The sequence below is a fragment of the Providencia sp. PROV076 genome (assembly GCF_028483405.1).
GTDB classification, from domain to species: domain Bacteria; phylum Pseudomonadota; class Gammaproteobacteria; order Enterobacterales; family Enterobacteriaceae; genus Providencia; species Providencia huaxiensis.
Genome location: NZ_JAMPRR010000034.1, coordinates 1 through 57671 on the forward strand (window position 1 = coordinate 1; position 57671 = coordinate 57671).

Genomic DNA, 57671 nt, shown 5'->3' on the forward strand with positions numbered 1-57671 from the left:
CACTAGGAGCATACACAAGTATGTGACTAGGGCTTACATACGAAGCCCCTATAAATCGAAATATAATGAAGATGAATACTCAAAATAGTTCGGATTGTAGGTAGGCGGCAAGTGATGCTAAGCCCTAGGAGCATACACAAGTATGTGACTAGGGTTAGCGAACGTAGCCAACACCCCTACAATTCGAAATATGAAGAGTATTTATTAGTATTTCATATTCCACTCATTAGGAAGCAATATCTTACTATTTTTCTGCCCCATAAAGTGCCTATAGAATAAGTCATACGACAACACATTTTTCACATAACCGCGAGTTTCTGAGAACGGAATACTTTCAACAAATGCGACCGCATCAATGCGCCCCCCGCTGTTACCTAACCAGCGAGTCACACGGGATGGGCCTGCATTATAAGCCGCACTAGCTAAAATACGGTTATTACCAAATTGCTGATAAACATCTTCCAAATAAGCTGTTCCTAGCTCAATATTGGTTGTCGGGTTAGTCAGTTGGCTCGTATTCACATAATTAATACCCTGCTTCTGTGCGGTATGTTTTGCTGTTGCAGGCATCAACTGCATCAAACCTGTCGCTCCAACCGGTGAACGAGCCTGTGGATTCCACGCACTTTCTTGGCGAGCGATCGCCATTGCATAACTCTTTTGAATATCTTTCGACTTGGTATATAGATTGAATTCTTTGTCCCACGCTAATGGGAAACGCTCTTCTAGGTGATCCCAAAGTTTGGCTGTGATGGTCGCTTGGACACTGAGATCTGCCCATTTATGATCAAACGCATAACGCGCCAATTGCTCTTGCTGGTTTGCTGGCAGCGATGCCACTAAACTCACCCACTCAGAACGGGCAAGGTTATCCATTTCCCAGTACATTAACTCACGAACACGTTGCACTTCAGGCAATTGATCAATACTTGAATCAGGCTTAACCGCACTTTTTACATACACCGGATAGTCAATTTCTAGCACCTGTGCGGCCACCATTGGGTAGAAGCCGCGCTTCTCCGTTAATTGGCGAAGTAATGCCTCTCCTTCCGCTTTTTTGCCTGCATCAATTAACGTGATAGCCTGCCAATACTGCCACTCTTCTTTATTTTTGACATCTGCTGGCAAGCGTTTTAGCCATGACGCAACACCGGTTTTATCACCAGCTCCTAACGCTAAACGAACACGACGCTCTTTCAATGACGATGAATTACTTTCTTGAATAGTTTCATCACGCCATTGAGCCTGCTCTGGGGTCACATCTCCCATATATTGCCAAGCAACACTGTCTTTAAGTAACTGCTTTTCTGCCATATTCATTTTTTGGGCAGAACTGATGCTATTCAGTACTGTACGAGCCGCATCAGGGGATTGGCGTGCATAACGGCTAAAAGCCGCGATGGTGGCTTGACGAGTAAAATCTGTTGGCGTCATCGTTTTGGCGAATGTCACAACTGAGGCAGGGTCATTTTGTAATTTCACTAACGCATCACCAATCGTTTTATAGCTTGGCGGTAAGCGTTTAGCTAAATAACTCGCAATCGAGGTATTGCCCTCTTTTATGGCTAAGTTAATACGCTCAAGGGTCATCTCAGGGGTTAAATAACCCGCTTTTTCCCATTCGTTAAATAATTTATCACAGGCACTCGGCATTGAACGGCCATTTAACCAGGCTTTTTCTGCCCCTTGCCAAGCAACTTGCTTATTTCCCACCGCCCAATTAGCAAAATAAAAATTACATTGTGCTTCGGCAGGTTTTGGCGCTTCAGGGCTAAATTCAAGCAGCGATTTCCACTCTTGGCGGCGAGCTAGTTCGTTGACAAAGCGTGTTTTCAGGTTTTTAGCGACAGGCAAGGTTGGATAGGTATTAATAAACTCCTGAACTTGGCGAGGTGAAATAATATCTAAGTCTTGAGTTAGCTCACGATAAGCGAGATAAGGGTAAAGTGGATAATCATGCAAGGTCGGTAGCAAGCGCTCGACTTCATCCATTTTATTGGCATCCCATGCAACCTTAATTGCCTGATAACGCTCCCGTTGTGCCTGTAAGGAATCCGCCCATACGGTGCTGGAAACCAGCAACATTGTCACAGGTACTGCCGCTAACCAACCTTTCATATTCACTCGCTCCATCGCTAAACTAAAGTCAAAATACAGGAAAAGCCTTAACCTAAATATACCCCAAATAATTCGAGTTGCAGGTAGGCGACAAGCGCTGCAACTTGAAGGATCATGGATATATTAAACATATATCAATACTATGAATGCTACCGAAAGTTTTTATTTAGTAACAGCAGAGAGTTCTTGAATTTTTCGACTTTACAGTCTTTTACGTATCATTCAGCCCATGAATGACTTAAAACCTTCCCTCCGCGGAAATAAAGGTTTAATGGCGGGGCGTTTTTCCAAAGAAGCTTGCCAAAGTTCATACTGGGCTTGCATCTCAACCCACATTTCAGCACTGGTTCCGAGTGCCATTTCTAATCGTATCGCCATATCTGCCGAAATACCGCTATTACCGTTGAGAATACGCGAGAGAGTTGTACGTGTTACCTCCAATGCTTTTGCAGCTTCAGTGACTGAAATACCCTCTAAATATTCACGTAAAACGATACCCGGATGTACTGGATTATGCATTTTGCTCATTATGTTCACCTTACTTAATGATAATCTTGATAATCAACGAGAATGGCATCTTCACCCTCAAATTTAAATGTGAGTCGCCAGTTTCCATTCACTGATATTGCCCAATGATGCTGCAAATCTCCCCGTTTTAATTGATGGAGATTCCAACTTGGTGCAAACATATCTTGTGGTTTTTTAGCAACATTGAGCGCAGTCAGTTGTACCCGTAACTTTGTTATGTGCTTCGATTGAATACCAGACGTAATGCCCATTTTAAAAAAGTGTTCAATTCCTTTATGTTTAAAACTTTTTATCATGGCCAACTACATGTATAGCGTATAGACACACTATACACCCACGAATTAATAATAGAAAGTCATCAAGCTTGTATCACTGAGAGGGATGGATGATCTTCTGATGTTCAGGTATAGTTCTAGAAAATTATATAGCTGTTTATTAAATGCTTTTCAGCCTAAGCTTGTTAAAGCAAAAATAGACTAAAAAACTAAAATTCCCTTTACAAATCAAAAGGTAAATAAATTGGCTCAATACGTCTACAGTATGTATCGGGTTGGAAAAATTGTTCCACCGAAACGTCATATTTTAAAAAATATCTCTCTGAGCTTCTTTCCGGGGGCTAAGATCGGTGTTTTAGGTCTTAATGGTGCCGGTAAATCAACGTTACTGCGTATTATGGCGGGTATTGATACCGATATCGAAGGTGAAGCACGTCCACAACCAGGTCTGAAAATCGGCTATCTTCCGCAAGAACCGAAGCTAAACCTTGAGCACACCGTACGCGAAGCTGTTGAAGAAGCGGTTAGCGAAGTGAAAAATGCATTAACGCGCTTAGACGAAGTTTATGCGGCTTACGCGGAAGAAGGTGCAGACTTTGATAAACTCGCAAAAGAACAAGGCGAGTTAGAAGCGATTATTTCCGCGCAAGATGGCCATAACCTTGATAACCAACTGGAGCGTGCAGCAGATGCCCTACGCCTGCCAGCTTGGGATGCCAAAATCGAGAACCTTTCAGGGGGTGAACGCCGCCGTGTGGCAATTTGCCGTCTGCTATTAGAAAAACCAGACATGTTACTGCTCGATGAGCCAACCAACCACTTGGATGCCGAGTCTGTTGCTTGGTTAGAGCGTTTCTTACACGACTACGAAGGGACTGTTGTGGCTATCACGCATGACCGTTACTTCTTAGATAACGTCGCGGGTTGGATCCTCGAACTTGACCGTGGTGAAGGTATTCCTTGGGAAGGCAACTACTCTTCTTGGCTTGAGCAAAAAGATGAACGTCTGGCGCAAGAAGCCTCTACAGAAGCCGCTCGTCGTAAATCTATCGAGAAAGAGCTTGAGTGGATCCGCCAAAATCCAAAAGGCCGTCAGGCTAAAGGTAAAGCGCGTCTTGCTCGTTTTGAAGAGCTTAATAGCGTGGAATATCAAAAACGTAATGAAACCAGCGAACTCTTTATTCCACCTGGACCGCGTTTAGGGGATAAAGTTATCGAGGTTGAAAACCTAAGTAAATCTTATGGTGACCGCGTTCTGATTGATAACCTGAATTTCTCCATTCCTAAAGGGGCGATTGTCGGGATCATCGGCCCTAACGGTGCGGGTAAATCCACCCTGTTCCGTATGATTTCAGGCCAAGAGCAACCGGACTCTGGCTCCATCACATTAGGCGATACTGTGAAAATTGCCTCTGTTGACCAGTTCCGTGATGCGATGGACGACAGCAAAACTGTCTGGGAAGAAATTTCCAACGGCCAAGACATCATGCGTATTGGTAACTTTGAAATTCCAAGCCGCGCTTACGTCGGTCGCTTTAACTTTAAAGGCGTAGACCAAGGTAAACGTGTTGGTGAGTTATCTGGTGGTGAACGCGGCCGTTTACACTTAGCCAAACTACTGCAAGTGGGCGGTAACGTCCTGTTACTCGATGAACCAACCAACGACCTCGACGTTGAAACTTTACGTGCGTTGGAAAACGCCCTGTTAGAGTTCCCGGGCTGTGCTATGGTTATTTCCCATGACCGTTGGTTCCTTGACCGTATTGCAACTCATATCATTGATTATCAAGACGAAGGTAATATTACGTTCTTCGAAGGTAACTTCTCTGAATATGAAGATTACAAAAAACGGACGTTAGGTGCGGAAGCACTTCAACCGCACCGGATGAAGTATAAGCGTATGACCAAATAATCCCTGTCATAATTTAGAATTATAGCGGTGTTGGCTGCTTTCGTGAGCCCTAGTCACATACTGGTGTATGCTCCTAGGGACTCACTCTCTTGCCGCCTACCTATAATTCAAATTATTTAAGGGATCGATATCATATAGATAGAATCAAAACGGCATCATTCGATGCCGTTTTTTATTGTGAGGCTTTATAAGTCATCCAACATCAATAGCTGCTGAACGAGGGTGACACACTCTAAGAAGCGCGTATCGTAATCAGAAGATTCTACACGGACAAACTCAATATTATTTTTCTTAAGCATTTCAATAAGTAAGTTTTGGAAAGCTTTCCTGTCTTTATCACTTCCTAAACTGCGTAACCCATCAGCCACCCAAGGGGTGTTGTTTTCCAAAACTATCACCAAATCGAATCGGTACTCATCAATCAGTGCCTGAACAAATGGGTGTTCTTTACCTTCATAGCGCAAACAGAAGGCTTGGGTCGTGACAAAGTCGGTATCAATAAATGCCACTTTATTGGCATATTTTACTGCAAAATCAATATACTGGGCATGCCCTAAAGCAATTTTGTCGTAATCAGAATATTGCAATGCCATCTCATCACCACCAAGGTGGCTAAATACGTAGTCACGGCCATATTCCCACGCACTGGATGTATTGAAAATATTGGCTAACTTATTGACTAGCGTCGATTTACCACTCGATTCACCGCCTAAAATCGCCACTTTACGCACAAAGAAGGGTTTCACTTCAGTTGGAATATATTCCCAATAACGAAATGGCGCTTGGCGAATTTGGTTACCACTGATATTCATAAACGTGCGCTCAGGGTCAATCAAAATGGTTTCGATACCTAAGTATTTTTTATAGCGCGGAGCGTCATTCGCTTCCCCTGAATAGATAAAACTCGGATTGATATTATGCTTTTTCAAAAAGCCTTTCATTCCGTCACTCCACACTTCCCAACCGTGTGGATAGGGCTCTATGCCGTTTTCATCAAACGAGTGAATATGAATATTTTTTTGATATTTAAAGGTTTGTAATAACCACCGTAAACGGTCGCTCACAGTGGGTTGTTGAGACATAGAACTGTTAACAAACAAGTCTTTATCACGAGGTTCATCATGGCAGAGAATGACGTGAAGTTCATCCACTTGGCTGCATGCTCGCTGAATCAAATAAATATGCCCAGTATGCAATGGATAAAATTTGCCAAATACCACACCGATCGTTTTTTGCTGATTTGGATATTCAAGGCCTAAAAAACGATGCAAAGCCGCTATTTTTTGTGCGCTGGGGCTCTTAATTTTGTCGTTAATTAACTGGCTGAGATAGCCTTTGGTCATATCTGTCGCATCCGCAACTTGCTGGAGCGTGTAACCCGCTCGTTTGATTGCGTTTTTGAGATAGTCAAATTCAGCCATGTATTTTCCTTTTACCTAAATTAAAAGCTTATAGTTCATCCAAAATACTTAATGCATCCGCTAATTTTTTTACGCCATACACTTTCATATCTGGCGGTGATTTTTTGGGCATATTCGCATGGGGTACAATGGCGCGTTTAAAACCGTGTTTTGCTGCTTCAGAGATACGTTCCTGCCCACTTGGTACAGGGCGAATTTCCCCTGCAAGCCCCACTTCACCAAATACAACCAGATCTCTAGGCAATGGACGATCACGAAAACTGGAAACCAAAGAAAGTAATAAGGCTAAATCCGCACTGGTTTCAGTCACTTTTACCCCACCCACGACGTTAACAAAAACGTCTTGGTCTGACATTTGCAAACCACCATGACGGTGTAATACGGCCAATAAAATGGCCAAACGGTTTTGCTCAAGCCCAACCGCAACACGCCGTGGGTTCGACATCATTGAATGGTCCACAAGCGCTTGGATTTCCACCAGCAAAGGCCGTGTTCCTTCCCAAACTACCATCACGGAGCTTCCTGAAGTAATTTCATCACCACGACTTAAAAAGATTGCCGAAGGGTTACTCACTTCTTTAAGCCCTTGTTCTGTCATGGCAAACACGCCTAATTCATTGACTGCACCGAAACGGTTTTTATGGCTACGCAAAGTACGGAAGCGATTATCTGCATCGCCATCTAACATGATAGAACAGTCAATACAGTGTTCGAGAACTTTTGGTCCCGCCAGTGAGCCATCTTTGGTGACGTGACCGACCATTATGATGGCAACACCACGCGTTTTGGCGAAGCGAGTGAGATAAGCCGCGGTTTCTCTCACTTGTGCCACACTCCCCGGTGATGATTGAATGTCAGCCATATGCATCACTTGGATGGAGTCAATCACCATCAGTTTGGGTTGTTCTTGCTCTGCGGTTAAGCAAATTTGCTCAATACTGGTTTCTGACAGCATATTGAGTGAGTCAGTCGGTAGCCCTAAACGGTGTGCTCGCATCGCCACTTGTTGAAGTGATTCTTCCCCTGTGACGTACAGGGTTTTCATTTCACGTGACAATAAGCACATGGTTTGCAGCAATAAGGTACTTTTACCGGCTCCCGGGTTCCCCCCAATGAGAATGGCACTGCCCGGTACGACTCCCCCACCGAGCACGCGGTCAAACTCTTTAAACCCAGTGGTAAAACGAGGGAGTTCTTCAAGGCTAATGTCAGATAATTTCTGAACTTTGCTCACACCAGCCGCATTCCCTGCATACCCCGTTAAGCGGTCAGTACGCGATGAAGAGCTTGTGGAGGCCAGGCGCACTTCTGTAATGGTATTCCATGCATGGCACGCACTGCATTGCCCTTGCCAACGTGGATAATCTGCCCCGCAATCATTACAGACAAACGCTCTTTTAACCCCTTTCGCCACAGCAAACTCCTCTTAAAATTATTCTGTATTACAACCGACGAACCACAGCACTCTAAATTTTCTTAAAATTTTGAATACTAATTTAGCTTAATATTCTAAATGGATGGTGTTGTAGCAAGGCGGCAAGTAAAGCTAAGCCCTAGGAGCATACATAAGTATGTGACTAGGGTTAGCGAGCGCGGCCAACACCGCCACAGCACGAAATATGAAGAATATTTAGCGTTCTTCGTGTTTGAGGCCCCCACTCAATACACACATCACCCCCATGAGATCTGCGTGACGAATAGCGACCTTCGCCCTTGCATACACCTTTGGTTTCGCATGATAAGCAATACCCAGCCCCGCTTTACGGATCATCTTCAGGTCATTTGCCCCATCACCGATGGCAACAGTTTGCTCGATTGGAATTTCCAGTTTTTCTGCCAGCTTAACCAAGGTTTGCGCTTTATATTTTGCATCCACAATTGGGCCTCTGACCTTGCCTGTTAGCTTACCGTTTTTCACTTCTAGCTGGTTCGCAACAGCAGCCACCAATTTAAGCCGTTGACGTAAATTATCAGCAAAGAAAGTAAAACCGCCGGATGCTATCGCAATGTGCCAATTCATCGCTTGTAATTTACGCACGAGGTTTGTTAAACCCGGCATCAAAGGCAGTGTTTCCATCACTTGGTCAAGAATAGCGGCATCTGCACCTTCAAGTAAGCTGACTCGCGCTCGTAGGCTTTCCGTAAAATCGAGCTCCCCTAGCATGGCTCTCTCAGTCACTTCAGCCACCTGCTCCCCCACTCCGGCTAAGCGAGCAATTTCATCGATACATTCAATTTGAATAGCTGTCGAGTCCATATCCATCAGTAATAGACCCGGTGAACGCAAACGTGGAATTTGCCCTAATGGCACGACATCTAATAAACATTCGTCAGCGAGTTTTTTAATTCGAGGGGTAATACTCCCGGCAATTCTGACCACTTGGTAGTCATCAATACGCCACGAGGAGACAATTACGATAGCGATCCCTAATCGCTGTTGGAAATTACTGATCCGCGCTTTATCTAAGCCACGACCATATAGTAACCACCCACTGTCACCTGCACGATAATCCAATGGCATCACTTCTTCACCGCTTAACGACAATGGCAACCCCGGCCATTTTTGGATTTCGTCGGGTAGATAACAATAGGTTAAGCTCGTTGACATGAAAATTAGCTCCTGTAATCGATATACTCGTCATACTTCAAGTTGTCTGGTTGTTGACTACGCTCAGCTAGCCGAATCACATACTTGTGTATGTTCATCGGACTATCTTCGTTTGTCGCCTACATACAACTCGAATTATTTAGAGTGTAACTTTTTTATAATGAGAGTTGCGAGCAGCCGAACGAAGCCACTATACTAAATTTTAAGGCTTTATGACCTTATGTATTTACTGTTAAAACGGAAGATAACCCTATATTCGCTGAAGTATAACGACACCTTTATACTCAAAATAAGTCGAGAGCACCAATAAAGCAATGAAACTTACCTTTAAGCTCCACAAAACAGTCATTATCGTTATCTGCGTTGCGCTGGTAACTTTACTCATGCATGGTATTTCTTATTTAGGAAATAGCCAAAACCAAGGCCGAATTGAGCAATTTAAACAATTGACCTATGTTCTTGCTAAGCAAGTCGCTTTCAGCTTATCTGATTATATTGTTCCCGGCAGTAAAGATTTTAATTTAGAACGAATTAATGCCAATTTAAATAACGTGGTAAAAGATAGGTATATTTTAGATGCCAGCATCTATACGGCCAGTGGCACACTGATCACTCAAGTCGGTGAGCCTGCAACAGTGAAAGAACGGCTCGCAATAGATGACAACTCATCACTGCAAAATTTTCAATACCAACTTGTCGTTCCCATCCAAGGCACAAAAGAGCCAAAAGGCTATTTACGTTTAACTATTGATACAGAGCTCCTTTCCGCTGAAATTCAACAAGCCGATAACAGCACCAATGTATTGCGAATTTTTATTCTACTCGCCTTATGTATTGGCTTCGTTTTAGCCAATACATTACTGCGTTTAAAGAAAAAGAAAGGCCACAAGCAAGCCCCACCGCTAGTCGTTAATACGGATGAAAATCAAGATGATAATGAAGACGATGAGAGTAATGAAGACGACAATCAAGGAAGCAAAGCGCCCCCGGCAACGAAGCCTGCACGTTTAAAACGAAAAAAAGAACAGCGGCCTTATCGCCCTAAGCGGCCTACCCCAAAAAACAAGCCCAATTCGTCTGATAAATAGCCCCCAAAAGGGCTATTCGGTTGAATTTAAATAGAGGTTGTGTCGAACACAATTGGCGCAACAAACTCGACTTGGCCATCGACCAACAATGTTTCTGGTGGCATAGGGAAAGGCGCTGCACGTGAAATTGTCGCCAATGCTTCTTTATCTAATATTTTTGTACCGGATGAATTCAATAAACTGGCGGCAATCACTTCACCCCGCCTATCCAAAATCACTTTGATATGAGAGACCCCTGTTGAACGGTAACGCAGTGCTGCACGCGGGTAGCGCTTAGTTTTGGCTATCCGCTGATGAACCTCACTTTGCCAACCTTGGTGCCCACTTACTGCCGCAGACGCATTACTGGAAAAATTCGCACTGCTGCTAGATTCACTTCCAGATGCAGGAGCGGAAGTCACCGTAGACTCCTGCGTGGTAACAGGGGCTTCTTCGATTACTCTTTTCTCTTGCGGAATTTTCTTTTTCGGTGGGCGTTTTTTTTCGCTAACTTTTGTTAACGTGCCATTATCTACGATCGCAGTCTCAGGTAATTTATCCACCTTTTCAACAACTTCAGGTAATGACTCCTCTCGCGTTGTCATCTGTTGTTTAGGTGCATGGTTAATTTCAGGCTCTGTCTGTTGTTCAAGCTGATAAACACCCAGCTGCAACGAGATTGCCGGAGGTAACACCCCAGTCTTCGGAATTGAAGAGGTAAACCACCCGATAAAAATGATTGCCAGTGTTCCATGGAAAAGACAACTTAAAACCAAACCGCCTAGTGGACGGAAAATCGGGCGCTCTAACTGGCCCGTCATACTGCTCATATTCTGCCTCACGACTTTATTTTTTGCAGATTATAGGCATAATACAAACAAAAATGATATTCATTATTATTAGTAAAAACACAATTATTAAAACAACTTATTGATTTAAATAATAAAGTAATCTGAGCAGATTATTAATCAGCACAATTGTGCTCTTTTATGACATTAACACCAGTAAAATGACTATTGATAAATCTCTTGCCCGTAAAATTAGCGGTGCGTATCAGTCAACATATAGCCAACTTGTGCGCTTTTTCCGCAATCGGCTAGATAACAGCAATGATGCTGATGATTTATCACAGGATGTGTTTACACTATGGCTAAACCGTAAAGAACAAACGCCTGTAAAAGAGAGCCGCGCTTACCTGTTTAAAATAGCGAATCATGTTTTGATTGACCATTGGCGACGTAACCAACGCCAAACTAGATCAGAAACATCCATTGATGATGTTACTCATGAGTCTCATTTTGAACAGAGCCAAGCTGATCCCAGTGAAATATTGGAACATCAGCAACGGATCCAACGGCTAAGCGAAGCACTTGAAACGTTGCCACCCCGTCGACGAGAAGCTTTTTTGCTTTATCGTTTTGATGGTTTATCTCAAAGTGAGATTGCTGAGCGAATGGAAATTTCAATCAGTATGGTGGAAAAACATATTGCAGCAGCACTTGTTCACTGTAAAAAACACCTTGATAATCAGGGCAATAATTTGTAATGACACACGACTCTTTGCAAACAGCAGATGATGAAAGTCGCATTGATGAAGAAGCTGCGCTGTGGTTTACCCGCATGCACAGCCAACGAATCAGTGCCCTTGAAACTGAGCAATTCAAACAATGGATTGCAGCGTCACCTGAACATGCAAGAGCTTATGATGCAATCGCTGGGCTATGGCGCGATTTTGATCACATGCCGCGCCCTGCTAGCACAACACTCCCCAAGGAAAAACGCCCTTTTTTTCGCTTATGGCGTCCTTTGGGCAATACCCTAGCGGCATTTTTCATTGCGGCTATTTTGTTTTTGCCATACAGCCACTTGCCTGCAATGTTGCTCAATAATATGACTTTAGTGGCAACGAATACGCCTAAAGAAGTCACATTGCCTGATGGCTCCCAGCTATTTCTCAACCGCAATACACGCATTCATGTTGCCTATGAAACCCCAGTACGTAACCTGTATCTAGAACAGGGAAATGTTTACTTCAAAGTCAAATCCAACCCTTATCGGCCTTTTGTTGTTCAAGCTGATAACCGACGTATTCAAGTGGTGGGGACAGAATTTGAAATTAACAAAGTGGCTCAGCAAGTTGCCGTGAATGTCAGCAAAGGCATTGTCAGTTTTGAAGATGCAGCAAGCAAACAGCCAGTATTTTTACTTGCCGGAGACAGCGCAGTCAGTCAATCACCAAATAGCCCAATCACTCGCCAACAAATCAACCCGCTAAATGTGGCTCGTTGGCGTTTTGGTGAGTTAATTTTTGTTGATAAACCGCTTTCAGAGGTACTCGACGAACTTAAAAACTATTCGTCGATAAATATCGAGCTTTCCCCCACTCAATTGGCGAAGAGTAAAATCTCAGGTCGCATCAATACTCATCAGCCAGAACAGTTTTTTCAGGCCCTTCCCTCTTTACTTCCCGTACAAGTTGTCTACCGAGACAAAAATAACGTATTGATTATTCAAAACAAAAAAAATAAATGAAAAATATTTTCATTTGCAGGTGAGGATAATTCTCATTTCACCCTCTTCTTAACTAGTCATCATTTTGCTGACCTATTTTCGCACACTTTTTGTGCAGCTTAAGAATAAGGGATATCCATGTCTATTCAGTTTACTCAAAGCCGATTAAGGCCGCTCGCCCTTGCTGTGGCGGTCAGTAGTGCTATTACTTGTCAAGTTGCCTTCGCGCAAGAAATGAATTTTTCATTACCAGAACAATCACTTGCTACCTCTGTCGCTGAAATTAGCCGCCAAGGGCAAATCCAATTGCTCTATGATAAAGGCCAATTAAGTGGCTTACGCGCACCTGCATTGTCTGGCAACTACTCCGCACAAACCGCATTACAAAAAATACTCATCGGTAGCGGATTAGAGTTAATCAATGAAAATGGGGTTTTCGTTATTCGTCAGCAAAATTTAAGCCAAGGCACATTGGTATTACCAGAAACCCAAGTCTCTGGCGTTGTTCAGAACCACCCCGCGACAGATGTGATATCAGCACCGCAATACGTGACGTCTGAAGAAATTAGCCAAAGAAATACGGGTGATGGCAATATTACGGATTTGATGAAAACTAACCCTGCTGTCCAATTTGCCAATAATGACAGCAACTCAATGAACCAAGGGGAAATCAAACCTTCCCGCATCTCAATTCATGGTTCAAGCAGTTACCAAAATGCCTATCGCCTTGATGGCGTAAGCTTTAACAACGATTTTGACCCTGCAGACAACGGTCTCGGTGAAACTTCAACCCGCCTGAGCAGTAGCGACCAAGGGATCTATATCGATAGCCGCCTTATCGACAGCATGACAGTGTATGACAATAACATTCCAGTCGAATTTGGCGGATTTACGGGGGGAACAGTGGAAGTCAATAGCCGTCGCTGGCAAGGGGAAAATAGCGCTCACGCCTATTACCGCTTAACCCGTTCCGGTTGGAATAATTTGTTCCACGATTCATCGCAAGGGATTGATACCACCAAAAATGATACCGCCAACCCAGCTCGTTTCCAAAACCACTATGATAAAAATGACTTTGGTGGCTGGTTTGAATTAGGGGTGAGTGAAAATTCAGGGTTAGTTTTCTCCGCTTCACGTCGTAGTTCGACGATCCCGATGACGCTCGCCAATGATGGTGCCGCAATGATAAATGGCGATGGCGAATTGGAAATGACAGACGGTCTAACTGGAAAAAAAGATCAAAAAAGGACTTCTGATAACTACTTTTTGAAATATACCATTGATCTCTCTGATAAAAGCTCCTTGGACCTTTCGGCAAACTATGCTGACTATGATAGCCGCTTATTTACTTCTACTATCATGAATTCAGGTTATGACAGCACACATAAAGGTTTAGGTTTTACAGGCGTTTTCAAACACCAATTTGAAGTTGGTCAGTTAGAGCTAACAGCAAGTACTCAGCAACTAAAAGATGAGCGAGCCAATGACCAAAACTATTATGTCGAAGTTCTCGCAATGGACTCTGACTATAACTGGGATAACCGGAAATACCTACGTAGTGGCGGACAAGGTGATTTAATCTCTGAACAAAATAGCCAAACAGCAAAAGCAGTTATGAGATTCACCTCAATGGAAGATGGCTTAGGTATTACGCATAACCCAACTATTGGTAGTGAGCTCAGCTATACTAAAGGGACATATAAACGAGATAGTGATTTTTATCGTTATAACTATTCAGGTGTCATTGATAAAAATGATTATTGGAATGGTCAACTTACTAATATCACTCGGTTCCAAGCTGGTAAGCACTCCGCAGATTATACTAACTACGCATTATTTCTCGATGACAACTTACAATATGGCAAATTGACACTGCGGCCTGGCATTCGTTTAGATCGTGATGACTTTGTGAGCCGCACAAATATTGCCCCTCGACTTTCCGGTTCATATGACATTTTCGGCGACAACTCAACGTTATTGATTGCGGGTGCTAACCGTTATTATGGACGTTCAATGCTAACCTATGCCTTATATGGTGCACAGAATGCAGGTATGCAAAACTGTAATTGGGGCTGTTCATTAGATCCAAGTTTAAATGATTGGGATAATAAAAAAGATTACGAAGGTATCGATTCACTAAAAACACCGTATAACGATGAACTTACCCTTGCTTTGCAACAAGAAATCCTTTCAACCACATGGCGTTTACAATATGTACACCGTGAAGGGTATGACGAAGTCAGAACTCGTACCAAATATGACACCCGTGATGCCGATAAACGCAGTATTCGCATGTATGACAATGGCGGTCGTAGCTCACACGATACGGTGACCCTTTCCGTTAATAACAGCCAACCTTGGGAGTGGGCAGAAGCTTCCCATGTCATGACAGCATCACTCACATGGCAACAAACTGAAAGTAATACACCAAAAGATTCTGGCTATAACTCATTCGATCCAGCCAATAAGGTTAACCTCAATAAGGTTTGGTATGACGGCAAAATTATTGACGCATCGAAATTGCCATCAACCAGCTTTAACTCTCCGTTCAAATTTAACTTAGAACTGACCAGTGTTTGGGACGATTATGATCTAACGTGGTACAACCGCTTACAATGGTGGGGGGCTCGAGACCAAGCAGTTCGCTACGACAACGCCTATGCTGTCGACCCTGAATATGGACAAGTGCGTAAGTACACCAAGCAGCATTTCTCCAGCAAATATACGTGGGATACCCGCTTAGGTTGGAAGCCTGACTTCGCCCATGGTTTTGGTTTCTCAGTCGAAGTGAACAATATTCTTAACAATAAAAATGTTGCTGACCGCTTTGTCTTTGAAGACCGTGTATTGAAGTCCTACGATCCGGGCCGTCAGTTCTGGTTACAAGTCAATTACGACCTGTAATTCCCAGCAATGTGAGCAATAAAACTCGTTAAACAATTAAAACAACAAATGAATAAAACGTCATGAAGACACTGAAACAATTTTTCTATTTAGTAAAACCTTTTTGGGGGCAGCGTGCTGCCCTTTTGTGCTGGATACTGCTGTTTGCCTCACTTGGGCTCACGTTGTCATCCGTCTGGTTCAACGTCAAAATGAACATGTGGAATGGGGATTTCTATAACGCCCTACAAAAACTCGACGGCCAAGCGCTGTATGGCTTATTGCAATACTTTGTTGTCTTAGTCAGTGGGCTGATATTTGTCGTTGTTATGGGTAATTACCTAAAACAAATGCTCATTATCCGCTGGCGCAAAGGCATGACTGAGCAAGTACTCCGCCGTTGGTTATCGCCCAACAGCAAACATTACCTCTTAAGATTAACGTCTCAAGAACCCGATAACCCAGACCAACGTATCGCTGAAGATATCCGTTTACTGATTGAATCAACATTAAATTTAGTGGTGACATTCCTCCACTCAATGCTAACGCTGATTTCATTTGCCGCCATTCTTTGGACATTGTCTGGCAGCCTGTCGTTTAATTTTGCCGATAGCGACTGGACCATCCCCGGTTATATGTTCTGGGCTTGTATCATCTACACCCTCATTGGTATTGCGCTTACCCAATGGATAGGTTTTCCGCTACGTCGCTTGCATATGGATAAACAGCGCCGCGAAGCGGATTACCGTAGCTCGCTAATTAATTGCCGCCAACACGGTGATGCCATTGCGGGGCAGCGTGGCGAAACCCAAGACAGAAAAGAGCTAATGGGGCGATTTGGAGAAATCATCGCCAACTGGAATCGCTTGATCCGCTGTGAACGAAATTTATCTTTCTATACAGTGGGTTACCAGCAAGTTACCGCTTTAGCGCCTGTATTACTCGCACTGCCTAAATTCCTTGCGGGTGAAATTATGTTAGGTGGATTAATGCAGCTACGCCAAGCTTTTACCAGTGTTGCCACTTCACTGGGCTGGTTTATTTTTGCTTATAAAGAAATTGCCGCATGGCAAGCAACAGTATCGCGTTTATATAATTTTGTGGTTTTATTGGAAAACGATAACAAAGCCGTGGTGACTATCGACGAAAAATCGCCACTTCTGGTCGCTAAATTGTCCGTTTCTACTGCTGACAACCGCTGCTTAATTAATTCCGTGAATATAACCGCCAAACAAGGCGAACTAACCTTGATTAGTGGCCGTTCTGGTGTTGGTAAATCGACTTTATTACGCACACTCAGCGGGCATTGGCCTTTCTTCAACGGGACTATCAGCCGAACAGAAAAAGTCATGTGGATCCCACAGCGCCTCTATTTACCCATTAGTCGGCTTGATAGCTTATTGGCTTATCCCAAAGCGGCGTCCCAATTCAGCCAACGAGATTTTCAATATGCCTTGACGTTAGTCGGTTTAGAAAAGCTGCATCATCAATTAGCACTCGAAACCGATTGGAATAACCGTTTATCTGGCGGAGAACAGCAGCGCATTATGTTTGCGCGTTTATTACTCAACCGGCCAAAACTGCTTTTATTAGACGAAACGACCTCAGCCCTTGATGAAACTAGCGCACTAGAGCTGCTCGCTTTATTGAAAGCTGAATTACATGATAGCGCCATTGTTTTGGTTAGCCATCAGAGCTTCGTGACTCAATTTGCGGAACAACACATATTACTCGTGGAACCTGCGAGTGAAAAATTCTTAAATACAGGAACGCCTGAATATGCTTCGTAAAATTACCTTTGCCACACTGATTGGTATTCTGCTCGGTGGCTGCGCAGGCAGCACATCTGTGAGCAAAAATTCAACTTCACTATTACCCGTACGCGGTGACCTTCAGCACTATCAACTCGAAAATGGGCTGCAAGTTTACCTTCTACAACGTAATCAACCCGGGGTTGAACTGCGTTTATTGGTCAGTAGCGGTTCATTACAAGAAAATGAACAACAGCTTGGTCTCGCGCACTTTACTGAACATATGGCGTTTAAAGGCACCAAACATTTTCCGGGAACAACGGGGTTCAAACAGCTTGAACACCAAGGGCTTAAACTCGGTAGCCATGTGAATGCCATTACGAGTTTAAATTCCACGCTATATAAATTATCACTCCCTGAGGCTACAGCAGCACAAGTCGCCACTGGCTTACAGGTAATGGCAGATTGGGCGTCAAATATGACATTTGACCAAGAAGCCTTTGAAAAAGAACGCCCTGTGATTGTCGAAGAGTGGCGCTTACGCCAAGGGATGGGCTATCGCATCAACGATAGTTTAGAAAAATTACGTTACCACGGTAGCCGTTATGTCGATCGCAACCCCATTGGTTCATTAGATGTGGTACGTAATGCCCCGATTGAGCAGGCAAAAGATTATTATCAAACATGGTACCAACCTCAGCGGATGTCACTATTGATTATTGGTGACTTCAATAGCTCATCAGTACGCAGTCAGGTTGATAATTTATTTGCACTCCCTAAGCCCGAAAAAGTGGCAGAAGATAACCCGCAATGGAAGCAATTTGCCCATTCAACCAATATGTTAGTGCAAGGTGTGTTTGATAAAGAGCAAGGGGCGCGTTATGTGCAATTCGCCTTACAAAAAGATGTTAGCGCACCGCTAAATACACGCTTAGGGCAGTCAGACGATTTACTGGATAACCTCTGGTTAGCCATTTTAAATCAACGTTTTTCCGTTATGGTGGATAACGGTATTTTGCCGTCAATTAGCATCAATGAACAAGGGGCAATGTTAGATAACCAGCGCTTACAACAGTTGATGATTATCCACCCGAAAGGTAATGATTACCAAGGTGCCACCGAGATTTTATTCACAGAGCTACAGCGCCTTGCCACTGAGCCAGTTACCCAAGAAGAACTTGATTCAGCAAAGCAAGCGATGTTGAAGAAATTCAGCCTGCAAGCCGCTTCAGAGCAACGTTATAGTAATGAATATTTAGCAGGACAGCTGACAACCGCGCTTGAATATGACATGCCAATGTGGAACAAACGCCAACAGTTAGATAACAGCTACCAATTGATGAAATCCGTTAAGCCACAGGACTTACAACAGCATGTCGCTAAATTCCTACAAACCGCGTCCCCACGTTTAGCATTAATTGGCCCCGATACTGATGCCGCGGCAATTGATAAATCGGCATTTAATCAACAATGGCTTAAAATACGCCAAAGCACACTGGGGCCATTTACACTGCGCTCCAAAGCAATTCAATTGCAATTACCTCAATCCATAAAAGGTAGTATTGTTGAGCAATCTAAGCTCCCCGTTGAAAAAACGGAACATTGGACACTAAGTAATGGTATTCAGGTAATTGTTAAAACAGATAAAAACCTGAAAGATGACATTCAATTTAACTTGCAATTACCGGGCGGCCGCTCGTTAGAAACGCTGCAAACGGCAGGTTTAACCGACTGGGCATTAAAATTACCGGAAAGCAGCGGTTATGGAAACTACAGCGCTCGCGATCTGGCTCTGCTGGCAAAGCAAAACCAAATTAGCGTTCGCCCATACAGTGAATTGCTCACGCATGGTTTTCGTGGGAAAACCCCTGCCGATAACCTCGAAACGGCTCTACAGCTACTCAACTTGAAGCTAACAGCGCCGCAATTTAGTGGTGAAAAGTTAGAGCAACAAAAACAATCGTTTGCTTTAAACTTATCCAAAACCCCCGTAGAACGCACGTTCCTTGATAATATCAATCAAGAAAGCTATACCCATGGTGAATTTTTAGTGATCAATCCACAGGGTAGCTGGCAACAATTTACGGCTCAGCAGTTACAACAAGCCAACCGTCAATTACTCACCTCAACAGCAGATATGACACTGGTCATTACAGGTGCAATGAATAGCCGTGAGCTAAAACCGCTGTTAGAGCAATGGGTTGCATCACTGCCACAAAGTAACCAAAAGCTGGTATCCCGCGACCAAGGGATCATGCCCAAAATGGCCAGCTTTAATAAAACTTATCCCATCAGCAGCAGCGATAAAAGCATGGTAAGCATTCAATTCGCTTCACCTGCAGTGTGGAACCAGCAAGACAGCTTAGCGATTCAACTTATTGATACCATTGTGAGTCAGCGTTTGCGCGGTGAATTACGTGAAAAAGCCAGCGGCATTTATGCATTAGGCTTCTCGCAGATGTTAGCGAAAAAACCGCAACCTTATTACCTCGCTCGCTTGAATTTCACCACCTCACCTGAACGAGCTGAAGAAATGACGCAAATCGCCCAAAAAACGATTGGACAAATTCGTCAAACAGGTGTGAGTGAAAAAGAGCTAACCGAAGCGAAAAATATTTGGCTAACAGAGAACTCACAAGTGACGGATAGTTCAAGCTATTGGACTGAGGCTCTAGCGCAGATTGCCAGCGATGATGAGCAATATCAGCGTTTAAACCAAGAGCAAGATATTATTCGCCAGTTAACGGTTGAAGATATTAACCGCTTGGCTCGTCAATACTTAGGGCAAAATTCAAAAGTATTTATGATGACGCCTTGATATGAGTAAAAATTAGCCCGTAAATACAACGGGCTAATTTGTCTATTTTCACATAAATAAAATTAACCATTAATTTTTGGAAAATAGCCTTCGTATATTATTAATCATTCGACTGAATACATGTGAAATTATTTTTTTTAAACTCATATCCTTCATTAACTCTTCTGGATCTCTATTTTTTTCAGGTTCCAATAACTCTATCTTACTTGCAACACTGAATTTTTCATTTCCCTTCAATTCGTTCACTCTATCCATTGAATAAACGTTTATGAAATTATTAACCTTATCAGCAATGTTTTTATGAGTATAACGTGATACTTTTCGTATTAACTCGGATGAAGACTCAAAAATATCTTCAATTGGTTCTTTTTTCAAGTAATCTATAATTGCCATTTTAAATTCATTGTATTTACGTGGTGTAATATCCTGTAATGAACTCACGGAATTTATGGCACACCAGATTCGCTCCATCGGAACTTTATTTTCTCTAATATATAATTCATTTCTGTCTAAAAATTTATTGATAATATTATTTATTTTTTCACAAACCAATTTATTGTCGTATTTTTTTAGTATTTTCTGTGCATCGAACATTTCTTTTTCAAATAGATAGGGGGTTTCACTTGACTTTAATTTATTAAATCTCGCCTTAATTTTAGACTCAATCAAGCTTAATGACTTATCCGAGATTCCATTAAAAGGCACTTTAATTTTAATCGCTTCCTCTATCGTATGACTAGCAAGAATCTTTTGAAATTTAGGTTCTTTTTCACTTGGTTCAGGCTGACTTAATTTATTTTTTCTTATTGAAAGTCCATTGACCATACTATTTATTTTATCAGTAACTACCGCAATATTCAGTTTATCAACCCGCCCTTTACAGTGCTCCATCTTTTCTATAGATTCATTATTTATAGAATTACTTTCTATTGGCACAATTTTTTTTAGTTCTTGATTAGATAAATCACTATTGTATACATTGGAAGCAAGCCCTTGCTCCAAAGTACCTGCTTTTTTTGTTTTGTCACTTACCTCATTCTGTATCATTGTTTCTTCTGATGTTACTGCTATATTTCCTTGACTCCCTGGGAGCTTTTCTTTATCAGGTCGAGAAGTTTCAGCGTTCTGCTGAACTAACTGAGTATTTGAACCTACAGAATATTGATATTGATCTTTAGTTTCGATATACGGAGCTAAAACTTTGTTTATCATTTCATAAACAGTTTTACTTCTACAGCTTAATGCTAAAACTTGAGCTTCAAGCAATGTTGATTTAAACTCTTCATTCGACATTGTTTTTTTTGCATTTTTTAGTATTTCATCAATCTTTTTAATTGACTTCTCATCAATAGATTTATTTTTCACTTTGAGTGAAATAGCTTCGCATAATGAATGATTTTTGGTATTAATAGCTTTTGATTTTTTAATTAAACTCGAGTAATCCTTATTATCATTCGGTCTTAACGTTTTTGCCTGTTTAATAATAACACCTCGGATGCCATCGCAAAAATCTTGAGAATTAAAACCATGAAGAGATTTATTTATATTACCTATTATTTTATAATATTTTTTAGCATCAACCTGAACACTAACTTTCGAAATATTACTATGGAAACAATCCTTCAACAATACATCAGCACTATCTATCAATTGATACCTAGAACAATAATCAATTATTTTATTAGTTAAATCAATTCCACTTCGGGAATAATCAATTTTCCCATAACAGGATTTTTCAGCACCCATGACTTCCCCTTAATTTACAATCATTAATAAAACCATTTTATCTCAATAAATTATGAACCTCATCTGCGATAGGATAATCACTACTTAAATCATTTTTATTTATATTGAACAAATCAAAAAATGCCAATTACAAACATTGAAAGTTAAATTCTAGAATACGCATTCAGACATAATCCTAAATTAATTTAAACTAAATTACTCATAATAGTATAAGCTTCTATTTATTTTTTATATCAAATAGCGATTGCAAAACACTCAATTTATTCCATCGTTTTTATGTGATAACTCTTATATCTCATTGACATAATATGTTTTTGATGTGATTAATATATTCTAGAAACGACAATGATGAGAAAAGTAATGAACAACGTAACCATCCGCAGAGCAACGCTGGACGATGTACCAGCCATCACTAAAATGCACGCTGACTATTCTGCGTATGCCAACACCTTACAACTGCCTTACCCAACAGAAAAAACATGGGAAGCTCGCCTCGGGGAAAATGATCCTCTCGTCACCCAGTTTGTTGCCACCATTGGTGAGGAAGTTGTCGGTTTGCTTGTAATTAGCCAACCAAGCCAAGTGCGTCGTCGCCATGTCGCCACCTTCGGCATTACCGTTAGTGAAGCCCACCAAGGCAAAGGCATTGGCTCACAACTGATGCAAGTGATGGTGGATTACTGCGATAACTGGTTGAATGTACATCGCATAGAACTAGAAGTGTTTGCAGCAAATGGCAGTGGCGTTGGGCTGTATGAAAAGTTTGGCTTTGAACTAGAAGGCCGTATGAGAGATTATGCATTTCGTGATGGACAATATGTTGATGCAGTGATGATGAGTCGGATAAAAAGTTAGTCTTAAAAAGACCATGGTAGTTGCCAGCATAGTGGTGCTACCTTAAAGTAATCTCCATCTTATCCACTTAATCTAAGGTAGCCCATGAAAACGCAAAATAATTTCACTGAGACGCAAAATAAGGCAAACCTACAACAAGATTTCCCCCTTGCTATCAAACAAAGCTCTGACGCCAAATGGAAAGAAAAAAATAGAACAAACATTGATAACTTTAATGAATTTGAACAACAAGCAGGGCTATTTACTGATGATCATGAGTATGGGGTGATTTAATGCCTCAATATGCTGTTTATCGTAATAAATCAATCAGGTCGAAAGACCAATATCCTTATCTTATTGATATCCAAAATGACCTACTGAGTGACTATCACTCACGTGTTATCATGCCTATATCGCCATTATCGCATAACAATTCACAAGTTAAGGCTCTAACCCCCTGTGGTTTATATTAATGGTATTCACCATGTAATTATCACTAAATCCATAACCACTATTTCCATTAATAAACTTAAGCCACGTGACCTCGTCTGTATCATCCCGAATGTTCATGCAAAAATTATTTCGGCTGTTGACATGATCATTTCGGGGATTTAGAGTTTTTATTTCACAAAAAATGCCACTCAATCGGTGGCATTTATAGCATAATGAAAACATCTAACGATTATTTATCGCCTAACAACACTGAATCCAGTGCAATCTCAATCATCTCATTGAACGTGGTTTGACGTTCTTCTGACGTAGTTTGTTCGCCAGTTTTGATATGGTCAGAAACGGTACAAATCGTTAATGCACGCGCACCAAACTCAGCCGCAACACCATAGATACCCGCAGCTTCCATTTCAACGCCCAGAATGCCGTATTTTTCCATCACTTTGAACATATCAGGGTCTGGTGAGTAGAATAGGTCTGCTGAGAACAGGTTACCCACACGGACATTCACGTTTCTCGCTTTTGCCGCTTCAACCGCATTATGGACTAAGTCATAGTCTGCAATCGCTGCAAAATCATTTTCTTTAAAGCGTTGACGGTTAACACGTGAATCAGTACAAGCGCCCATACCAATCACAACATCACGCAATTTCACGTCATCCATAACTGCGCCACATGAACCCACACGAATAATCACTTTTACACCGAAGTCAGTGATCAGCTCTTTCGCGTAAATAGAGCACGAAGGGATCCCCATGCCGTGACCCATTACAGAAATTTTACGACCTTTATAAGTCCCTGTAAAACCTAACATGCCACGCACATTATTGACTTGGCGAACATCCTGAAGGAAAGTTTCAGCGATGTATTTTGCACGTAATGGGTCGCCTGGCATCAGAACGACATCAGCGAAATCACCCATTTCTGCATTAATATGTGGAGTTGCCATGATTATTTCCCTTTAAATGATTAAATATTTTTAAGTTAATAAGGTGGTTTCCCACCTTATTATTAAAAAAGTATGACGGCAAAGCCTTGCCCATTACCTTTAACTTCCCGCCATTACCCTAAATAATTTGAGTTGTAGCTAGGCGGCAAAGAAAATCATCCCTATGAGCATACATCAGTATGTGATTAGGGTGATTTTGTGCAGCCAACACCGCTACAGCTCAAAGTATGACGGGTAATGGGTGTTAGAGCATTGGTTTACCATAATCCATCGGCGACAAATCAAAGTACTTAGCCACTGTCTGCCCAATGTCTGCGAAAGTTTCGCGATGACCTAATGAACCTGGTTTCACTTTCGGGCCATAAACCAACACAGGAATGTACTCACGGGTATGGTCAGTACCTGGCCAAGTTGGGTCACAACCGTGGTCAGCCGTTAAAATTAGAATGTCGTCTTCTTTAACTAATTTCATCAGCTCAGGTAAACGGCGGTCGAATAATTCTAATGCTGCGGCATAACCGGCCACATCACGGCGGTGGCCATATGCAGAGTCAAAATCCACAAAGTTAGTGAAAACGATAGTGTTGTCACCCGCCAGTTTCATTTCTTCAACGGTGGCATCGAACAGCGCATCAATGCCTGTGGCTTTGATTTTCTTAGTAATACCTACGTGAGCGTAAATATCCGCAATTTTACCGATAGAGACGACTTCACCTTGTTTTTCATCAACTAATTTTTTCAATACGGTTGGTGCTGGTGGCTCTACCGCTAAGTCATGGCGGTTACCTGTACGTGTGAAGTTACCAGCCTTGTCACCAACAAATGGACGCGCGATAACACGGCCAATGTTATAACCACCTTTGGTTAACTCTTCACGCGCAATTTCACACAGCTCATACAGTTTATCTAAGCCGTAAGTTTCTTCGTGACACGCAATTTGGAATACTGAGTCAGCAGAGGTATAGAAAATAGGTTTCCCTGTTTTCATATGCTCTTCACCCAGTTGATCAAGGATAACTGTACCTGATGAATGGCAGTTACCTAAATAGCCCGGTAAGTTAGCTTTCTCAACTAAAGTGTCCAACAGTTCTTGTGGGAAGCTGTTTTCTTCATCAGAGAAATAACCCCAGTCGAATAGCACAGGGACACCCGCAATTTCCCAGTGGCCTGATGGCGTATCTTTACCCGAAGAAATTTCGCTCGCATAACCATATGCGCCAATAATTTCTGCTTTAGGATCAAGGCCCGCAGGGAATGAACCGCTTGATTCCTCTCCTGCTTTACCTAAACCTAATTTTGTTAAATTCGGTAAATGCAGAGGCCCTTTACGGCCAATATCCGCTTCGCCGCGTGCGCAAGCATCTGCAATGTGACCCAACGTATTTGAGCCTTCATCACCAAATTTATGTGCATCGTGTGCAGCTCCGATCCCAAAGGAATCCAAAACCATAATAAATGTGCGTTTCATATTTTTCTCCTGCGGTATTTTTAAATACGATATACCACTAAAATCTATTTGTATTATTCGCTGATTTGGCGATAAACCATAGGTGTCGCTTCAGGTGCCTTGTCGCCAATCACCATCGCTTCGCGCACTTCCTTCGCCGCTTCTTCCCACGCTTTTTCACTATTTGCATGGATAATTGCCAGTGGCGTCTGGGTATCCACTTTGGCACCTAACGCAGCGATATCACTCAAACCAACGCTATAATCAATTGGGTCTGTCGCTTTACGACGACCACCACCTAAAGTCACGACAGACATACCCAGTGCACGTGTATCCATTTGCGTGATAATACCGTCTTGAGGTGCATAAACGGCTTTGCTCAGCACGGCTGTTGGCAGATATTTGTTGTAGTTTTCAACAAAATCAACAGGCCCTTTTTGAGCGGCAACCATGCGACCAAACACTTCTGCCGCTTTACCATTATCTAATACTGCTTGTAATTTTTGGCGCGCTTCTTCGCGGTTTGCAGCTAATGAACCAGACACTAACATTTCTACGCATAATGCCATGGTAACTTCATAAAGGCGTGGATTACGGTATTCACCCGTTAAGAATTGAACCGCTTCACGTACTTCAACTGCGTTACCTGCACTGGATGCCAACACTTCATTCATGTCAGTCAATAATGCGGTCGTTTTACAACCCGCCCCATTGGCTACTTTAACAATAGACTCTGCTAGCTGTTCTGACTTCTCATACGTTGGCATAAATGCACCAGAGCCGACTTTAACGTCCATCACCAGAGCATCAAGGCCTTCAGCCAGTTTTTTACCTAAAATTGAAGCCGTAATTAGCGGAATTGAGTCCACTGTCGCGGTAATATCACGGGTCGCATAAAAACGTTTATCAGCAGGCGCCAATGAGTTAGTTTGCCCAATAATTGCCACCCCGACATCTTTGATAATGTCACGGAAACGGACATCATCTGGGAAGATATCGAAATTAGGGATCGCTTCAAGCTTATCTAATGTCCCACCGGTGTGGCCTAGACCACGGCCTGAGATCATCGGTACATAACCACCACAAGCTGCAACCATTGGACCAAGCATCAGTGAAGTCACATCACCCACGCCGCCCGTTGAGTGTTTATCAACTAATGGACCATTGAGGTTGAGTGATTTCCAGTTCAGAACCGTACCTGAATCACGCATTGCTAATGTCAATGCAACACGCTCAGGCATGGTCATATCATTAAAATAGATAGTCATTGCCAATGCAGCAATTTGACCTTCTGAAACTGAGTTATCACGAACTCCATTGATAAAGAAACGAATTTCTTCTTCACTTAATGGCTTACCATCGCGTTTTTTACGGATAATTTCTTGTGCCAGAAACACAATATGCTCCTTTAAAGTCGAATTTATCGGCTAACAATATTGCGATAATTAATAGCTGCTGCTTGATTTTTTAACGTCAAAACCCAGCGTATTTAATAAATTTGCTAATAAGCTAGAAGCCCCAAAACGGAAGTGGCGGCTATCAGCCCAATTGTCACCTAAAATTCGTCCCGCTAACGCTAAGTATTCAGCGGCTTCTTCTGCGGTACGTACACCACCAGCTGGCTTAAAGCCTACTGTTTTTTCAACGCCCATATCATGGATGACTTGCATCATGATTTCTGCACTTTCTAAAGTTGCATTAACAGGCACTTTACCCGTAGAGGTTTTAATAAAATCAGCACCCGCTTTAATCGAAATTTCAGACGCTTTACGGATTAACGCTGCATCTTTTAATTCACCTGTTTCAATGATCACTTTCAACAACACATTGGCAGCTGCACAAGCGTCTTTACAGGCTTTCACTAAGTCAAAACCAATTTGTTCATTACCGGCAATCAGTGCGCGATAAGGGAAAACAACGTCAACTTCATCTGCACCGTAAGCAATCGCCGCTTTAGTTTCAGCTAATGCGATATCAATATCATCGTTACCGTGTGGGAAATTTGTGACCGTTGCAATACGCACATCTGGAGTGCCTTGTTCACGTAATGTTTTACGTGCAATTGGAATGAAACGAGGGTAAATACAGATTGCTGCCGTATTGCCTGCTGGGCTTTTCGCCTGATGACACAGTGCGATGACTTTTGCATCGGTATCGTCATCATTTAAAGTGGTTAAATCCATAAGGGACAGCGCGCGTTGTGCGGCCGCTTTTAAATCAGTCATATAACTCTCCAACGTTGTTAATTCTTCAGAACGACACGTTCTTTGTTGGCGAGCGGGCTTGGTTCCTTAAAGATGCTAGTCGGATGCTTTCCGAACTGAGCAGCTGAGATCCTTCTCACCGCATCATGCCCTAGAGTCCTAGACTCTGAGAACTAGCAGTTCCATAGCAGCTTACTAATGCCTATTTGACCATGGAATGATGCCTTTTTATGTGCTACAAATCACATTAATCGACTGAATGTTACATTATTAAAATAAAAAATGTGATGAATATCTAATTATATCATCTCTCACCATCAGTTTTTCGCTCAAATGGCTTTTCAATGTATTCTTCATCATTAATTGACTAAATTAAGAATAGTTGAAAATTTATGATTGATATAAAAAGTCATAAAAGAATATAGCGAATCAAAATGAAAACGGAAGGACTATTGCCCTTCCGATTGACTTATTTGAGATGGTATAAATCTTACCACCAGATACATAAATTAAATGACTGCCGCTGCGCCTAACGTCAAGAAAAAGCCTGCGATGGTTGCACTCATTAAATTAGACAGGGTACCCGCCATAACCGCTTTCATACCTAAACGAGCAACCTCACTACGACGATTTGGCGCCATGCCCCCTAAACCACCGAGTAAGATAGCAACGGATGAAAGGTTCGCAAACCCACATAATGCGAACGAAATAATCGCCTTAGTATGGTCAGAAAGCACTTGTTTACCCGCTGCCAGCACTTCTGCATCTGCCTTCATATAATCACCAAAGTTCATAAAGGCAACAAATTCATTCACGACAATTTTTTGACCGATAAAAGAACCCGCAACTGTCGCTTCACTCCACGGTACACCAATTAAGAAGGCAATCGGTGCAAATAACCAACCTAATAATAATTCAAGTGATAATTGTGGATAATCAAACCAACCACCAATGCCACCTAAGATGCCATTAATCAACGCAATCAATGCGATAAAAGCTAATAACATTGCACCCACGTTCAGTGCCAGTTGCATCCCTGATGATGCACCAGATGCTGCTGCATCAATGATATTGGCTGGGCGCTCATCTTCAGCAACTAAATCGGTTGCATCAACCCGATCGTTCACATCTTCCGTTTCTGGAACCATCAGTTTAGCGAATAATAAACCACCTGGAGCGGCCATAAAGGAGGCGGCGATCAGGTATTCCATAGGCACACCCATTTGTGCATAGCCCGCCAAAACTGAACCCGCGACAGAAGCTAAACCACCACACATGATGGCAAACAGCTCTGATGTGGTCATTGTTGCAATATAAGGGCGAACAACCAATGGCGCTTCCGTTTGCCCTACGAAGATATTCGCTGTCGCAGATAAGGATTCGGTTCTTGAGGTTCCCAGTACTTTTTGCAGGCCACCACCAAGAATTTTAATCACTAACTGCATGATGCCCAAATAATAAAGCACAGCAATTAATGAAGAGAAGAAAACGATAATTGGCAAAACACGGAAAGCGAAAATAAAGCCACCGCCGCCAAACAGTTCAAACATTTTATCGGAAACAAGGCCACCGAAGATGAAACTCATCCCATCTTGGCCATATCCAATAACTTTAGAAACCGCATCAGACATCCCTTGAAGCACACTACGCCCCGCAGGAACATAAAGAACAAATGCGCCAATGGCTAATTGAATTAAAAATGCACCACCGACTGTGCGGAGTTTAATTGCTCGGCGATTGCTGGAAAATAGAATAGCTATCGCGATAAGTACCGCCATTCCGATAATACTCATAATGAGCTGCATGGAAGGATCCCTGTTCACTTTATTTTAGGTTGATATATAAGGAAACGTGTAAGTCGCCTTGATTCTTAATCTGATGATTATACCTAGTCATCACCAATAACCCGCAATACTCATCACAAATACACACTGCAATAAACAACAAAAATTCACATAATGTGACAAAAATCACAAAATAGACTCGGTTTAGTCTGGAAAGGAACTAAAGTCCTAATTCATCACAATAAAGACTAAATAGATTTAAATAGCTAACTAGTGAAATTACATAAACATTACTTATGAATTTGTATGCGGTTTTATTTGGTGAGATTAAATAACGACAAGCTATTGTTGTAAAGTTGTTGGGCTATTTCTTCAGGGGATTCGTGGCGAAGCTCACATAATGAACGAAAAACCCACTCAATACGTTCAGGCCGATTTGGCTCACCTTGGAAACCCGAAACAGGCATATCGGGGGCGTCCGTTTCGAATAATAATGAAGCCAAAGGAAGTTGGGACATCACATGGCGAGTTTTATTCGCTCTTTCATAAGTAATGGTTCCACCCACACCAATATAATAACCAAGTTTAACAAAGGCTTGCGCTTGAGATAGGCTGCCAGCAAAGCCATGTACGACACCACGAGCAGGGACCTCAAAACGACGTAACATCGCTGCTAATGGGTCATGGCTTTTTCGTGAATGCAAAATAACGGGTAAATCAAACTGTTTCGCTAACTTTAATTGTGCGGACAACACCTCTTGCTGGCGTTCAAATTGCGGGTTTTGCATATAGAGATCAAGCCCAATTTCGCCTATCGCTACACATTTTTTATTTTTTTCAGTTAGATAATCAGTCAATATATCAATATGTTGTTCTTGAAACTGACTTAAATATAATGGATGAAAACCCATAGCAGCATGGAGCTGCGGGTACTGCTGTGCCAGTTGCCAAACCCGCTCAAAATTATCCACACTCACCGTAGGAATGACAATATCGCTCACGCCACTTTGCTGAGCAAGCTTCAAGCTTTCAGTAAAAGAGTCACTAAAGGGTGGAAAATCAAAATGGCAATGGGTATCAATAAATTGAAGCTCAGCCATCACGGCTCTCATTTGCTGATATTGCAGCCAGAGGCACTGAAGAGACAGGCTCAGTCACCAATTCAGGAATGAGCTCGCTCGGTACTTGAGGCTCAAGCTGAATATCTAATGGATTCGACTCAATTTTCTGTGCCAAGGTATGTCTAAAGCGATTTGTACTGTGGTCAAATGCATCACCCAGTGCTGCAATAAAATAGCGGCCACACCGGCGACCCGTATGGTAATCTTGATTAAGTGAAGACACCTTACTACCCAGCGCACTGCTTTTCAGTGGAACAGGTGGATAAATCTCAAAGACCTGTACATCTTTTGGTGGGTTTTCAATAAATTCTTGCGTTTTACGGTAACTTTTCAGATGAACTTTCAGCATAGCGGCCATACGTTGTAGGCCATTATTTTCCCCTTCCAACCACCGAGTCATTCTTTTCACCCATTCAGGGGTAAAATACATTTGGGAGGGAACGGTACGGATCACAACAATGGTCTCTGCGCCACGACGATATGCCTCTTCAACTGGGATCGCAGCACTAATACCGCCATCCTGATATAAAGTGCCATCAAGTTCGACGCCTTCCCGATAAAAACCCGGGATCGCGCTGGACGCACGAATGATATCCAACCAAGTGTCGGCATCAGGCTGTAAGAAGGCCGCAGAAAAATCATCACTGCGACTTGCCCCCATATAGAATTCACGGCCTGAATCTAATAAATCGAGCCCTGCTTGTATACGTAATGGAAATTCTTTTGCTGTGGTATCGACTAGCCAATCTAAATCAATCAGATGGCCACCTCGAATAAACCGCAAGGGATTAAAAAATGCTGAATTGGTTGTATAGCGTGTGATCACGCGACGTGCGTAGCCCGCTTGCCCACAAATATACGCAGAAAGGTTTTGAGCTCCTGCAGAAGTACCAATCATCAGATCAAAAGGGTTGAAATCAGAGATAAGAAACTCATCCAGTACACCTGCAGTAAAAATCCCTCGTTGGCCGCCACCTTCACAAATCAGAGCCGTTTTTCCCGAGTTGATATTATCAAAGAATGCAAGCGGCTCAATCGTGCCGAGTGTAACTGAAACGTGTTTTCCCATAATGCCTCTGGATGACAGAAGTTCTTTTTAATTCACTTTAAATAGCTCAAAAACAGAATGAGCTTCCCCTAGAAAGCCCATTCTATCAACATTGTACAATAAATACTCAGCAATATGAGCTATTGAGACATTTATTTACCACTTAGTTAGCAATCACTAAACCATTTTGTACCGATTTGACCCCATTAACTTGCGATGCAACTTGGGTAATTTTATCCATTTGCTCAGCTGATTTAACAAAGCCTGATAAGTAAACAACACCATTAACGGTTTTAACTGATACGCTGTTACTCGATATACCTTTCGTACCCAGTAATTTCCCTTTTACATCAGCAGTAATCGCTGAGTCATCAATGTACTCGCCGGTATTTTTAGCGCCACTCGAAATAGCATTTCCAGTATCTTTACCTGCCATTTCAACTGTCTTAGATGCACTGTCCCACGTATCTGAAGCTTGTTTTTTCAAAGCACTATCAGATGATGAGCTACAAGCCGCGAGTGCCCAGCTCAACCCAATAACTCCTAACCAACTCAATAGTTTTGCTTTTTTCATAAAAACCTTCCTTTCACTGCAATGGACAACGAATAATATAGCCTAAGTAAAAAAACATAAAAAATAAAGAGAAAGGTAATAAACACAGAATATTCTTGATGATAAGCACCAAAAAACAGGGAAAGTAACTTTAAATGAAGTTCGAAATAAGATGACCCACTGCTAACCATGTTAGTCGTGGGTCATAAACACAATTAGTGTTCGCGTGTTTTGCGGAATTTAACGTCAGGGTAGCGTTCACTGGTGAGGTTAAGATTCACCATTGTAGGTGCGATATAAGATAAGTTATCGCCACCATCAAGGGCTAAATTTTGCTCATTTTTGCGCTTAAACTCTTCAAGTTTCTTCGCATCATCGCACTCAACCCAACGCGCAGTAGAAACGTTAACAGCTTCATAAATAGCTTCAACGTTATATTCGCTTTTCAAACGCGAAACCACCACGTCAAACTGCAGCACCCCTACCGCACCAACAATTAAGTCATTGTTAGTTAACGGACGGAAAACCTGTACCGCCCCCTCTTCAGATAACTGAACGAGGCCTTTTAGCAGTTGTTTTTGTTTTAGCGGGTCACGTAAACGAATACGACGGAATAATTCAGGGGCAAAGTTTGGAATACCCGTAAATTTGAGTTCTTCACCTTGTGTGAAGGTATCACCGATTTGGATCGTGCCATGGTTGTGCAACCCAATAATATCCCCTGCGTAGGCGTTTTCGACCTGAGAGCGGTCCCCCGCCATAAAAGTTAACGCATCGGAAATTACTACGTCTTTTTTGATACGGACTTGGCGTAGTTTCATGCCTTTCTCATAAGTACCTGAAACAATACGCATAAATGCAACACGGTCACGGTGTTTCGGGTCCATATTGGCTTGAATTTTAAACACGAAGCCAGTGAATTTTTCTTCTGTCGCATTAACTTGGCGTAAATCTGTTTGGCGTGGTTGCGGCTGCGGAGCCCACTCCACTAAACCATCTAACATATGGTCAACACCAAAGTTACCTAACGCTGTTCCGAAAAAGACTGGGGTTAATTCCCCCTGCAAGAAGGCATCATGGTCAAACTCATGGGATGCCCCTTGAACCAATTCCAGCTCATCGCGTAACTGCGCGGCTAGTTCATCACCTACGGCTGCATCGAGATCCGGGTTATTTAGCCCTTTAATAATACGGATTTCTTGAATTGTATGCCCTTGACCTGTTTGGTATAGGATTGTTTCATCGCGTAATAAATGATAAACACCCTTGAATAATTTACCACAACCGATAGGCCATGTGATTGGACAACAAGCAATTTTCAGCTCATTTTCCACTTCATCCATTAATTCCATTGGGTCACGAATATCACGATCCAATTTATTCATGAAAGTTAAGATTGGAGTGTCACGTAAACGGGTAACTTCCATCAGCTTACGTGTCCGGTCTTCAACCCCTTTACCTGAGTCAATCACCATTAAGCAGCAGTCAACCGCTGTTAATGTACGGTAAGTATCTTCAGAGAAGTCCTCGTGACCTGGGGTATCCAGTAAGTTAACAAGACAATCATTATAAGGAAACTGCATGACAGAGGTGGTAATCGAAATACCACGCTGCTTTTCCATTTCCATCCAGTCGGATTTAGCGTGTTGGTTAGAGCCACGGCCTTTTACCGTACCTGCACGTTGAATAGCGTGCCCAAACAATAACACTTTTTCGGTTATTGTGGTTTTACCCGCATCGGGGTGGGATATGATAGCAAACGTTCTGCGTGTGCTAACTTCATGGAGAAAGTTCTGATCTGTCATTTAACCGTTCTTTTCGTTTATATACAGATTTGTATAAGCATTCGAAGAGGCTCAATGTGGCTCTTGGCGTCGCAAATCCGTCTTGTTAATCAAAATTGGCGGTTATTTTCGCAGATCTTGGGGGTATTAACAATCAAAGCATCGAGGAACAGGCAAAACAGTCCCCCGATGGCTCACGAAATTGGCTCAATAAACAGCGTCTTTATGCATCAACTAAGCACTGACCAAACGGGCTATTTCATCCCCCAACGCCTGCGTACTGGCATCGCCGCCCATATCACGAGTCAAATGTTGACGTTGTTTAATCGCGGTTTCTACCGCAGACATAATCGAATCATGCATCTCAGGGCATCCCAAGTGCTGCATCATCATGGCTGCCGCCCAAATCGTACCAATCGGGTTAGCAATATTTTGCCCTGCAATATCCGGAGCTGATCCATGAACCGGCTCAAACATCGATGGGAATTGTTTTTCTGGGTTAATATTGGCAGACGGCGCAATCGCAATGGTACCTGTACAAGCAGGCCCTAAATCAGACAAAATATCGCCAAACAGGTTTGACCCAACAATCACATCGTAGAACTCTGGCATTCTCACTAAGTTTGCAGCAAAAATATCAATATGAAATTGGTCAACTTTGATATCTGGGTATTGCTTCGCTATTTCGGCTACGCGACTATCCCAATAAGGCATTGAATGAAATAGTCCGTTGGATTTCGTCGCTGAACTTAAATGTTTTTTCTCACGCGACTGTGCCAAATCAAAAGCATATTTTAAAATACGGTCTGTTCCCTTACGGGTAAAAATACTTTGTTGCAGCACCATTTCTTCATCAGTACCTTCGTACTGAATACCGCCAATCGCAGAGTATTCCCCTTCAACGTTTTCACGCACCACATAAAAATCAATATCTCCCGGTTTTTTATCTGCTAACGGACACTTAATGCCATCAAACAGACGGACAGGACGCAGGTTAACATATTGGTTGAAAGCGCGGCGGATAGGTAATAACAGCCCCCATAATGAAATATGATCAGGAACACCTGGGAACCCGACTGCGCCTAAGAAAATCGCATCAAATTTTTTCAATTGTTCTAAGCCATCTTCAGGCATCATACGCCCCGTACGGTGATAGGTTTCGCACGACCAATCAAAATGGGTAAACTGCAATTTTATCCCGTGCTTATTTGCCGCTGCTTCTAATACTTTTAACCCTTCAGGGATCACTTCGGTACCAATACCATCACCAGGAATAACCGCTATGTTAAATTGTGACATTGTGAAAACCTCTGATAATTGAATTATGTCTGTTTGTTCTCCAGTTTAGGGGTTGCTGTGATAAAGTATAGATATGAAGTGTAATCCTTAGGTTTACAAACTATGAACAAGCTTCCTTCGTTAGAGGATATCCGCGTTTTTGTCACGGTTGCCCGTTTGATGAGTTTCTCTCAAGCCGCTTCACAGCTGTTGGTATCCCCAGCTTATGTTTCTAAACGCATTAAGTTGCTAGAAGAAAATTTAGGACAAACTTTATTTTTTAGAACTGCTCGCTCAATTAAGCTGACTCATGAAGGGCAAATTATTTTGCGTAGCAGTGAAATGATGCTAGCTGAATTGGAACAGATGCAACAGCAACTCAACGCCTGTCGCGAAGAGATCCGCGGCTCACTGCGTATCAGTTGTAGCACAGGCTTTGGCAGTACTTACATTAACCCGTTTATACTGACATTGCGGGGAAATTACCCTTTATTAGGCATTGACCTCACTTTAACCGATAAGTCTGTCGATATTATTAGTGAAAACATTGATGTTGATATCTGTATTGGCGGTACGATAGCTGAGCAATTTATTGCTAGGCGGATTGCACAAAACCAACGTATCCTGTGCGCTTCGCCAAGCTACTTAGCAACACACGGCTACCCAAAATATCCACAAGAACTGGAACAAAAGCACTTTTGTATTGCGATTAAAGAACGTAATCAAGCCCCCGCGGTATGGAAGCTTGAACATCAGCAAGAAAGTATGACAGTCACTCCCAATAGCAAATTAACCGTCAATAATGGTGAAGTCGCCAAGCAATGGTGCTTAAGTGGTGAAGGGATCCTATTGCGCTCCCAATGGAGTGTGCAGCCTGAGTTACAGTCTGGCCAATTAGTGCGAGTGTTACCGCAATGGCATCAAACCGCGGATGTTTATGCTGTATATTCGAGAAGTCTCCGAACGAGTGCTAACCTTAGAGTCTTTATCGAAAATCTAGAGCAATACCTTGCTACTCACTTATCACATGGTTTTTAGTTAACCCCATAAGTTATAAGGTAAACATGAATTGATGACAGAAACAGAGACATTCAAAGAACGTTTGTTGAAATTGCTAAAACAGAAAAAAATGAGTCAATTAAAGGCAGCTGAAGCCCTTGGCGTTTCCCGAACGGCAGTTAACAAGTGGACGAAAGGCGGCATGATTGATGAAGATAATCTTGAAAAGCTCGCCACGTTATTGGATGTCGACAAGATATGGTTGAAATACGGTGAATATACCAATAACCAAATCACTGTTAGCAATTCAGGCGTCATGCGCAATATCAACGAAGTCCATCTTCAAGAATCCGCAGAGATCGTGACATGGGAGTGGGACTTATTAACGGGGGAATTGAACTACTCCGACAACGTTGAAGCCGTATATGGCATCAAAATCACCAGTAATGAAGATTTCTGGGCCTTAATGAGCCATGACTCCAAGGAAAAGTTGGTTAATGGATATTCCAAAATTATCCGTGAAGGGGGTGCCCATGAAATGGATTTTAAAATTAACTGGGAAGGCGATTACCGCTGGATCACATCCCGAGCCACAGGCGTCAAAGGCCCTAATGGCAAAGTGACAAAACTGGTTGGGATCAGCTTAGACAACACAGAACGTAAAAATACTGAACTGCGCCTGCGTAAAATCAAATGCTATTTTGATGTTTTATTGTCCCATTTCAATCATTTAGTCGTATTTACCGATAAAGCAGGTGAAATATTAGCCAGCAACTTACACAACCAATCGACTGAAATAGATTACCTTGAACTACAACGTTTATTGTATCAGTTAGTGATTAATCATAAGCCATGGCTAGATGAAGTATTTCGGACTGGACGGGGGCAAATCGTATTTCAAGACAAGCAAATTACCGCTTATCAACACTTGAATGATGAAAAACAGCCTTTTTTAATGTTTGAATTAAAAGATATTTAAAACAGGTATTCTGCCCCACTTGTGGCCTAAGCGGGGCAACTTTGATTATAAATCAAGGACTAACCGTTTAGATTTAGCTCGAGAAACACACAACATCATCGTTTTCTGCTCAGCTTTTTCATCATCATCGAGATAGTGGTCACGATGATCAGCCTCTCCCTCAAGTATTGCCGTTTCGCAGGTTCCACAAACCCCATTACGGCATAAACATTCCACATTAATGCGCTTATCTGCTTCGATTACCTGCAAAATGGACTCATCTTTACCGATTTCCAAACTAAAACCTGAACGTTGAAAATAGACCTCAAATGAATCCCCTTCGCTGGCAACTTCACCAAAATTTTCAAAATGAACCTGTGATTCACCAAGGTGCTGATGACCCTTTTCAATCACCTCATTAATTAATGATTGGGGACCACATACATACAGATGGCTATTGCTCGCTTGTGCTTGAACCAACTGTTCAACAGACATTCGTTGCCCTTGGCTGCCGTCATAGAGAAATAAACGCGAGCCAATACGCTGTTGCAAATGTTCAAGAAATGCCGCTGTTGCGCTATCACGAAAACAGTAATGGAGCTCAAAATCCATTCCATTTTCTTCTAATTCATAGAGATAAGAGAGAAAAGGCGTGATCCCAATTCCACCAGCGATCAAAATATGCTTACATTGGTTATCCGGTGCCAACGAGAAAAAATTCTGTGCTGGTGACAGGTACAAACTGTCCCCTGGCGATAGCTGCTCATGCATAAATGCAGAGCCGCCTTTCGAGTTTTCATCACGCAATACAGAAATACAATAACTGCCACACTGCTGTGGGTCACTGATTAACGAATAAGCACGTTGTAAACCGGCCTGCCCATCCATGTGAACGGTAACGTGGCTACCTGCACTAAAAGGCACAAAAGTACCATCTTGCGCTACAAATTCGAACATCTTGATATTTGGGCTAACTTGCTCAATTCGGCTAATATTGACTGCAATTTTTTGTTGGTTCATCACAGTGCCTCTCTTATTATTCAATATCTAAACACAGATACTTAGTACTTAAATAATCCTCAATACCATATCGAGAGCCTTCTTTTCCTAGACCTGATTGCTTCACACCTCCAAAAGGAGCAACTTCATTAGAAATCAAGCCTGTATTGATACCGACCATGCCACTTTGTAGCTTTTCAGCAACACGATAAACACGGCTAACATCACGAGAAAAGAAATAAGCCGCTAAGCCATAAATCGTATTGTTGGCGCGAGTAATCACTTCATTTTCATCACTAAAACGAATCAATGTTGCAATGGGACCAAATATTTCTTCATGAACAATCTTCATTGAATCATCAACATCAACAAGGACTTTGGGATTAAAGAAATTGCCATACTCAGTAACTTCATTCCCTAAGGTTAATTGGCGAGCGCCTTTCGCTAATGCATCTTGCAATAACTCATTCATCCCATCGATAGCACGTGTTGTGATCATCGGCCCAATATCGGTACTGGCTTCAAGACCATTACCGACTTGCAATTTGGCGACTTCTGTAACGAACTTGGTCTGAAATTCATCGAAAATCGCATCTTGAACATAAAAACGGTTCACACAAACACAAGTTTGCCCACCATTACGAAATTTCGCTTGAACCGCACTCTTTACCGCTTTATCAATATCCGCATCATCAAAGACAATAAAAGGCGCGTTCCCCCCCAGTTCAAGTGAGGTTTTCTTAATCGTTGAAGCGCACTGCTCAGACAATATTCGCCCAACTTGTGTTGAACCGGTAAACGAAAATTTACTGATAAGCTCATGTTTAGTTAGGCGTTCCCCTAGAACGCGAGAGTCCCCAGTAATGACGTTAAATATCCCAGCGGGGATACCCGCCTCATCAGCCAGCTGCGCTAAGGCTAGTGCCGTAAAAGGCGTTTCTGTCGCGGGTTTGATAACAATACTGCAACCCGCAGCCAGTGCTGGAGCCGCTTTACGAGTGATCATCGCTGCGGGAAAATTCCATGGCGTAATCGCACTGCAAACACCGATCGGCTGCTTGATTGTCGAAAGACGGTTACTTCCCACCGTTTGAGGGATAGTCTCCCCATAAACACGTTTTCCCTCTTCCGCAAACCATTCAATAAATGACGCGGCATAACGAATTTCACCTTTTGCCTCATGCAGTGGCTTACCTTGTTCGAGAGTCATTAAACGCCCGAGATCGTCAACATGGGCTTCAATCAGCTCAAACCAGCGACGTAAAATGATAGAACGCGCTTTCGCTGTCAGCTTACTCCAGCCTTCCATCGCAGAATACGCAGATTCAATCGCCTCATTTACTTGTGTGGCCGACAGGCTGGGGATCGTTCCCAGCACAGATTGGTCAAAAGGATTAGTCACAGGGATTTTATTGTCTGAATCAACCCATTGCCCATTGATGTAACATGACTGACGAAATAGTGCAGGGTGAGTTAAATGATGCATTTGTGACTTCTCCTTTTATTTTTATGGTTAACGTAATTACTCAGTGTGCGCGCCAGCGATGATTTTATGGAAATGAGCAACGCCATGTTCACTAATCCCACTGCGCTGCCTGTCAGCCATGATACGCCCTTGGCCTCGATAGCCACGCGATCTCAACCCTTTTTGTACACTTTCTACTAACCGTAAATCTTCTGGGCGGAACACCGTGCGATACCATTCCACTAAGTTTTTCTGATATTCAGTCAACTCTTCATTGAGGAAATAAATATCATAGTGCTGCAAAGTTTCCCCTGCGCTCACAGGAAACTCATAAATGACTGTCATGAAATCGCCGCCTGGAGGCATATTGAACATAGTGCTTGGCCAAATCCAAAAACCAAAGAAACGCGGGTCTAAAACAGATTCATCAAATTGATAGGAGGACTCAGAAGGTTTTGCCTTACCAATTTGAACAGTCCAATTATCCAATAATTGGTGTTCGTATACGTTAACATCCACCGAACTTGCAAAGCTCACATGGTTGGTTGGGCAGTGATAACACTCAATATAGTTATCAACAATGGTTTTCCAATTAGCTGGTGTATGGCTAACAAACCGAGCGGCCAATTTTAAATCGCTAATTACCGCACAAGCTTCTTGCATTTTTTCAGCTAAACCTGGAAGTTGCTCTTCAATAGGCTGAGGTTCGCCTACGGTCATATTTACATAGATAAACCCTGCATGTTCAGTAACATGGAAGCTACTTAATGTCATTGCATCAGCTTCAAAATTATTCACATTTTCACAGTTAGTCGCATGTGCTAATTGGCCATCTAGCTTGAATGCCCACGCATGGTAAGGGCAAGTAATCACATTTTTGACTTTACCGCTTTCACCGCTGATCAACTGATGCCCTCGGTGTGGACACACATTATAGAAACCGCGCAATACATCATCGCGACCACGAACAATCACAAGGCTTTCACCAATGAGTTCACGGGTGATATACGAATTTTTTTCTTTTACCTCACTAACATGTGCGACACAAACCCATGAATTAGCGAATATTTTTTCTTTTTCATACTCAAAAACATCATTAGACGTGTAATAACGCGCAGGGATTGTCCATGCGTTATCGATATCAAGGTGATCATTAATCGAAATGACTTTAGCTGCATTGCTCATAATTGCCCTCACTTATGTAAACTTATAGTTAACATCTTTTTTGGGAATGTTAATGCAGATCGCATTAATGATCAAACGAAATATTGATAAAAATTTAACCAAAAGCATTTAACCACTATATAACAATAAGTTAACTTACTTTTAATTATTAAAACTGTTAACAATTGGTTAATTACTTGTTGACTACACAATCTTTGCATGGCTATTCTCTGTAAACCAAAAGTAGCAATTAACAAAAAAGTACCCTAAAAAACAAAACGAGTATTCCCTGCAAGCCAACTCTCATAAAAGAAAAAATAAGTGAGCAACTGGAGAAGAGGTATGATGAATCACAAAAAATCCGTATTTTACGTGTCGCTAGCCTTTAGTCTGGCGTTAATCAGTTTTGGTGCATTTATTCCTGATAAACTGGAAGCATTTTCACATTCCGCCTTAAGTTTTATCTATAACAACCTAGGTTGGTTCATTCTAGGTTCCGTTTTTATCTTTTTCAGCTTCAGTATGTTTCTCGGTTTTTCCAAATTTGGTCACATACGCCTCGGCGATGACAATGACAAACCGGAATACAGCACGGTCACCTGGATTGCGATGTTATTCAGTGCCTCGATCGGTATCAGCTTGATGTTCTGGGGGGTGGCAGAGCCAGTTTCCTATTATATCAGCCCACCCGTTGGGCAAGGCTTAACAGAACAGTCTGCCAAAGCAGCTATGCAATATGTCTATCTGCACTGGGGGGTTTCCGCATGGGCGTGTTATGCTCTCGTCGGTGTGGCTTTAGGCTATTTCCAATTTAGAAAAAAATTGCCATCCTCACTCAGCTCGGTTTTCTATCCCTTAATCGGGGATCGGATCTACGGCTCTGTCGGGAAATGGATCAATATCTTGGTGATGTTGTCCGTCGTCATTGGTATCGCCACATCATTAGGCTTTGGTACACTACAAGTTAACAGTGGTATGAATTACTTATGGGGATTACCCATCAGTATTTATGTACAAATTGGCTTGATCGCAATAATTACCGTTGTTTATGTTGCTTCAACGATCTCTGGATTACAAGGAGCGATAAAACACCTATCAAACTTAAATATCATACTTGCCCTAGGATTGATGGCATTTATATTTTTGTCTGGCCCCACCCAAACTATCTTAAAAGTTTTATTCCAAGGTATTGGTGACTACGTCCAAAATTTTGTCAGTATGTCATTTCGCACTGAGCCCTATAATGACGGCACTTGGATTGCTAACTGGACACTGTTTTACTTTGGCTGGTGGATAGCATGGGCACCATTAGTGGGTAGCTTTGTGGCGCGTATATCAAAAGGAAGAACAATTAAAGAGTTTATGATTGGCGCAGTATTTATTCCTGTATTAAGTGCTTTTGCCTGGTTTGCAGTCATGGGCGGTTCTGCCATTCATTTAATTCAAAACTTAGGGCAAACCGCACTAGCAGATGCTGTAAAAACCGACGTCACATCTGCACTGTTTAAGTTTTTAGACTATTTCCCTGCATCGACATTTATTAGTGTCTTAGCGATTATTTTGGTGCTGATTTTCTTTATCACATCAGCTAACTCAGCGGTATTTGTACTGGGAATGGTCAGTGAAAATGGCAACCCAAATCCTTCTCATGTTACTAAAACCATTTGGGGTGTCGTTATTGCTGCTATTGCGATTGTGCTAATTATGACGGGTGGCTTATCAGGCTTACAATCCGCACTGGTCGCCATGGCTGTGCCACTATCCATCATGATGCTAATTATGTGTTATTCCACATATAAAGGCCTCAACGAAGAAGTCAACGCACAAGCGGCGGCAAAAAAAGCGTTAAAAGATAATATCCAAATAATTAATAAGCCCATTCTTCCTGAAATTGAAAAATAAATTTCACTAAAAGCACAAAACCCCAGTATGTCTCATGACATATTGGGGTTTTAATTATATTAGTAATAAATTATTTGTTACTTAAATTTATTCATCAGAAAATAGAGTCAAAGCAAGTACTAAAGCATCTTCTCGGCCTTTTTTGGCGGGGTAATAATCTTTACGCACCGTCACTTGATGAAAACCTAGCTTATCGTATAGATGCAAAGCAGATGCATTTGATTCCCTCACTTCTAACCATAACGTGAGAATACCTTTCTTTACGAGTTCTTCAATGAGCTGTTCTAGCAACAAACGGCCATAGCCTTTCCCTTGGTAATCAGGGTGTATGGCAATATTAAACAAGGTCGCCTCATCAAGAACACACTGTGTTATTGCATAACCAACAATTTGATTATTAACAGATATTTTTATGTTATGGTACTTTTCCCCTTGGTTCCCATAAAAAACTCGCTCAGTCCATGGAAAATCATGGCTCAACTTCTCAATTAAGTACGCAGTTGCGAGATCAGATTGCTTTAGTGTTGAAATTTTCATCATATTGATAAATTTGTTTCCATAGTGCCCGTTTAGCGCTACAGCTTGTACTTAGCTCAGACAAAACGGGTGAAGTAAACATGATTTTTGAACCTTCAGGCTGGATTTCATCACCTAATACCCAACATGGTGTTATTATTGGTGTTGGGATTAAACCTAGTTGCTCTGAATTTACACAAACCACATCGTCCTGTGCAATATTCATGGAAAGAAAAATATCTTTTAGCAATTGGCTATTTAAATCAAGGTTCTCATCAGTAATAATAATAAGCTTAGTCGACGCTGGGATCCTTACACCACGCTCACCACGTAACACGGCAGGATTTCTCACCATCCATTGAGTGATCCCCAGTTGTTCTAAAAGCCTGTCACGTCGTGTCATTTGATTTTCCAGTCGCAATTTTACAACCACATCTTATCAAAGGGGATCAATAGCGCCAACAGAGCAATGCTATTTCTCTTATCTTTGGTAAGATGTCATCGGTTTTTTTATTATTTTAGGAGATTGACAGAATATGTCATTACTGACACCTGCCAGCGAAGTTATTCAACGCCATCTCGAACATTTTACAGATCGTCATGTCATTTTGGCCGGTGACATTCAGGATGAGCTCGCTGCAACCTTAGAAGCGGCTAGTGTTCGTGTCATCACCAACCAGTATCATCACTGGCAGCGTTTACAGCCGTTAATGGGAGATATGGCGTTATTCTCTGCCACTACGCCTGCGGAATTTATCCAGCCTTGCGATACTCTCATTTATTTTTGGCAAAAAAACAAGCAAGAAGCCTGTTTCCAACTCGATGACCTTTGTACTCATCTTGCTGCGGGTAGCCAAATTTTTATCGTCGGTGAGAATCGCAGTGGTGTTAAAAGCGCCGAATCCATTATGGAGGGGATCGCTAGCTTACAAAAAATTGACTCCGCACGTCGCTGTGGCTTGTACTATGGTGAATTAGAGCAACCAACCACCTTTGATATTGCTCGCTGGTGGCGTCATTATGAACTTGATAATGTTAGAATTAACGCATTACCAGGGGTGTTTAGCCATAATGAGCTTGATATCGGTAGTGACCTACTGTTATCAACATTAACCGATCCAATGAGTGGTGATCTGCTTGATCTTGCTTGCGGTAACGGTGTGATTGCCGCGGTGATCGGCTCACAAAACCCAGAGATCAAACTTACCTTAAGTGATGTCAGTGCGTCTGCACTAGATTCCGCAGCATCCACTCTTGAAGCCAATAAACTGACTGGTAAAGTCATCGCTAGTGATGCTTACTCAGATATTAACGATAAATTTGATTGGATTATTTCTAACCCGCCATTCCATGATGGCCTAAACACCAGTTATCGTGCGGTTGAAAATATGATTTACCAAGCCCCTAAATACCTGAAAAAAGGGGGCCGCTTGCGGATCGTTGCGAATGCTTTCTTACCATACCCTGATTTACTCGATAAAGCTTTTGGTAGTCACGAAGTACTTGCAAAAACGGGAAAATTTAAAGTTTACCAAGCAGTTAAGCGTTAATTTATACACGAGTAATTTAGGCTAAAGCACAATTTATCATGCTTCTCATTGGCTGGTGATCCTTCACCGGCCATTTTTTCATCAATCAAAAAATACTTCATAAAAAAATTATTGACGTTCGTCGAAATTAGCCTAAAATCCGCACCACATTATTGCTGGTTAAAAGCATTGATGGACCAAAGTTTAGTTAGGTACTGCGAGGGTGGCGGAATTGGTAGACGCGCTAGCTTCAGGTGTTAGTGTCCTATGGACGTGGGGGTTCAAGTCCCCCCTTTCGCACCACTAGCTTTGGGTAAATCACAATAATATAGTATTGATGTGACAGTAGTATTGATGTGACAGTATTGCGAGGGTGGCGGAATTGGTAGACGCGCTAGCTTCAGGTGTTAGTGTCCTTTGGACGTGGGGGTTCAAGTCCCCCCTTTCGCACCACTGGTCAGTCGTTTTTTTATAACATCCTGCCCTTTTGACCTTATCTGTAATGCTAACGCTGTCTTATTTGCCTTATTTACTATAAGACAATAATAAATCATTTGAATAAACCGTTATTTTGAATACCATTCAATTATCAATATCTTTCGATACCACTTTTTTCTGTTCTATTTAATTATCAATTAGATTATAGAGCTACCTTTGTAGTACAAAGGCCATCATAAAACATGCAAGTGAGATCACAGCTGGGATAATCAATAAACGACGAGAACCACGATTAAATAACATCCCCGCAGTTGCTACCATCATGATAATCATAATGATTTTTAAATTATCTAAGCCCATATTATTGAGTACATAAGCAATGCTCAACAATATCACAGCAAAGACACCCCAAAGGCCAGCGCCTATACGCTTTAAACCTGTGGTTTTTGATATGCTAGTTGGCATAGTGACCTCAACACTTTAAATGATAATGATTATCAATAATATCTAGTTTTTAGTAAATTTCAATGCTTTTTTATTTCATCGCCCTATAAATTAACACTTATTTTACAAAAAAAAAACTTACTAAAATAGATAAATAAAGTGAATATCTTCAGGTTCCAATGCAAATAATTCAGGATCAGGTTGTGCAATTAAGGTACAGCCTAGGTATTGATAAAAGTGCACTGTATTTTCTGAAGGCGTCGCAGAAATATATAAGCCTTTTGCCCCTTTTTGCATCGCAATTTCAACACATTGCTGGAATAACATCCCTGCTAAACCTTCGCCACGGTACAAGTGGCTCACATGCAGGAAAGATAATTGCAGTAAATTTTTTTGCTCACCGCGCCACACATTATCTAAACTTGCAGCAGCAATTAACTTGCCCTGTTCAAAAACCCCAAGAAATACCGCGCCTTGGTCATAACTTTCCAACAAATGGGGGGTATAGGCTTCAGGTTCACCTTCTGGCCAACCTTTCATATCAAACCGCTGTTTGGATAGCACCAACTCGCCATTTTGATACAGATAAAGGTTTTCAATTAATTCAGTGCGATCGATAGACCAAACAGATGGGATTTCATCTCGTTGTAGTTCGCGAACTTCTCTCATTATGCCATTCTCATTATTCGTGCCCATGAATAAGCACATTTATTGTTATCAGATAAATCAATTTTTCAAGATAACGGATAAAAAAAGAAGTGCAAATATTTAGTAAGTTTATTGAGGAATGGTTGAAAAATAAGGAGAAAATAGACTAAAAAATAAAAAAATCCCCCGCAACATCCTATTGCGGAGAATTTTCACTACAGGGTTGGTTTATTGCTTCAATCCCATTGCATCGCGCATGGTAAAGAACAAATCAGTTTGGTCAGTTAGACCCATTACGTTTGCCGCATGTGGGCCATAAGCCGCCACACGTAACTGAGCACCGGTGTGCTCTTGAGAATCATCTTCTTCAGAGTTACCGTAATTCACTACCATCACAGAACCGTCTTTAGTAATCAACGCTTGCGTTAAGCCCGTTGATTTTGTGCCTTCTGGAATAATTTGGCTTGAATGTGAATGGTCAGCTGTCACAATAACTAATGTATCACCATGTTTTTTAGCGAAATCTAAGCCAACTTGTACAGCTTGGTCAAGAGCAACTGTTTCACCAATTTGGCCACATGGGTTTGCTTTATGATCTTGCTTATCGATAGAAGCGCTTTCAACCTGTAAGAAGAAACCATTCGGGTTAACTTCTAACAGTTCAATCGCTTTTTTCGTCATTTGAGCTAATGTTGGCGCATTAGGGTCTAACTTAGCGTTCGGTTTACACTCTAACGGCGCATTGTTGATATTGCCATAATGAACCGCTTTCGGGCCTTCCCATGCAACCGTCATGTTGCCATCGTGGAATAAGCCAAGAACAGGTTTGTCTTGATTTGCGACTTTAATGCTGTCTAATGATTTAGCATCTCGCACAATATTGTACCCACGTTCAATCGCCTGTTGCTCCAACGTTTTACCTTTGTAGTCACCCGCCTTTGCTTCTTGCTTGAAGCTCTTAGCGCCACCACCAAGCGTGACATCTGGGCGAGTTACCAACAGTTGCTCTGAAATTGAACCACGACCGCCATTTTCTAGCGCGTTAGTCGCACATTTTTCTGTTGTTTCCTCAGGGCCATAACATTTACGCGCACTCACATGCGAAAATTGCGCAGCAGGCGTTGCATCTTGAATCTCGGAAGTTGTGACGTTACCTGTAGCTTTACCATTACGTTTAGCTATCTCAATTAATGTCTCATGGTCGTTACCAAATACATCAATTCCCAATGCGCCATTGTAGGTTTTCACACCGGAAGACCACGAAGTGGCAGACGCGGCAGAATCAGTCACATAGTCGGGTTTTTGTGTTTTTTTATCTAATGCATAATGGGTGTACTGACCCGTAATTGGCAGCGCATCGATACCTTTAAAGAACCCTGAAGCGCCTTCTGCATAGTTACGAGCAACAGTTATCTCTGAGTCCCCCATACCATCACCAATAAATAAAATCACATTTTTGGCTTGGCCATTGTGAAGTGCCGCTTTCATGATATCAGTTTGCTCTGTCGCTAAACGACGCGCGCCACCAAATTTGGTGATATCACCTTGCGCCGCACGGTTTTCTGACACCGCATCATTTTTATCAGCCGCGTAGGCAGGGACTGTACTCCCTAAAATTAAAGTACTTACCGTGACAGCTAAAAGGGATTTCATAAAATTACCAGTCATAACTGTTTCCTTGCCAATCAATAATGAAAATAGAAGATGTATATTTCAAATAATGAAAGGCATGCTAAAGGAGCCAGATGACAGTTGAATGACGCTTTTATGGCGAAATGAAGACGTTTGTCATAAATGTGAAAAAGCAGCTAAATATAAGCTGCTTTTTATGCATGAGCGTTAGGGCTATTTACCATTGTGACGCAAGTTGGTTTGTTCCCTCATAAAGCGTTTCACACCAAGAAACGTAGTCGTGCCCACTAGGGAGTTCAATGGCATCAACTTGATAACCTTTATGTTTTAGAACATCGAATAACCGGTAGTGGTTTTGAATAATTCCCCCCCAACTACCACGTTGTTCAAATAGGCCAGCCTCAAGGAAAAAACGGATCGGTTGTGTTGGCATCATTTCAATTTCACGAATTAACCATTCAGGGTCTTTATCCTTCGGAGCCCACCAGTAAGATCCTGACATGCTAATGACATTACCGAAAATTTCCGGGTACTGTAACGCATTCCATGTCGCCCCAAGCCCTCCATAGCTGGAACCTGCAATAATCGTATGGCTTGCAGGTGCTTGAATTCCCATTTCCGCGAGCTGAGGCATAAGTTCATCCGCCAGCAACTTAGGAAACGCATCATTAGGAGGAAGCTCATCACCACGACGCGCTGAATTGATGCTGTCCACAAACACAATATTCATCGCTGGGAAACTCCCTTGATCCATCCACTTATCAAAGAATTTATCCATTTGATAGTTTTGCAGGTAAATTTGGCCATCCAATAGCACCAATAGTGCTGGGGTTTCCATTGGGATATTAGGCTGGTAAACCGTTATTTTTCTTTCGTTTTTTAATACCTGACTCGCCAACGTAAATGTCTCTAAATGGCCTTTAATCTGCCTGTTTTCTACATCGGAGAAATGACATTGGCGTATATTCGGTACTAATGATAACAACGAAAAACGGTTATATTTATCTATGCTTTGCGAAGGAATAACGTGAGAATTATAAGGGTCTGACTGCGCAGTGACTAAAATCGCCTTACGTTGAGCAAAGCCGCCCTCTGGCACTGAAGGGATATCCGGTGCAATTTTATATTGCGATAACGTATCATTAGGAATGATAAAAGAACGATACCAAATATCCGTTCCCGCCAAGTGGGCCATTCTTTCGTGATTACCCGACGGTGCCCCTAGAATATAAGCATTTGCTTTCGCGCCTCGCCAAAGAAATGTCACGCGTTTTTGTCGATTTGAAAACACCTCAACCAGTGGTGTTCCTTGCGCGGTGACAGCATGCCAAAATGCGCTTGTATCGCCATTTTGATAATGTTCATCAAGTAAACTTTGTAGCATCGGGCTAATAGGTTCATTATCTTTCTTAATGGCTAAAGGTTGGTACTCGCTGATATCAAACTTTAACTGCCAAGGTTTACCCGGCTCACCATTCAATGCTAAATAATAAACCCCATTTTCTGATACGACATAGTCTGCGCTATGGGGTTCTTGCACCGAGCCATACTCTTGCAATGCACGCACTGGCTGTTTATTGGAGTCCAATAACAGGACCTTGGAAAGGCCTTCACCACGTTGTTTTATAAAATCTTGCTGTGATACTTCAATAGATAAGCAACTATGGCCCTCGCTATCATGCAGCCCTTCAACAAAGGAAAGCTCAGATAAACGCATGCAGTCAGAATGCGTTGCCATTGCAGTAGATGACAGCAACATACAACCTAAAAGAGGCAAAGATTTCACATCAAATTCCAGCGAGTCAATTGATAATAATTATTACTATCAAAAAACTCTTTTAAACTCAATGGCTCACAGCACGTTTTTCCACCAATTGGTTAATTAACTGCAGCGCACTCAATAAATAATAGCGTTGTTTTTGTACTAATCTCAAATAACGGCGAGTCGCAGGAATACGGCTCACCATTTCTGATGCGGTGTAAGGCTCGATTTCACAACGCCAACGACCATGGCTAAACTCTATTTCGCAATGATTAAATTCCAGCTCTTCTAATGTTTGCCTAATAATGGGGTATTCATTCAGCCATTCAATAACTCTCTGTCCATCCATTTGTTTTGAGACGAAATGGATATGTTTTTTCTTTATACTCCCTCGGGTTTTTACTTCAATTTTTGCATTGATATTATCTGTGCATTGGCCTGACACCGCAAAACGGCTATACACAATGAAAGCAAGAAACAACTTTCTTGGTCGCTCTGTCACCTCAATGGTTAACTCCGGTTGAGGCTGTACAAGAAGCTCTCCGGGTGCTCCCCACTCACATGGATAAGGCGCCATGTCCTTTTCAACACGGTTAAGTGTCAATCCTATTTGATATCCGGCAGGCAAACGTTGCTGAGTGAGCTTACCGATTTTTTCCCACAAAGACGGTTTAGGCGAGGTGACGTAATGGCTCAAGTTGGCCTCCTTCCATTTCTTCATCAGCAAAGGAATTTGATAAAACGGATTCAACATCTACGGGTTTAAATGGATTAACTTTCTGCACGAAAACGGTCCAAATTAATGCATACCCTGCGGTTAAACCTAACATAATGGCAAAAGGAATATAGATATCCGATTTATTCATACCCGGTGGGGTAATGTACACAATAGCTAAAATAATTCCGACACTCGAAATAATTTGCGGTATAGGGAAAAAAGGAGAACGATAAGCACGATGTAAGTCAGGACGACGAATACGCAATAACACCACTGAAATCGTTACCAGCAAGTAAGCCGTTCCCCAAGAACACACCGCCGCCAGTACCAATGGAATGATACGGTCAAGGTCGCCTTGAATAGCAAAAGCATGCAAACACGGGATCATCACGGCCACTAAAATGCCGAATACTGGGGTTTTGAAACGTGGATGTAAATAAGCAAAGATGCGTGGTAATGCCCCATCAAGCGCCATTCCATAAAGAATACGAGGAACCGCTGCCATTAACGTATTAATGGTTGCTCCACCAGCCAATAATAATGCGACACCTATCCAATACTTCCCAAACTCACCCATCACAATTTCAGCAAATGCAGGGATTGCCATTGGTGTTTCCAGTAAACGTGTGCCTGTTTGCGGGTCAACGACCACATTTTCCACTTGGTTCGCTAAAGCTGCACCGAATAACACCATACAGAGCGCGACACAAAATAGGCCCGTTGTCATCGCGCGAGGGATCACCTTAGCGGAATTTTTAATTTCAGGCGCCATTGGTGTCACTAACTCACACCCAACAAACATGAACATCGCCATACCAACAAAGCTGAGAATCAATGTTGGGTCAGTATTGAGTGGCTGACCAAACCAGCCGTCCATATCGACATGAAAGGGCAATATCAAACCACTCACACTAAAAATCACTAACGTAGACCACATGGCGAATGTCAGTACAACCTCAACCTTACCAAAGGCTTCAATGCCGAATGCATTTAAAATCCCAAACGCGACAACTAATCCCACGCCGACCATCCAAGACGAATTACTGGTTTCTAAGACAGTATTGAGATGCTCAAAATTAACAAGCGCCATAATTCCAGAAAGGATCGTTTCGGCAGTTCCTGCAAACACATGCACAATCAAATAAGCCGAAAGCGCGCCAGTTATCGCCCAAAACCGCCCCATCCCACAAGAGATATAGTCATATACTGAGCCTGACGTTGGTAGAATGGCTGCAGCCTCCGAAAATGTGGTTAGCTGAGCTTGCATCATAATGAAGCTAAGTAGCACGGCTAGGGCAAACGTATCACCACCTATACCGAATCCACTCGTAACGGTTAAAATAACGGGGCTAGCCATAATCAAGCCGGCAGAACTCGCCAATGTGGTCGGAAAGCCAACTTTCCCTTTTTCTAAATGTGTCGACAATTTTGAGGATAAATTCATTTTACATCCCTCTCACTCTCTACTCAGCCATGAATGTGAATTTTTTGTAAAAACAAAGTAACTACATATCCACTATAGAAATAAGCCTAAACAGGCTGCTATCGTTCTAAAGAACGATACCTAGAGAGAGGGGAAATAAAATTTAACTCACGAAAAGTACCCACACTTTGAGAGGAAATAAAAATAATTAAAGTAATATCAATATGTAGCAAGCAATTAACTCATTAATATATTAATAAATAATCCTCTAAAGATACCAAAAAGCTACCAATCAATATTTGTGGAGTTTTTATGCGTTTTAAATACTGCTATCAACCTCACGTTATTAATATGTTTACTTTATGTTAAGAGCATTAAGGAGCATGATAATAATTCGATTAATACACAAGGGAATATGATGAATTCACCATTATTCGAGCCTCATCAACAAACATTAATTGATTGCTGCCTAAATACCATTGCACATATCATTCCAGTTTCTGCTTTGGTGTATTACCTCGTGAATGATCATTGCCAGCCAAGTAACTATGTTCTTCATGGGATCCCGGCAAAAATGCACGAAGAGTATCTCGCTTACTTTCACCAATTTGACCCATTGCACCCTGACCATTTTCGCGGTGATGACTTACGCTTAGTGAGAATGGATCCTGAAATATGCCAGCAAAATCAAGCTTTTTTCCATGATTTTATGCGGCCAAATAATATGACTGATATGGCTGAAATATTTATTCGCCGTAAAAATAAAATTATTGCGGGGATTTCGGTACTGCGAGACAGCCCATTTAGCCAACAAGAAATCATGCGATTAAATGCTATCTTGCCTGTCGCGGAACTAATGACATTCGATGTGTTACCCGATTCGCTAGTGTCTTATACCCCCAAAGAACAAGAAATCATCCATTTAGTACGGGAAGGCGCAAGTAATAAGCGAATTGCATTATTATTGGGAGTTTCACTATCAACAGTGAAGACTCACTTACGCAATATCTTCACTAAAGCGAATGTGACTAACCGAACCGAACTTGTTTCGTCAGGCTTTATCATTCGCCAAGAAAAATGACAATGGCTCTAACGGCCACCCACTACATCCTTTTTCATCACCTTATCGATAACGAATCATTATTAACGCTTTCTGTGTATTTAAATACAAAAAACCCGGCACGGTGGCCGGGAAATGTGGATTAATTGAATATAAATTGAAACTAATAACGCACCATGACAGATTTTAACTCTGTGTAATACTCAATAAAGGCACTACCAAATTCACGACCAATACCTGATGACTTAATGCCACCAAATGGCACTGCGGGGTCAAGGAAAGTATGCATATTCACCCATACGGTTCCCGCTTCAATGCGTGAAATCATGCGCATTGCTTTACTGAGATCATTTGTCCATAAACTCGCAGCTAAACCAAACGGAGTGCTATTCATCATCTCAATAAGTTCTTCTTCATCATCGTAACTCAAGAAAGTCCCTATTGGCCCAAATGTTTCCTCTTTCATCAATACATCATCTGGGCTATTAGCACGAATAATGGTTGGAGGCACAAAATACCCAGCACCTGCAACTGGCTGGCCACCATAAATAATTTCACTACCCTCTTCGCGAGCCTTTTCAAACAAAGCTAAGATTTTTTCATAATGCGCTTTATTTGCCAGCGGCCCCATCTCGGTTGTTTCATCTAATGGAGAACCCACTTTCATCGCAGACAAACGTGTTTTTAGTTCCGCTAATACTTCATCCATCAATTTAGAGGGAATATAGAACCGCTCAGCAGCTGCGCAAATTTGTCCTTGATTTAGATATCCCGCTTCAATAATCCCATTAACAATTTTTTCAACCGAGAGGTCAGCTAAGAATGCAGCGCCGTTTTTCCCACCAAGTTCAAGTGTGACTCGGGTTAATTTACCTTCCATCGCTGAACGCCCTACCGCCAGCCCAGTCGGTACAGACCCCGTAAATGTCACTTTAGAACAAAGCGGATGATGGATCAGTGCGGGCCCAACCTCACGACCACCGCCATTCACGATATTAATGACACCGTCAGGGATCCCTGCCTCTTTTGCTAATTCCACCACTCTGAGCATAGTTAGTGGCGTAAATTCACTTGGTTTCAACACAATCGTACAACCGCATGTTAAAGCCGCGGCTAATTTCCAAATGGAAATCATAATAGAAAAGTTCCAAGGAATGATACCGGCTACAACACCAACGGGTTCACGCTGGGTAAATGCAGAATATTTCTCACCATTAAAAGAAGGCAATGAAACATTCAACGTTTCCCCGCTGATTTTTGTCGCCCAACCAGCAAAATAACGCAAGAACTGCGCAGATGACCCCACTTCAAGAAAACGAGATAATTGAATGGTTTTGCCTGAACATAACGTCTCTAACTGGGCTAACTCTTCAAGGTGCTTTTCAAGCAAGTCAGCAAGGCGGTTTAAGCAATTCCCTCTTTCCATTGGTGTGGTATTTGCCCAAACCCCTTTAAACGCAGTATGAGCTGCATTCATTGCGGCATCCACTTCCGCTAAGGTCCCTTCTTTTACTTTCGCGATAACCTGTTCTGTGGCTGGGTTAACAACATCAAAAAAAGTATCGCCCTTGCCAGAAACCGGTAACCCGTTGATAAAATGACCGTGCTGGCGCTTCAAAAACTCACTGACTTCTGGTAATAGGCTTAACTCGCTCATTGTTATCACTCCACTAAATAGAAATTAATTAGGCATTTACACAAGCTAAGTAGTGTTTTACGAAGCGTGGTGTTTCAATTTCCCATAAAACTTCAGTACCTTTCGCAGCAAACCATGTATCGCCTTTATGGTATTCAACCGTCACACCGGTTTTCACATCCGTTAACTTCACCGAACCTTCGTGAACTGTCGCCATTTCATCAAATGGATATACCATTTTAAACTTACCTTTAGTACAAGCAAAAATACCGCAGGTCAGGTTATCCGTTGGTTCACCGTGGATCATCGCAACACTCGCTTGAGGGTCGCCTTCAACAACCACAGAACCTAAGTTTGTCACACTACCAATATTTAATAGTTCTGGCAGTGGTTTGTTTAACAGTAATGGACTGATCATAATTTTTACCTTTAATCGATTTAAATAAACTAGTTAAGTGGATAACGAATTAGCGGCGACCTTGCCAATAACCGGATGTCTGATGCATTATTTTTGCCAGTGAAACAATCACATTACGCATGCTATCTTTACCAATAATATTGGCGTGCGGGATAGAACTCATTAAGTCATAACGATGAGAACCTTCTACCATCCCTTCAGCCAAGACTTTGCACACAATCTGGCTAGGCGTAACACCAAAACCTGAATAGCCCTGTGCATAAAACACATTTTTATGTTGTGGTAATGAGCCAATTTGTGGAAATAAATTTGCACTACATGCCATCGGTCCACCCCAAGCTAGTTCAATTTTGACATCTTTGAGGTAAGGAAAGACTTTTAGCATTAAATTACGATTCCATGCTTTAAGATCAGATGGAATGTATTCAAGAAAATGTGTTGAACTACCGAATAATAAGCGATTTTCATTCGTTACTCGGTAGTAATCTATAACGGGGCGAATATCACTATAAGCACCACGGATTGGGCTAATTTGCTCAATTAATTCATCAGGCAATTCTTCAGTCATTAATTGATATGCGTAAGTATTAATGGTTTTAGGGTAAAGCGTCGGCTCAAGACCATTTAGAAATGAGTCACAAGCCCATAGCATTTTCTGTGCTTTAACTGTTCCCATCGCAGTTCTAACTTTGATGGTATTACCATACTCCACATTTAATACTTGGCTATTTTCAAATATTTTAGCGCCATATATTTCACTAATCGCTTTCGCTTCACCCAATAATAAATTCAATGAGTGAACATGCCCACCACCCATGTGCTTGATACCACAGGTATAAGCATCGGAACCAATAATCTGTTTTAGTTCTGAACCACTGTAAAATTCAATTTCTTCATCAGGATCAACTGACTTGAAGTCTTTTAACCAGCTACGTAAGGTCTTTTCTTGGCGCTTGTTGCTTCCTAAGTATGCGTAACCACGGCAAAAGTCTGCATCAATATCATATTTAGCGATGCGATCACGCATGATCCCCGCGCCCATATTACTGAGTTTAAAAATCGTTTCTAAACCCTCTGGCCCAACATATTTTTTAATTGCATCGATATCATGACCAATGCCTGCCATCACTTGGCCGCCATTTCGCCCTGAACCACCATAGCCAAGATGACGCCCTTCCAAAATAGCAATATTGGTGATCCCTTTCTCACATAGCTCTAGTGCGGTATGGATCCCAGAGAAGCCGCCACCGATGATCACGACATCAACATCAAGATCTTCCTTTAATGTCGGAAAACGTAAGTCATACTTCTTAGTTGCAGCATAGTAAGTCAATGATTCTACTTGGTTATTCATTATGGATACCCTATTTAGTATCTTTCGATAACCCGATTATCTTAACCTTACATTAACAATTACATAGCCCTTTAGGGACATTCGAAACATAAAGTTAACAAATGTGAGCCAAGTAGAATATTTAAATAGTAACGAAATTCACAAAAAATATTAAACAACCAAAAAAATCAAGTAATTAACAAACCATTCTCATATTAACAATATTGTTTGTTAATTTTAGTTCATTAAGACCATCTAGACAAAATCAAAAAAAATAACGTAATAACAAAAAAGACAGCATCCCATAAAACCATATTAAATCAATATATTACGATAATTTGCACTTAACTCAGCCTATTCATTAATAAGTTAAATAATTCGACTTGTGAGTTAATACTTAACTTTTGATAGATATTCTTACGGTGATTTTTCACTGTCCCTAAACTAATGAAAAGCGCCTGTGCAATTTGTGGTGAGCCTTTACCCGCTAAAATTAACTCGACAACTTCACACTCTCTGGGGGTCAGGCCAAATCGTGTTTGCATATCGATATTTTGGTAGTGATTCGACACCGAAGAAGGAGAAATATCTTTATGAAGTTTGACCATACTACGAATGATATCGAAGGCATCTTTAAGTGGCGCTTGCGTATATTTTTCCGAGAAAAAAGGCCTATCTTCATTACCAAAAAAAATACCTAATTGCCTATCATCTGAAATATCTAATAACAGCCCAGCCTCATCACACCACCCTGTTTTGCGATAAAAATTGAGATAATAGTCCGTATGATAAAATCCTTTAGGTGCGAGTTCTTTTAGTGTTAACACTTTGGAAGCGCCTCCTCTTTGGATTTCTTGGTAGAATGGGTCCATTAAATAAGCACCTCGTTGATAGATTCTGTTAATACTATCGCTATTACGGCGCTCTACTTTGGAAAGAAATCGGGGTGGCGCTCCTTTTTCAAAGGAGTAAACAATCGCATTATCGAATGCAATAAGTGAAGACAACCATGATAATAAATTAGGGTAAAACTGATTAGTTGCAACAGAATCAATAACATCAGGTAATCTTTCTAGATAGTTCTCCACTCTGCCTCCTCAATCATTAACTCGTTAATAAAAACCCTCTAGGCGGTTTCATTTATATTGCTTAAAACTACATAAAGAACACATTATCTTTATAAACTCAACACGATTGTTATTAATATGTTAATCACATCACTCCTCATTAGTTACCCTAATGAATAGTTTCATTACATTAGCATTCATGAAAATAGAACTTACGTCACATAAAAATAAATTCATCCCTATATTATGTTAATCAAAAGTAAATAACCTAAGAAAAGGAGAAATAATGTCTAAAAATAAAATTATTATCGATTGTGACCCTGGCCATGATGATGCAATGGCAATTTTCTTAGCATTAGGCAATTCAAATATAGAGTTACTTGCGGTAACGACTGTCGTTGGAAACCAAACTTTAGATAAAGTCACTCATAATGCACGCGCAATTATGGAATTCGTTAGTGCAAATAATA

General features: G+C 41.8%; 49 protein-coding genes and 2 tRNA genes (1 of these 51 running past the window's edge). 18 read left to right on the forward strand and 33 right to left on the reverse strand.

Going from position 1 to position 57671, the window contains the following annotated elements; translation table 11 throughout:
• Positions 1–204: 204 nt before the first annotated feature.
• From sltY to PSF67_RS18815, 3 genes are all read right to left on the reverse strand, one after another.
• The gene (sltY, locus tag PSF67_RS18805) at positions 205–2118 is read right to left on the reverse strand and encodes a murein transglycosylase (protein ID WP_210848853.1); all 1914 of its coding nucleotides are present in this window, start codon (positions 2116–2118) and stop codon (positions 205–207) included.
• A gap of 222 nt (positions 2119–2340) precedes the next feature.
• On the reverse strand, positions 2341–2646 hold the full coding sequence (locus PSF67_RS18810) for a HigA family addiction module antitoxin (RefSeq protein WP_094962743.1): 306 nt from the start codon (positions 2644–2646) through the stop codon (positions 2341–2343).
• Between the two features lie 14 nt (positions 2647–2660).
• Complete coding sequence (locus PSF67_RS18815) at positions 2661–2942, reverse strand: type II toxin-antitoxin system RelE/ParE family toxin (RefSeq protein WP_102138953.1); 282 nt, start codon at positions 2940–2942, stop codon at positions 2661–2663.
• Between the two features lie 223 nt (positions 2943–3165).
• Between PSF67_RS18815 and ettA the strand changes: the two genes are divergently transcribed.
• Positions 3166–4833, forward strand: a complete 1668-nt coding sequence (ettA, locus tag PSF67_RS18820) for an energy-dependent translational throttle protein EttA (protein ID WP_004914750.1) — start codon at positions 3166–3168, stop codon at positions 4831–4833.
• A gap of 185 nt (positions 4834–5018) precedes the next feature.
• Here ettA and nadR read toward each other — a convergent pair whose 3' ends face one another.
• From nadR to serB, 3 genes are all read right to left on the reverse strand, one after another.
• On the reverse strand, positions 5019–6254 hold the full coding sequence (gene nadR / locus PSF67_RS18825; protein WP_102138952.1) for a multifunctional transcriptional regulator/nicotinamide-nucleotide adenylyltransferase/ribosylnicotinamide kinase NadR: 1236 nt from the start codon (positions 6252–6254) through the stop codon (positions 5019–5021).
• Positions 6255–6282: 28 nt separating this feature from the next.
• Positions 6283–7668 carry a DNA repair protein RadA gene (gene radA, locus PSF67_RS18830; protein WP_213912982.1) on the reverse strand — a complete coding sequence of 462 codons (1386 nt, stop codon included), beginning with the start codon at positions 7666–7668 and terminating at the stop codon, positions 6283–6285.
• A gap of 216 nt (positions 7669–7884) precedes the next feature.
• On the reverse strand, positions 7885–8862 hold the full coding sequence (gene serB / locus PSF67_RS18835; protein WP_102138950.1) for a phosphoserine phosphatase: 978 nt from the start codon (positions 8860–8862) through the stop codon (positions 7885–7887).
• A gap of 314 nt (positions 8863–9176) precedes the next feature.
• On the opposite strand from serB, the gene PSF67_RS18840 reads away from it, so the two are divergent.
• The gene (locus PSF67_RS18840; protein WP_102138949.1) at positions 9177–9950 is read left to right on the forward strand and encodes an AhpA/YtjB family protein; all 774 of its coding nucleotides are present in this window, start codon (positions 9177–9179) and stop codon (positions 9948–9950) included.
• 26 nt (positions 9951–9976) lie between these two features.
• Here PSF67_RS18840 and PSF67_RS18845 read toward each other — a convergent pair whose 3' ends face one another.
• A complete protein-coding gene (locus PSF67_RS18845) occupies positions 9977–10759 on the reverse strand; it encodes an energy transducer TonB (protein ID WP_272530951.1) in 783 nt (260 codons plus the stop codon).
• A 179-nt stretch (positions 10760–10938) separates the two neighbouring features.
• On the opposite strand from PSF67_RS18845, the gene PSF67_RS18850 reads away from it, so the two are divergent.
• From PSF67_RS18850 to PSF67_RS18870, 5 genes are all read left to right on the forward strand, one after another.
• A complete protein-coding gene (locus PSF67_RS18850) occupies positions 10939–11475 on the forward strand; it encodes an RNA polymerase sigma factor (protein WP_102139067.1) in 537 nt (178 codons plus the stop codon).
• Complete coding sequence (locus PSF67_RS18855; protein WP_272677459.1) at positions 11475–12461, forward strand: FecR family protein; 987 nt, start codon at positions 11475–11477, stop codon at positions 12459–12461. Before PSF67_RS18850 ends, PSF67_RS18855 begins: the two co-directional genes overlap by 1 nt.
• A gap of 117 nt (positions 12462–12578) precedes the next feature.
• Positions 12579–15344: a secretin and TonB N-terminal domain-containing protein gene (locus tag PSF67_RS18860; RefSeq protein ID WP_272677460.1), complete on the forward strand. Its 2766-nt coding sequence runs from the start codon at positions 12579–12581 to the stop codon at positions 15342–15344.
• A gap of 62 nt (positions 15345–15406) precedes the next feature.
• Positions 15407–17113 carry an ABC transporter ATP-binding protein/permease gene (locus PSF67_RS18865; RefSeq protein ID WP_272677462.1) on the forward strand — a complete coding sequence of 569 codons (1707 nt, stop codon included), beginning with the start codon at positions 15407–15409 and terminating at the stop codon, positions 17111–17113.
• Complete coding sequence (locus PSF67_RS18870; RefSeq protein WP_272677464.1) at positions 17103–19892, forward strand: M16 family metallopeptidase; 2790 nt, start codon at positions 17103–17105, stop codon at positions 19890–19892. Before PSF67_RS18865 ends, PSF67_RS18870 begins: the two co-directional genes overlap by 11 nt.
• A 69-nt stretch (positions 19893–19961) precedes the next feature.
• Here the strand turns inward: PSF67_RS18870 and PSF67_RS18875 are convergent, their stop codons facing one another.
• Entirely contained in the window at positions 19962–21638 is a 1677-nt protein-coding gene (locus tag PSF67_RS18875; protein ID WP_272677466.1) for a hypothetical protein, read from the reverse strand.
• Positions 21639–21998: 360 nt separating this feature from the next.
• Here PSF67_RS18875 and PSF67_RS18880 point away from each other — a divergent pair, with 360 nt between their 5' ends.
• The 3 genes from PSF67_RS18880 to PSF67_RS22115 all read left to right on the forward strand — a co-directional run bounded on the left by PSF67_RS18880 (position 21999) and on the right by PSF67_RS22115 (position 22945).
• Entirely contained in the window at positions 21999–22493 is a 495-nt protein-coding gene (locus PSF67_RS18880; RefSeq protein WP_272677486.1) for a GNAT family N-acetyltransferase, read from the forward strand.
• An 84-nt stretch (positions 22494–22577) separates the two neighbouring features.
• A complete protein-coding gene (locus tag PSF67_RS18885; protein ID WP_102138942.1) occupies positions 22578–22766 on the forward strand; it encodes a type II toxin-antitoxin system CcdA family antitoxin in 189 nt (62 codons plus the stop codon).
• Positions 22766–22945, forward strand: coding sequence for a CcdB family protein (locus tag PSF67_RS22115; RefSeq protein ID WP_369128068.1), 180 nt, complete (start codon positions 22766–22768; stop codon positions 22943–22945). Before PSF67_RS18885 ends, PSF67_RS22115 begins: the two co-directional genes overlap by 1 nt.
• Before the next feature lie 209 nt (positions 22946–23154).
• On the opposite strand, the gene deoD is transcribed toward PSF67_RS22115, so the two are convergent.
• The 10 genes from deoD to PSF67_RS18935 form a co-directional block, all read right to left on the reverse strand.
• The gene (gene deoD, locus PSF67_RS18890) at positions 23155–23871 is read right to left on the reverse strand and encodes a purine-nucleoside phosphorylase (protein WP_004914779.1); all 717 of its coding nucleotides are present in this window, start codon (positions 23869–23871) and stop codon (positions 23155–23157) included.
• 244 nt (positions 23872–24115) lie between these two features.
• Positions 24116–25339, reverse strand: coding sequence for a phosphopentomutase (gene deoB, locus PSF67_RS18895; protein WP_272677467.1), 1224 nt, complete (start codon positions 25337–25339; stop codon positions 24116–24118).
• Between the two features lie 53 nt (positions 25340–25392).
• Positions 25393–26715, reverse strand: coding sequence for a thymidine phosphorylase (gene deoA, locus PSF67_RS18900; protein WP_102138939.1), 1323 nt, complete (start codon positions 26713–26715; stop codon positions 25393–25395).
• Positions 26716–26763: 48 nt separating this feature from the next.
• Positions 26764–27543, reverse strand: coding sequence for a deoxyribose-phosphate aldolase (gene deoC / locus PSF67_RS18905; RefSeq protein ID WP_102138938.1), 780 nt, complete (start codon positions 27541–27543; stop codon positions 26764–26766).
• A 488-nt stretch (positions 27544–28031) separates the two neighbouring features.
• Positions 28032–29315: a NupC/NupG family nucleoside CNT transporter gene (locus PSF67_RS18910; RefSeq protein ID WP_181490142.1), complete on the reverse strand. Its 1284-nt coding sequence runs from the start codon at positions 29313–29315 to the stop codon at positions 28032–28034.
• 305 nt (positions 29316–29620) lie between these two features.
• A complete protein-coding gene (locus tag PSF67_RS18915) occupies positions 29621–30406 on the reverse strand; it encodes a TatD family hydrolase (protein WP_232368229.1) in 786 nt (261 codons plus the stop codon).
• Positions 30399–31496 carry a patatin-like phospholipase family protein gene (locus PSF67_RS18920; protein ID WP_102138935.1) on the reverse strand — a complete coding sequence of 366 codons (1098 nt, stop codon included), beginning with the start codon at positions 31494–31496 and terminating at the stop codon, positions 30399–30401. The genes PSF67_RS18915 and PSF67_RS18920 overlap by 8 nt, the downstream gene beginning before the upstream one ends.
• A gap of 142 nt (positions 31497–31638) precedes the next feature.
• Complete coding sequence (locus tag PSF67_RS18925; protein ID WP_166266568.1) at positions 31639–32049, reverse strand: BON domain-containing protein; 411 nt, start codon at positions 32047–32049, stop codon at positions 31639–31641.
• A 194-nt stretch (positions 32050–32243) separates the two neighbouring features.
• Positions 32244–33833: a peptide chain release factor 3 gene (gene prfC / locus PSF67_RS18930; RefSeq protein ID WP_166266566.1), complete on the reverse strand. Its 1590-nt coding sequence runs from the start codon at positions 33831–33833 to the stop codon at positions 32244–32246.
• Positions 33834–34046: 213 nt separating this feature from the next.
• Entirely contained in the window at positions 34047–35111 is a 1065-nt protein-coding gene (locus tag PSF67_RS18935; RefSeq protein ID WP_102140290.1) for a tartrate dehydrogenase, read from the reverse strand.
• A gap of 102 nt (positions 35112–35213) precedes the next feature.
• On the opposite strand from PSF67_RS18935, the gene PSF67_RS18940 reads away from it, so the two are divergent.
• Together PSF67_RS18940 and PSF67_RS18945 are read left to right on the forward strand one after the other, a co-directional pair.
• Positions 35214–36128: a LysR substrate-binding domain-containing protein gene (locus tag PSF67_RS18940; RefSeq protein WP_166266562.1), complete on the forward strand. Its 915-nt coding sequence runs from the start codon at positions 35214–35216 to the stop codon at positions 36126–36128.
• Positions 36129–36162: 34 nt separating this feature from the next.
• Entirely contained in the window at positions 36163–37068 is a 906-nt protein-coding gene (locus PSF67_RS18945; RefSeq protein ID WP_272677468.1) for a helix-turn-helix domain-containing protein, read from the forward strand.
• 45 nt (positions 37069–37113) lie between these two features.
• On the opposite strand, the gene PSF67_RS18950 is transcribed toward PSF67_RS18945, so the two are convergent.
• From PSF67_RS18950 to PSF67_RS18960, 3 genes are read right to left on the reverse strand one after another with little or no spacing between them, the layout of a single operon-like run.
• Positions 37114–38067 (reverse strand): PDR/VanB family oxidoreductase, encoded by a 954-nt coding sequence (locus PSF67_RS18950; protein WP_166266560.1) that lies wholly within the window; start codon positions 38065–38067, stop codon positions 37114–37116.
• Positions 38068–38083: 16 nt separating this feature from the next.
• Positions 38084–39532, reverse strand: coding sequence for an NAD-dependent succinate-semialdehyde dehydrogenase (locus PSF67_RS18955; protein ID WP_102140294.1), 1449 nt, complete (start codon positions 39530–39532; stop codon positions 38084–38086).
• Positions 39533–39568: 36 nt separating this feature from the next.
• A complete protein-coding gene (locus tag PSF67_RS18960; protein WP_102140295.1) occupies positions 39569–40696 on the reverse strand; it encodes an aromatic ring-hydroxylating oxygenase subunit alpha in 1128 nt (375 codons plus the stop codon).
• A gap of 321 nt (positions 40697–41017) precedes the next feature.
• Here PSF67_RS18960 and PSF67_RS18965 point away from each other — a divergent pair, with 321 nt between their 5' ends.
• On the forward strand, positions 41018–42577 hold the full coding sequence (locus PSF67_RS18965; RefSeq protein WP_272677469.1) for a BCCT family transporter: 1560 nt from the start codon (positions 41018–41020) through the stop codon (positions 42575–42577).
• A gap of 87 nt (positions 42578–42664) precedes the next feature.
• Here PSF67_RS18965 and rimI read toward each other — a convergent pair whose 3' ends face one another.
• Together rimI and PSF67_RS18975 are read right to left on the reverse strand one after the other, a co-directional pair.
• Positions 42665–43117 (reverse strand): ribosomal protein S18-alanine N-acetyltransferase, encoded by a 453-nt coding sequence (gene rimI / locus PSF67_RS18970; RefSeq protein ID WP_102140296.1) that lies wholly within the window; start codon positions 43115–43117, stop codon positions 42665–42667.
• Positions 43086–43496 (reverse strand): DNA polymerase III subunit psi, encoded by a 411-nt coding sequence (locus PSF67_RS18975; RefSeq protein ID WP_102140297.1) that lies wholly within the window; start codon positions 43494–43496, stop codon positions 43086–43088. Before PSF67_RS18975 ends, rimI begins: the two co-directional genes overlap by 32 nt.
• A 133-nt stretch (positions 43497–43629) precedes the next feature.
• Between PSF67_RS18975 and rsmC the strand changes: the two genes are divergently transcribed.
• The 3 genes from rsmC to PSF67_RS18990 all read left to right on the forward strand — a co-directional run bounded on the left by rsmC (position 43630) and on the right by PSF67_RS18990 (position 45075).
• On the forward strand, positions 43630–44643 hold the full coding sequence (gene rsmC / locus PSF67_RS18980) for a 16S rRNA (guanine(1207)-N(2))-methyltransferase RsmC (RefSeq protein ID WP_206276352.1): 1014 nt from the start codon (positions 43630–43632) through the stop codon (positions 44641–44643).
• A gap of 196 nt (positions 44644–44839) precedes the next feature.
• Positions 44840–44925 (forward strand) — tRNA-Leu (locus PSF67_RS18985).
• Positions 44926–44989: 64 nt separating this feature from the next.
• Positions 44990–45075 (forward strand) — tRNA-Leu (locus PSF67_RS18990).
• Positions 45076–45270: 195 nt separating this feature from the next.
• Here the strand turns inward: PSF67_RS18990 and PSF67_RS18995 are convergent.
• The 6 genes from PSF67_RS18995 to PSF67_RS19020 form a co-directional block, all read right to left on the reverse strand.
• On the reverse strand, positions 45271–45525 hold the full coding sequence (locus PSF67_RS18995) for a DUF1435 family protein (protein WP_004905763.1): 255 nt from the start codon (positions 45523–45525) through the stop codon (positions 45271–45273).
• 120 nt (positions 45526–45645) lie between these two features.
• Positions 45646–46173, reverse strand: coding sequence for a GNAT family N-acetyltransferase (locus PSF67_RS19000; RefSeq protein ID WP_272677470.1), 528 nt, complete (start codon positions 46171–46173; stop codon positions 45646–45648).
• A gap of 207 nt (positions 46174–46380) precedes the next feature.
• Positions 46381–47820 (reverse strand): alkaline phosphatase, encoded by a 1440-nt coding sequence (gene phoA, locus PSF67_RS19005; RefSeq protein WP_102140299.1) that lies wholly within the window; start codon positions 47818–47820, stop codon positions 46381–46383.
• A 181-nt stretch (positions 47821–48001) separates the two neighbouring features.
• Entirely contained in the window at positions 48002–49570 is a 1569-nt protein-coding gene (locus PSF67_RS19010) for an alpha/beta hydrolase-fold protein (RefSeq protein WP_272677471.1), read from the reverse strand.
• 58 nt (positions 49571–49628) lie between these two features.
• Positions 49629–50243 carry a DUF3156 family protein gene (locus PSF67_RS19015; protein ID WP_231068938.1) on the reverse strand — a complete coding sequence of 205 codons (615 nt, stop codon included), beginning with the start codon at positions 50241–50243 and terminating at the stop codon, positions 49629–49631.
• Positions 50218–51708 (reverse strand): APC family permease, encoded by a 1491-nt coding sequence (locus tag PSF67_RS19020; RefSeq protein ID WP_102140301.1) that lies wholly within the window; start codon positions 51706–51708, stop codon positions 50218–50220. The genes PSF67_RS19015 and PSF67_RS19020 overlap by 26 nt, the downstream gene beginning before the upstream one ends.
• 397 nt (positions 51709–52105) lie before the next feature.
• Between PSF67_RS19020 and PSF67_RS19025 the strand changes: the two genes are divergently transcribed.
• A complete protein-coding gene (locus PSF67_RS19025; protein ID WP_231068937.1) occupies positions 52106–52768 on the forward strand; it encodes a LuxR C-terminal-related transcriptional regulator in 663 nt (220 codons plus the stop codon).
• Between the two features lie 142 nt (positions 52769–52910).
• On the opposite strand, the gene PSF67_RS19030 is transcribed toward PSF67_RS19025, so the two are convergent.
• The 4 genes from PSF67_RS19030 to PSF67_RS19045 form a co-directional block, all read right to left on the reverse strand.
• Complete coding sequence (locus tag PSF67_RS19030) at positions 52911–54404, reverse strand: aldehyde dehydrogenase family protein (RefSeq protein ID WP_102140303.1); 1494 nt, start codon at positions 54402–54404, stop codon at positions 52911–52913.
• A gap of 28 nt (positions 54405–54432) precedes the next feature.
• A complete protein-coding gene (locus PSF67_RS19035) occupies positions 54433–54801 on the reverse strand; it encodes a cupin domain-containing protein (RefSeq protein WP_102140304.1) in 369 nt (122 codons plus the stop codon).
• Positions 54802–54850: 49 nt separating this feature from the next.
• Positions 54851–56155, reverse strand: coding sequence for an NAD(P)/FAD-dependent oxidoreductase (locus PSF67_RS19040; protein WP_210844514.1), 1305 nt, complete (start codon positions 56153–56155; stop codon positions 54851–54853).
• 323 nt (positions 56156–56478) lie between these two features.
• Positions 56479–57222 (reverse strand): helix-turn-helix transcriptional regulator, encoded by a 744-nt coding sequence (locus tag PSF67_RS19045; RefSeq protein ID WP_210844513.1) that lies wholly within the window; start codon positions 57220–57222, stop codon positions 56479–56481.
• A gap of 265 nt (positions 57223–57487) precedes the next feature.
• Between PSF67_RS19045 and uriH the strand changes: the two genes are divergently transcribed.
• Positions 57488–57671 carry the 5' portion of a uridine-preferring nucleoside hydrolase UriH gene (gene uriH / locus PSF67_RS19050; protein ID WP_272677482.1) on the forward strand. 761 nt of this gene lie beyond the right edge of the window, so the window shows 184 of its 945 coding nt (coding positions 1–184); its start codon is at positions 57488–57490; its stop codon lies beyond the right edge, outside the window.

Coding starts and splice junctions, on each gene's coding strand:
- PSF67_RS18840 (WP_102138949.1), top strand. CDS start 9,177: ATGAAACTTACCTTTAAGCTCCACAAAACAGTCATTATCGTTATCTGC.
- PSF67_RS18860 (WP_272677460.1), top strand. CDS start 12,579: ATGTCTATTCAGTTTACTCAAAGCCGATTAAGGCCGCTCGCCCTTGCT.
- PSF67_RS18865 (WP_272677462.1), top strand. CDS start 15,407: ATGAAGACACTGAAACAATTTTTCTATTTAGTAAAACCTTTTTGGGGG.
- PSF67_RS18965 (WP_272677469.1), top strand. CDS start 41,018: ATGATGAATCACAAAAAATCCGTATTTTACGTGTCGCTAGCCTTTAGT.
- PSF67_RS19020 (WP_102140301.1), bottom strand. CDS start 51,708: ATGAATTTATCCTCAAAATTGTCGACACATTTAGAAAAAGGGAAAGTT.
- PSF67_RS18880 (WP_272677486.1), top strand. CDS start 21,999: ATGAACAACGTAACCATCCGCAGAGCAACGCTGGACGATGTACCAGCC.
- PSF67_RS18855 (WP_272677459.1), top strand. CDS start 11,475: ATGACACACGACTCTTTGCAAACAGCAGATGATGAAAGTCGCATTGAT.
- PSF67_RS18995 (WP_004905763.1), bottom strand. CDS start 45,525: ATGCCAACTAGCATATCAAAAACCACAGGTTTAAAGCGTATAGGCGCT.
- nadR (WP_102138952.1), bottom strand. CDS start 6,254: ATGGCTGAATTTGACTATCTCAAAAACGCAATCAAACGAGCGGGTTAC.
- PSF67_RS19025 (WP_231068937.1), top strand. CDS start 52,106: ATGAATTCACCATTATTCGAGCCTCATCAACAAACATTAATTGATTGC.
- PSF67_RS18950 (WP_166266560.1), bottom strand. CDS start 38,067: ATGAACCAACAAAAAATTGCAGTCAATATTAGCCGAATTGAGCAAGTT.
- PSF67_RS18870 (WP_272677464.1), top strand. CDS start 17,103: ATGCTTCGTAAAATTACCTTTGCCACACTGATTGGTATTCTGCTCGGT.
- rsmC (WP_206276352.1), top strand. CDS start 43,630: ATGTCATTACTGACACCTGCCAGCGAAGTTATTCAACGCCATCTCGAA.
- PSF67_RS18845 (WP_272530951.1), bottom strand. CDS start 10,759: ATGAGCAGTATGACGGGCCAGTTAGAGCGCCCGATTTTCCGTCCACTA.
- PSF67_RS18935 (WP_102140290.1), bottom strand. CDS start 35,111: ATGTCACAATTTAACATAGCGGTTATTCCTGGTGATGGTATTGGTACC.
- PSF67_RS18940 (WP_166266562.1), top strand. CDS start 35,214: ATGAACAAGCTTCCTTCGTTAGAGGATATCCGCGTTTTTGTCACGGTT.
- PSF67_RS18955 (WP_102140294.1), bottom strand. CDS start 39,532: ATGCATCATTTAACTCACCCTGCACTATTTCGTCAGTCATGTTACATC.
- PSF67_RS22115 (WP_369128068.1), top strand. CDS start 22,766: ATGCCTCAATATGCTGTTTATCGTAATAAATCAATCAGGTCGAAAGAC.
- sltY (WP_210848853.1), bottom strand. CDS start 2,118: ATGAAAGGTTGGTTAGCGGCAGTACCTGTGACAATGTTGCTGGTTTCC.
- PSF67_RS19030 (WP_102140303.1), bottom strand. CDS start 54,404: ATGAGCGAGTTAAGCCTATTACCAGAAGTCAGTGAGTTTTTGAAGCGC.
- PSF67_RS19000 (WP_272677470.1), bottom strand. CDS start 46,173: ATGAGAGAAGTTCGCGAACTACAACGAGATGAAATCCCATCTGTTTGG.
- deoB (WP_272677467.1), bottom strand. CDS start 25,339: ATGAAACGCACATTTATTATGGTTTTGGATTCCTTTGGGATCGGAGCT.
- PSF67_RS19035 (WP_102140304.1), bottom strand. CDS start 54,801: ATGATCAGTCCATTACTGTTAAACAAACCACTGCCAGAACTATTAAAT.
- PSF67_RS18975 (WP_102140297.1), bottom strand. CDS start 43,496: ATGACACGACGTGACAGGCTTTTAGAACAACTGGGGATCACTCAATGG.
- PSF67_RS18945 (WP_272677468.1), top strand. CDS start 36,163: ATGACAGAAACAGAGACATTCAAAGAACGTTTGTTGAAATTGCTAAAA.
- PSF67_RS18885 (WP_102138942.1), top strand. CDS start 22,578: ATGAAAACGCAAAATAATTTCACTGAGACGCAAAATAAGGCAAACCTA.
- deoD (WP_004914779.1), bottom strand. CDS start 23,871: ATGGCAACTCCACATATTAATGCAGAAATGGGTGATTTCGCTGATGTC.
- PSF67_RS18850 (WP_102139067.1), top strand. CDS start 10,939: ATGACTATTGATAAATCTCTTGCCCGTAAAATTAGCGGTGCGTATCAG.
- PSF67_RS18815 (WP_102138953.1), bottom strand. CDS start 2,942: ATGATAAAAAGTTTTAAACATAAAGGAATTGAACACTTTTTTAAAATG.
- rimI (WP_102140296.1), bottom strand. CDS start 43,117: ATGATGAAAATTTCAACACTAAAGCAATCTGATCTCGCAACTGCGTAC.
- PSF67_RS19040 (WP_210844514.1), bottom strand. CDS start 56,155: ATGAATAACCAAGTAGAATCATTGACTTACTATGCTGCAACTAAGAAG.
- PSF67_RS18810 (WP_094962743.1), bottom strand. CDS start 2,646: ATGAGCAAAATGCATAATCCAGTACATCCGGGTATCGTTTTACGTGAA.
- PSF67_RS18875 (WP_272677466.1), bottom strand. CDS start 21,638: ATGGGTGCTGAAAAATCCTGTTATGGGAAAATTGATTATTCCCGAAGT.
- PSF67_RS18915 (WP_232368229.1), bottom strand. CDS start 30,406: ATGGCTGAGCTTCAATTTATTGATACCCATTGCCATTTTGATTTTCCA.
- phoA (WP_102140299.1), bottom strand. CDS start 47,820: ATGACTGGTAATTTTATGAAATCCCTTTTAGCTGTCACGGTAAGTACT.
- deoC (WP_102138938.1), bottom strand. CDS start 27,543: ATGACTGATTTAAAAGCGGCCGCACAACGCGCGCTGTCCCTTATGGAT.
- PSF67_RS18920 (WP_102138935.1), bottom strand. CDS start 31,496: ATGGGAAAACACGTTTCAGTTACACTCGGCACGATTGAGCCGCTTGCA.
- serB (WP_102138950.1), bottom strand. CDS start 8,862: ATGTCAACGAGCTTAACCTATTGTTATCTACCCGACGAAATCCAAAAA.
- prfC (WP_166266566.1), bottom strand. CDS start 33,833: ATGACAGATCAGAACTTTCTCCATGAAGTTAGCACACGCAGAACGTTT.
- PSF67_RS18960 (WP_102140295.1), bottom strand. CDS start 40,696: ATGAGCAATGCAGCTAAAGTCATTTCGATTAATGATCACCTTGATATC.
- PSF67_RS18910 (WP_181490142.1), bottom strand. CDS start 29,315: ATGAGTATTATCGGAATGGCGGTACTTATCGCGATAGCTATTCTATTT.
- PSF67_RS18925 (WP_166266568.1), bottom strand. CDS start 32,049: ATGAAAAAAGCAAAACTATTGAGTTGGTTAGGAGTTATTGGGTTGAGC.